The organism is Pseudomonas sp. 5P_3.1_Bac2 (assembly GCF_025465995.1).
In the GTDB taxonomy this organism is placed as follows: Bacteria; Pseudomonadota; Gammaproteobacteria; order Pseudomonadales; family Pseudomonadaceae; genus Aquipseudomonas.
This window is the reverse complement of the sequence record NZ_JANLNY010000023.1, coordinates 1-57,671: the sequence shown is the minus strand read 5'-3', so window position 1 is coordinate 57,671 and position 57,671 is coordinate 1. Positions and strand designations below refer to the sequence as shown.

The 57,671-nt window shown below is 60.3% G+C and carries 48 protein-coding genes and 2 pseudogenes (1 of these 50 running past the window's edge); 21 read left to right on the top strand and 29 right to left on the bottom strand.

The genetic code is table 11. The features are described from left to right. The 5 genes and pseudogenes from NTD81_RS13395 to NTD81_RS21445 all read left to right on the top strand — a co-directional run. Positions 1-203, top strand: partial view of a DUF1631 domain-containing protein gene (locus tag NTD81_RS13395; RefSeq protein ID WP_262183062.1) — the 3' end only. 2,113 nt of this gene lie to the left of the window's left edge; only the last 203 of its 2,316 coding nucleotides appear in the window; its start codon lies beyond the left edge, outside the window; it ends in the stop codon at positions 201-203. 824 nt (positions 204-1,027) lie between these two features. Continuing rightward, complete coding sequence (gene ampD, locus NTD81_RS13390; protein ID WP_262183061.1) at positions 1,028-1,585, top strand: 1,6-anhydro-N-acetylmuramyl-L-alanine amidase AmpD; 558 nt, start codon at positions 1,028-1,030, stop codon at positions 1,583-1,585. Between the two features lie 2 nt (positions 1,586-1,587). After that, positions 1,588-2,409: a regulatory signaling modulator protein AmpE gene (ampE, locus tag NTD81_RS13385; RefSeq protein ID WP_262183059.1), complete on the top strand. Its 822-nt coding sequence runs from the start codon at positions 1,588-1,590 to the stop codon at positions 2,407-2,409. Positions 2,410-2,772: 363 nt separating this feature from the next. Beyond that, positions 2,773-3,912, top strand: a pseudogene (locus tag NTD81_RS21450) (HAMP domain-containing protein); the annotation flags it as partial. 144 nt (positions 3,913-4,056) lie between these two features. Further along, entirely contained in the window at positions 4,057-4,770 is a 714-nt protein-coding gene (locus NTD81_RS21445) for a methyl-accepting chemotaxis protein (protein ID WP_410017162.1), read from the top strand. Between the two features lie 278 nt (positions 4,771-5,048). Here NTD81_RS21445 and NTD81_RS13375 read toward each other — a convergent pair whose 3' ends face one another. Further along, on the bottom strand, positions 5,049-5,837 hold the full coding sequence (locus tag NTD81_RS13375; RefSeq protein ID WP_262183056.1) for a TatD family hydrolase: 789 nt from the start codon (positions 5,835-5,837) through the stop codon (positions 5,049-5,051). 649 nt (positions 5,838-6,486) lie between these two features. Continuing rightward, on the bottom strand, positions 6,487-8,070 hold the full coding sequence (locus tag NTD81_RS13370; RefSeq protein ID WP_262183054.1) for a peptide chain release factor 3: 1,584 nt from the start codon (positions 8,068-8,070) through the stop codon (positions 6,487-6,489). A 466-nt stretch (positions 8,071-8,536) separates the two neighbouring features. Here NTD81_RS13370 and NTD81_RS13365 point away from each other — a divergent pair, with 466 nt between their 5' ends. The 8 genes from NTD81_RS13365 to NTD81_RS13330 all read left to right on the top strand — a co-directional run bounded on the left by NTD81_RS13365 (position 8,537) and on the right by NTD81_RS13330 (position 20,107). Further along, positions 8,537-9,700: a type III PLP-dependent enzyme gene (locus tag NTD81_RS13365; protein WP_262183053.1), complete on the top strand. Its 1,164-nt coding sequence runs from the start codon at positions 8,537-8,539 to the stop codon at positions 9,698-9,700. A gap of 314 nt (positions 9,701-10,014) precedes the next feature. Further along, positions 10,015-12,126, top strand: a complete 2,112-nt coding sequence (locus tag NTD81_RS13360) for a TonB-dependent receptor (RefSeq protein ID WP_262183051.1) — start codon at positions 10,015-10,017, stop codon at positions 12,124-12,126. Positions 12,127-12,319: 193 nt separating this feature from the next. Next, positions 12,320-12,652 (top strand): iron transporter, encoded by a 333-nt coding sequence (locus NTD81_RS13355; RefSeq protein ID WP_262183049.1) that lies wholly within the window; start codon positions 12,320-12,322, stop codon positions 12,650-12,652. A gap of 13 nt (positions 12,653-12,665) precedes the next feature. Next, positions 12,666-14,345, top strand: coding sequence for a PepSY-associated TM helix domain-containing protein (locus tag NTD81_RS13350; RefSeq protein ID WP_262183046.1), 1,680 nt, complete (start codon positions 12,666-12,668; stop codon positions 14,343-14,345). Continuing rightward, complete coding sequence (locus tag NTD81_RS13345; protein WP_262183044.1) at positions 14,338-14,664, top strand: DUF3325 domain-containing protein; 327 nt, start codon at positions 14,338-14,340, stop codon at positions 14,662-14,664. Before NTD81_RS13350 ends, NTD81_RS13345 begins: the two co-directional genes overlap by 8 nt. A 910-nt stretch (positions 14,665-15,574) precedes the next feature. Further along, the gene (locus NTD81_RS13340; protein WP_410017157.1) at positions 15,575-16,768 is read left to right on the top strand and encodes an efflux RND transporter periplasmic adaptor subunit; all 1,194 of its coding nucleotides are present in this window, start codon (positions 15,575-15,577) and stop codon (positions 16,766-16,768) included. 10 nt (positions 16,769-16,778) lie between these two features. Beyond that, complete coding sequence (locus tag NTD81_RS13335; protein WP_262183042.1) at positions 16,779-18,719, top strand: MacB family efflux pump subunit; 1,941 nt, start codon at positions 16,779-16,781, stop codon at positions 18,717-18,719. Positions 18,720-18,724: 5 nt separating this feature from the next. Continuing rightward, a complete protein-coding gene (locus NTD81_RS13330) occupies positions 18,725-20,107 on the top strand; it encodes an efflux transporter outer membrane subunit (RefSeq protein ID WP_262183039.1) in 1,383 nt (460 codons plus the stop codon). 22 nt (positions 20,108-20,129) lie between these two features. Here the strand turns inward: NTD81_RS13330 and NTD81_RS13325 are convergent, their stop codons facing one another. Continuing rightward, positions 20,130-20,939, bottom strand: coding sequence for a sel1 repeat family protein (locus tag NTD81_RS13325; protein WP_262183038.1), 810 nt, complete (start codon positions 20,937-20,939; stop codon positions 20,130-20,132). 2 nt (positions 20,940-20,941) lie between these two features. Beyond that, a complete protein-coding gene (locus tag NTD81_RS13320) occupies positions 20,942-21,622 on the bottom strand; it encodes a Fe2+-dependent dioxygenase (protein ID WP_262183037.1) in 681 nt (226 codons plus the stop codon). Between the two features lie 159 nt (positions 21,623-21,781). On the opposite strand from NTD81_RS13320, the gene NTD81_RS13315 reads away from it, so the two are divergent. Continuing rightward, positions 21,782-24,124, top strand: a complete 2,343-nt coding sequence (locus tag NTD81_RS13315; RefSeq protein ID WP_262183036.1) for a TonB-dependent receptor — start codon at positions 21,782-21,784, stop codon at positions 24,122-24,124. Positions 24,125-24,506: 382 nt separating this feature from the next. Here NTD81_RS13315 and NTD81_RS13310 read toward each other — a convergent pair whose 3' ends face one another. The 10 genes from NTD81_RS13310 to miaB all read right to left on the bottom strand — a co-directional run bounded on the left by NTD81_RS13310 (position 24,507) and on the right by miaB (position 36,268). Continuing rightward, a complete protein-coding gene (locus NTD81_RS13310; RefSeq protein ID WP_262183033.1) occupies positions 24,507-26,057 on the bottom strand; it encodes a sulfite reductase flavoprotein subunit alpha in 1,551 nt (516 codons plus the stop codon). Positions 26,058-26,135: 78 nt separating this feature from the next. After that, positions 26,136-27,068, bottom strand: coding sequence for a DUF4198 domain-containing protein (locus NTD81_RS13305; RefSeq protein ID WP_262183031.1), 933 nt, complete (start codon positions 27,066-27,068; stop codon positions 26,136-26,138). Positions 27,069-27,083: 15 nt separating this feature from the next. Further along, entirely contained in the window at positions 27,084-27,593 is a 510-nt protein-coding gene (locus NTD81_RS13300) for a DUF2271 domain-containing protein (RefSeq protein ID WP_262183030.1), read from the bottom strand. Between the two features lie 9 nt (positions 27,594-27,602). Continuing rightward, entirely contained in the window at positions 27,603-28,202 is a 600-nt protein-coding gene (locus tag NTD81_RS13295; RefSeq protein ID WP_262183029.1) for a PepSY-associated TM helix domain-containing protein, read from the bottom strand. A 153-nt stretch (positions 28,203-28,355) separates the two neighbouring features. Then, on the bottom strand, positions 28,356-30,596 hold the full coding sequence (locus NTD81_RS13290; protein WP_262183027.1) for a TonB-dependent receptor domain-containing protein: 2,241 nt from the start codon (positions 30,594-30,596) through the stop codon (positions 28,356-28,358). 253 nt (positions 30,597-30,849) lie between these two features. Beyond that, complete coding sequence (gene lnt / locus NTD81_RS13285) at positions 30,850-32,370, bottom strand: apolipoprotein N-acyltransferase (protein ID WP_262183025.1); 1,521 nt, start codon at positions 32,368-32,370, stop codon at positions 30,850-30,852. A 94-nt stretch (positions 32,371-32,464) separates the two neighbouring features. Further along, positions 32,465-33,304: an HlyC/CorC family transporter gene (locus NTD81_RS13280; protein WP_262183024.1), complete on the bottom strand. Its 840-nt coding sequence runs from the start codon at positions 33,302-33,304 to the stop codon at positions 32,465-32,467. A 33-nt stretch (positions 33,305-33,337) separates the two neighbouring features. Beyond that, positions 33,338-33,793 (bottom strand): rRNA maturation RNase YbeY, encoded by a 456-nt coding sequence (gene ybeY / locus NTD81_RS13275; RefSeq protein ID WP_262183022.1) that lies wholly within the window; start codon positions 33,791-33,793, stop codon positions 33,338-33,340. Next, positions 33,786-34,793 carry a PhoH family protein gene (locus NTD81_RS13270; protein WP_262183020.1) on the bottom strand — a complete coding sequence of 336 codons (1,008 nt, stop codon included), beginning with the start codon at positions 34,791-34,793 and terminating at the stop codon, positions 33,786-33,788. The genes ybeY and NTD81_RS13270 overlap by 8 nt, the downstream gene beginning before the upstream one ends. 131 nt (positions 34,794-34,924) lie before the next feature. After that, entirely contained in the window at positions 34,925-36,268 is a 1,344-nt protein-coding gene (gene miaB, locus NTD81_RS13265; RefSeq protein WP_262183018.1) for a tRNA (N6-isopentenyl adenosine(37)-C2)-methylthiotransferase MiaB, read from the bottom strand. Between the two features lie 128 nt (positions 36,269-36,396). Between miaB and NTD81_RS13260 the strand changes: the two genes are divergently transcribed. Beyond that, complete coding sequence (locus NTD81_RS13260; protein WP_262183016.1) at positions 36,397-36,720, top strand: DUF1820 family protein; 324 nt, start codon at positions 36,397-36,399, stop codon at positions 36,718-36,720. A 51-nt stretch (positions 36,721-36,771) separates the two neighbouring features. Here NTD81_RS13260 and NTD81_RS13255 read toward each other — a convergent pair whose 3' ends face one another. From NTD81_RS13255 to NTD81_RS13235, 5 genes are all read right to left on the bottom strand, one after another. After that, positions 36,772-37,323, bottom strand: a complete 552-nt coding sequence (locus NTD81_RS13255) for a tetratricopeptide repeat protein (protein WP_262183015.1) — start codon at positions 37,321-37,323, stop codon at positions 36,772-36,774. Positions 37,324-37,426: 103 nt separating this feature from the next. Continuing rightward, positions 37,427-38,071 carry a DUF6962 family protein gene (locus NTD81_RS13250; RefSeq protein WP_262183012.1) on the bottom strand — a complete coding sequence of 215 codons (645 nt, stop codon included), beginning with the start codon at positions 38,069-38,071 and terminating at the stop codon, positions 37,427-37,429. Continuing rightward, entirely contained in the window at positions 38,071-39,360 is a 1,290-nt protein-coding gene (gene hemL / locus NTD81_RS13245) for a glutamate-1-semialdehyde 2,1-aminomutase (protein WP_262183011.1), read from the bottom strand. The genes NTD81_RS13250 and hemL overlap by 1 nt, the downstream gene beginning before the upstream one ends. Before the next feature lie 51 nt (positions 39,361-39,411). After that, positions 39,412-40,038 (bottom strand): thiamine phosphate synthase, encoded by a 627-nt coding sequence (gene thiE, locus NTD81_RS13240; RefSeq protein WP_262183009.1) that lies wholly within the window; start codon positions 40,036-40,038, stop codon positions 39,412-39,414. A gap of 13 nt (positions 40,039-40,051) precedes the next feature. Continuing rightward, positions 40,052-40,846, bottom strand: coding sequence for a hydroxymethylpyrimidine/phosphomethylpyrimidine kinase (locus NTD81_RS13235; protein ID WP_262183007.1), 795 nt, complete (start codon positions 40,844-40,846; stop codon positions 40,052-40,054). Between the two features lie 219 nt (positions 40,847-41,065). On the opposite strand from NTD81_RS13235, the gene NTD81_RS13230 reads away from it, so the two are divergent. The 3 genes from NTD81_RS13230 to NTD81_RS13220 all read left to right on the top strand — a co-directional run bounded on the left by NTD81_RS13230 (position 41,066) and on the right by NTD81_RS13220 (position 45,868). Beyond that, positions 41,066-43,468: a hybrid sensor histidine kinase/response regulator gene (locus NTD81_RS13230; RefSeq protein WP_262183006.1), complete on the top strand. Its 2,403-nt coding sequence runs from the start codon at positions 41,066-41,068 to the stop codon at positions 43,466-43,468. Positions 43,469-43,571: 103 nt separating this feature from the next. Further along, the gene (locus tag NTD81_RS13225) at positions 43,572-44,204 is read left to right on the top strand and encodes a TetR/AcrR family transcriptional regulator (protein WP_262183004.1); all 633 of its coding nucleotides are present in this window, start codon (positions 43,572-43,574) and stop codon (positions 44,202-44,204) included. A 5-nt stretch (positions 44,205-44,209) separates the two neighbouring features. Next, positions 44,210-45,868 carry an acyl-CoA dehydrogenase family protein gene (locus NTD81_RS13220; protein ID WP_262183003.1) on the top strand — a complete coding sequence of 553 codons (1,659 nt, stop codon included), beginning with the start codon at positions 44,210-44,212 and terminating at the stop codon, positions 45,866-45,868. Here the strand turns inward: NTD81_RS13220 and NTD81_RS13215 are convergent, their stop codons facing one another. Then, the gene (locus tag NTD81_RS13215; RefSeq protein ID WP_262183002.1) at positions 45,869-47,026 is read right to left on the bottom strand and encodes an MFS transporter; all 1,158 of its coding nucleotides are present in this window, start codon (positions 47,024-47,026) and stop codon (positions 45,869-45,871) included. It lies immediately after the preceding gene. Between the two features lie 349 nt (positions 47,027-47,375). Between NTD81_RS13215 and amn the strand changes: the two genes are divergently transcribed. Next, complete coding sequence (gene amn / locus NTD81_RS13210; protein ID WP_410017156.1) at positions 47,376-48,881, top strand: AMP nucleosidase; 1,506 nt, start codon at positions 47,376-47,378, stop codon at positions 48,879-48,881. Here the strand turns inward: amn and NTD81_RS13205 are convergent. Beyond that, a complete protein-coding gene (locus NTD81_RS13205) occupies positions 48,878-49,330 on the bottom strand; it encodes a GNAT family N-acetyltransferase (protein WP_262182999.1) in 453 nt (150 codons plus the stop codon). The two genes, amn and NTD81_RS13205, sit on opposite strands and share 4 nt — an antisense overlap. A 202-nt stretch (positions 49,331-49,532) precedes the next feature. On the opposite strand from NTD81_RS13205, the gene NTD81_RS13200 reads away from it, so the two are divergent. Then, positions 49,533-50,102, top strand: a complete 570-nt coding sequence (locus NTD81_RS13200; RefSeq protein WP_262183537.1) for a pseudouridine synthase — start codon at positions 49,533-49,535, stop codon at positions 50,100-50,102. Positions 50,103-50,120: 18 nt separating this feature from the next. On the opposite strand, the gene NTD81_RS13195 is transcribed toward NTD81_RS13200, so the two are convergent. From NTD81_RS13195 to NTD81_RS13175, 5 genes are all read right to left on the bottom strand, one after another. Beyond that, on the bottom strand, positions 50,121-50,513 hold the full coding sequence (locus NTD81_RS13195; RefSeq protein ID WP_262182998.1) for a globin: 393 nt from the start codon (positions 50,511-50,513) through the stop codon (positions 50,121-50,123). A 77-nt stretch (positions 50,514-50,590) separates the two neighbouring features. Beyond that, positions 50,591-50,794, bottom strand: coding sequence for a DUF2788 domain-containing protein (locus NTD81_RS13190; protein WP_262182997.1), 204 nt, complete (start codon positions 50,792-50,794; stop codon positions 50,591-50,593). A gap of 189 nt (positions 50,795-50,983) precedes the next feature. Beyond that, positions 50,984-51,463: an Lrp/AsnC family transcriptional regulator gene (locus tag NTD81_RS13185; protein WP_262182995.1), complete on the bottom strand. Its 480-nt coding sequence runs from the start codon at positions 51,461-51,463 to the stop codon at positions 50,984-50,986. A gap of 350 nt (positions 51,464-51,813) precedes the next feature. Further along, complete coding sequence (locus tag NTD81_RS13180; RefSeq protein ID WP_262182992.1) at positions 51,814-52,704, bottom strand: cation diffusion facilitator family transporter; 891 nt, start codon at positions 52,702-52,704, stop codon at positions 51,814-51,816. Positions 52,705-52,789: 85 nt separating this feature from the next. After that, positions 52,790-53,209, bottom strand: a complete 420-nt coding sequence (locus tag NTD81_RS13175; protein ID WP_262182990.1) for a polyribonucleotide nucleotidyltransferase — start codon at positions 53,207-53,209, stop codon at positions 52,790-52,792. A 179-nt stretch (positions 53,210-53,388) separates the two neighbouring features. Here NTD81_RS13175 and hrpB point away from each other — a divergent pair, with 179 nt between their 5' ends. Beyond that, entirely contained in the window at positions 53,389-55,923 is a 2,535-nt protein-coding gene (gene hrpB, locus NTD81_RS13170; RefSeq protein ID WP_262182988.1) for an ATP-dependent helicase HrpB, read from the top strand. A gap of 1 nt (position 55,924) precedes the next feature. On the opposite strand, the gene NTD81_RS13165 is transcribed toward hrpB, so the two are convergent. The 3 genes and pseudogenes from NTD81_RS13165 to NTD81_RS13155 all read right to left on the bottom strand — a co-directional run. Next, positions 55,925-56,050 (bottom strand): hypothetical protein, encoded by a 126-nt coding sequence (locus NTD81_RS13165; protein WP_262182986.1) that lies wholly within the window; start codon positions 56,048-56,050, stop codon positions 55,925-55,927. Positions 56,051-56,063: 13 nt separating this feature from the next. Beyond that, entirely contained in the window at positions 56,064-57,098 is a 1,035-nt protein-coding gene (locus tag NTD81_RS13160) for a flavin reductase (RefSeq protein WP_262182985.1), read from the bottom strand. Between the two features lie 251 nt (positions 57,099-57,349). Continuing rightward, a pseudogene (locus tag NTD81_RS13155) lies at positions 57,350-57,671 on the bottom strand (4-hydroxy-2-oxovalerate aldolase); the annotation flags it as partial.

Here is a 57,671-nt window from a genome sequence, read left to right as displayed (position 1 = left end):
GCTGCAAGTTGGCGGCGGTGATCAAACCCACGGGTAAATATATCTTCGTTAATCGCACCGGCATCAAAGTGCTGGAGAAAACCCGCATGGGCCTGGCCGTGGAGTTCCGCCGCCAAGCCATTCGCCTGCTCGACGATGCGCTGCTGTTTGACCGCGCGCTGGAGTCAGTGATCGGCAATCTGCGCCGGCTTAAGGGGGCCTAAGGGCATATGCGAGGGGCCGCAGGCTTCGTAGGGTGGTTTAGCTGTGTAGCGGCGTAAGCCACCATTTTTATCGACGCTAGGTTGCCGGAATCTGTGGCGCCGCACTCCCGGATTACGCCCTCTGCGAGGGCTAATCCAGGCTACAACGCAAGCCTGTTGATGAGCCGCGATCCCGTAGGGTGGTTTAGCCGCGCAGCGGCGTAAGCCACCACTTTTATCGACGCTAGGTTGCCGGCATCTGTGGCGTCGCATTCCCGGATTACGCCCTCTGCGAGGGCTAATCCAGGCTACAGCGCAAGCCTGTTGATGAGCCGCGATCCCGTAGGGTGGTTTAGCTGCGTAGCGGCTTAAGCCACCACTTTTATCCACGCTAGGTTGCGGGAATCTGTGGCGCTGCATTCCCGGATTACGCCCTCTGCGAGGGCTAATCCAGGCTACAGCGCAAGCCTATTGATGAACCGCGATCCCGTAGGGGGGGTTAGCCGTGTAGCGGCGTAAGTCACCATTTTTATCGACGCCAGGTTGTCGGCATCTGTTGTGTTGTATTCCCGGATTACGCCCTCTGCGAGGGCTAATCCAAGCTACAGCGCAAGCCTGTTGATGAGCCGCGATCCCGTAGGGTGGTTTAGTCGCGCAGCGGCGTAAGTCACCATTTTTATCGACGCCAGGTTGCCGGAATCTGTGGCGTCGCATTCCCGGATTACGCCCTCTGCGAGGGCTAATCCAGGTTACAACGCTAATTATGGTTCAAGGGGGCTTGGCGTTGGAGGGCTTGGCCGGTTGGGGCGGCTGCACTAGAGTGACGGCTCGTGAAAGGAGCCCCTATGCATCTGGACCCCCGCAGTGGTTGGTGTACCGGTATCGCCCACTGCCCCTCGCCCAACTTCAATCAGCGCCCAGCAGGGGAGGTTTCGCTGCTGGTGATTCATAACATCAGCTTGCCGCCTGGACAGTTCGGCACGGGTAAGGTGCAGGCGTTTTTCCAGAACCGTCTGGACAGCGCCGAGCATCCGTATTTCGCCAGCATTGAGCATTTGCAGGTGGCGGCGCATTTTCTGATTGAACGCAGCGGCGCGCTGTTCCAGTTTGTCTCCTGTAACGACCGCGCCTGGCACGCTGGCGTGTCGAGTTTTGCCGGGCGTGATAACTGCAATGATTTTGCCCTTGGCATTGAGCTCGAAGGCACCGATGATCTGCCCTTTACCGATGCCCAATATCGCGTCCTGATTGCTCTGACCCGCCAGATACAACACGCCTACCCGGCGATTACGGCCCAGCGCATTTGCGGTCATAGCGACATTGCCCCAGGGCGCAAAACCGACCCTGGCCCGGCTTTTGATTGGTCGCGCTTGTATCAGGGCTTAGCGCAAAACGAGGAATAGCCATGAATTTTCTGGTGCTACTGCTGGTGTTGTGGGTCGAGAAGTTCTCGGCCTGGCGTCAGCGCGTGCAGCACGACAGCCCTTGGTTGGCCCTGCTGAGCAAGGTGCAGGGGCGGCCGGTGTGGTTGCAACTGAGCGTGCTGCTGTTGCTGCCGCTGTTGCTGGTGGGTGTGCTCTTGTTGCTGCTAGAAAGCGTGGCCTACGGCTGGTTGGCCTTACCTTTGCACTTACTGGTGCTGATTTACAGCCTTGGGCGCGGCGATTTGCAGGCGGCCTTGGGCCCGTTTCGCGATAGCTGGCGGCGCGGTGACAGCGAGGCCGCGTATCTGGTGGCTCAGCGTGACTTAGGCATTGAGGCCGAGAGCGCGGAGCAGTTGCTGCAGCACGTGCAGGGACATCAGGTGTGGCAGGCTTATCAAAGCTTCTTTGCGCCGATCTTCTGGTATGCCTTGCTCGGCCCGTTGGCCGCTTTGGCTTATCGCTTGCTGGCCTTGCTACAAGAACATACCGCCAACACTGAGCTGGGGGAGGCGGCCAAGCAGATCCGCCATGCTTTTGATTGGTTGACGGTGCGGGTGTTGGCGGCCAGCTTTGCCTTGGTCGGCAACTTTGGCGCCGTTACGCAGCGCTTGCTCAGCGACCTCTTAAGCTGGGACACCGGTGCCGCGCAGTTGGTAAGCAATACTGCGGTCGCTGCCTGCGAGCTGCCGGCGCCCGAGTTGGGCGAGGTGGGCATCAGCAGTCTCGACAGCTTGTGGCAGTTGCTCGTGCGCTCGGCGGTGCTGTGGTACGCCGTGTTTGCCCTGTGGACGCTGTTTCTTTAACGCGACAGCTATTGCTGTCGATCAACGCGCGCGGGGCCGTTTTAGCTAAGCTGCATCGCAGTTTCTCAGCACGGCGCCTGCGCTTATGACCTGCCATCACGGTCCATGTTGAACCTTAAGTTCAGCGGGCGCAGGCCGATAGTATCGCTACAAGGGGTGGCTACGTCCGGTCGACGTGATGGGCTTCACATTCAGCCGTGATAGCACTACGCTGACCACGCTGTTTTGCGGCACAGCAGGGAGCGCAGACGCCCAAGCCAGCAAGCGCAGCCCAGCAGTACTCTTGGTAGCCCCAAGTAGAACAACAATAATTAAATACTGGAGACGCCCGTGAAGTTCGTCTTACTGCCAGCCATCGCGCTGATGAATCGCCTAAGTTTCGGTATGAAGTTCAGCCTGATCAGCGTGCTGTTCTTTGTGCCCATGCTGATCACCAATTTTTACCTGGTGCGCGACTCCTATCAGCAATTCATCAGCACCCAAGCATCGCTGGCCAGTATCGGTTTGCTGCGGCAAAGCCAGACCCTGCATAAGAGTCTCGAAGAATACTCCGACCTCAATGAAATCAACGCTGCCATTGGCCAGTCTGGCCAAGCCGGCGACCTCGAAAGCCGTCTGACTCAGCTGCAAAGCAATTTGGCGCAGCAACTTCAAAACATGCAGGTTGCTGTTAGTGACAGCGATCAGGTTGCGGCTTTTGACCAACAGCGCGAGCAACTCCAAGCAGAGCTGACTGCTGCGAACAATGAATCGGCGCTGCAAACCAAGGTGGTGCTGAGTGAGAAGCTACTGGGCTCGGCGCAGCTGTTTAGCAAGTTGATCGCCAGCCAGTCAGGCTTAAGCCAAGACCGCGACGACACCGTGCGGCAAATGCTCGAATTACTGTTGGTCGCCACGCCTAAGGTTACCGGGCTGCTTAGTCAGGGCCGGGCAGTGGGCTCGTTTTCCTTGGCCCAGGGCTTTCTGAACTCGGCCGCTAGCACCACGCTGGATGACCTGCTGCTGGATATGGAAAAACTCCATGCCGAATACGGGCAAAACCTGCAAGCGGTGCTCGGCAGTGACAGCAAAGCGCAAGCGGCCTTGGCCACGCAGGCCGATGCCAGCCTGGCCACACTGAAGTCCATCGCGACAGTGGTGGAGGATCAGGTGGTGGTGGCCGACTCGTTGGACACGCCGTGGCTTAACTATTACGCCGAGCTGAGCGGCGCCATCGATAAAACCTACGGCCTTAATGACGAACTGCTGGGCTTTTTGGATCAGCAACTGCAAAAGCGCTTGGCGCAAAACCGGGTGCAGATGAGCTTGTTGGTGGTTGCGCTGGTCGTGGTGTTCCTGCTGATTTTGTACCTCTACAGCGGCTTTTACGTGTCGATCCGCAGCACCTTGAAAAGTCTGGGCCAGGTGATGAATCAGGTGGCCGCCGGTGATATGACCGTGAGCTACAAAGCGCAAAGCCAAGATGAATTGGGCCAACTCGGCGAGCTGTTTAACGAGACCGTGGGCAAGATTCGTCATTTGATTGAGCGCCTTGGCCACACCGTGCAGGAGGTGGGTCATCAAACCGGACGCGTCGAGCAGGTATCGGCTGAAAGCAACCACGCCGTCGCCAGCCAGCGCGGGCAAATCGACCTGATCGCCACCGCGATGAACCAACTGTCCGCCACCGCCCAAGAGGTGGCCCATAGCGCTGCCGCGGCGGTGGGCAGTGCGCAGAGCGTGAATGATGAAACGGTCAGCGGCCGTGTGCTGGTGGAGGCGCAAGTGGGCAGCATCCAGCGCTTGGCCGGCGAGATCGATGGGTCGGTGACGGTGATCAACAAGTTGGCCAGCGACAGCGCTTCGATCAGCCAGGTGCTGGACGTGATCAAAGGCATCGCCGAGCAAACCAACCTGCTGGCGCTCAACGCGGCGATTGAAGCGGCGCGAGCTGGCGAGCAGGGCCGGGGCTTTGCCGTGGTGGCTGATGAAGTGCGCAACCTGGCTAAGCGTACCCAGCACTCCACCGAGGAAATCGAGAGTATGATCGCCAAGCTGCAAAGCGGCGTGGGCGCGGCGGTCAAGGCGATGAACAGCAGCCATCAGATGGCTGACAACACCGTGACTGAATCGACCAAGGTGCAGCAGGCGCTGGAGAATATCTTGGGGGCAGTGGGCATGATCGTCGATCAAAACCAGCAAATCGCCACGGCTGCCGAAGAGCAGACGGCGGTGGTGCTGGATATCGATCAGAACATCGTGCAGATCAGCCACGCCGGTGAACTCACCGCCAATGGCGCGAGCCAAACCGAGCAGGCCAGCCGCGAGCTGAGCGCGTTGGTCACGCGCTTAAAAGACTTAGCAGGAGCATTCCGGGTTTAACTGGCGTGAGCCAATCAGGCTCGCGGCGCCCGGCACGTTGCTGAAAAACGCGATCCCGTAGGGTGGTTGGCCGTAGCCAGCCACCGTTGCCATCGAGTTGATGTGTAGTTCGATCACTTCCCGGATTACGCCCACTGCGTGGGCTAATCCAGGCTACGGGGTGACAGTCACGTTGCTGAAAAATGCGATCCCGTAGGGTGGCTGGCCGCAGCCAGCCACCGCTGCCACCGAGTTGATGCGCGGCTCGAACACTTCCCGGATTACGCCCACTGCGTGGGCTAATCCAGGCTACTCCAGCCAAACAGCTCGCAGGCATTGTGGCTACTGGCGCTGGCCAACTCTTGCGCGCTGATGCCGCGTACTTCGGCCAAGGCTTGGCAAATCTGCGGCAAATGTTCGGGGCTGTTGCGTTGGTTGGGGTACATGGCCGGGGCCATGTCGGGGCTGTCGGTTTCCAGCACGAAGGCTGCCAACGGCAGCTGTGCCAGCACCTTGCGCAAGCGCAGGGCCTGTGGCCACGTCGGGGCGCCACCTAAGCCGAGTTTGAAACCTAATTTGAGGTACTCACGGGCCTCCTCAACGCTGCCGGCAAAGGCGTGGATGATGCCGCCGCGTGGCGGTTTAACGCGTTTGAGTATGGCGATGGTGTCGGCGTGGGCGCGGCGCACGTGCAGCAGTGCCGGTAGCTCAAACTCGCAAGCCAGTTTGAGCTGAGCGCTGAACAACTGCTGCTGCGCCTCGCGATCTAGCTCTGGGAGGAAATAATCCAAGCCAATTTCACCCACGGCGCACAGCTTGGGGTGGCCCGCATGGCGCGTCAGCCAATCGCGTAACTCAGTTAAATCGCTGGGCAGATGCTGCGCCAGATACACCGGGTGCAAACCGAAGGCAGCAAACAGGCCGTCCTGCGCCTCACACAACTGCCACAGGCGCTGCCAATTACTCTGATACACGCCGAGCACCACCATGCGCTTCACGCCCACGGCGCGACTGCGGGCCAGCAGGGCTGGGCGGTCGTGGTCGAAATCGGGGAAGTCGAGGTGGGTGTGGGTGTCGATCAGGTGCATGGGCGCCTCGCTAAGCTAGGTGCAGGGTAACTCAGGTGCGGCTATTGGCAAATTATCGGAGGCCGTAGTTGGCTGCCAAAGGCTTATCACCTTATATCGGTGGAGAAAGCGCTTCGCGCTGTTCTCCACCCTACGGGCTAACGCTTTAGCTTCGTAGCCTGGATTAGCCCACGCAGTGGGTGTAATCCGGGAGGTGGGCGGGCTTAGGATTTGGCGGCGTGGCGTTGGTGGCTTACGCCGCTGCGCGGCTAAACCACCCTACGGGGTTGTTCTCCACCCTACGGGTCAGCGCTTTAGTTGCGTAGCCTGGATTAGCTCACGCAGTGGGTGTAATCCGGGAGGCGGGTGGGCTTAGGATTTGGCGGCGTGGCGTTGGTGGCTTACGCCGCTGCGCGGCTAAACCACCCTACGGGGTTGTTCTCCACCCTACGGCCAGCGCTTTAGTCGCGTAGCCTGGATTAGCTCACGCAGTGGGCATAATCCGGGAGGCGGATGGGTTTAGGATTTGGCGGTGTGGCGCTGGTGGCTTACGCCGCTGCGCGGCTAAACCACCCTACGAGGTTGTTCTCCACCCTGCGGCGCGTGGATAAACGTGGGTTGTATAGGCAATAAAAAACCGGCCTTGGCCGGTTTTTTATTGGGTTGAAACTTAGTGATGTTCGCGGGTGGCGCGGAATTGGATGTCCGGCCAGCGCTCTTCCATCAGGCTCAGGTTAACGCGGGTGGGCGCCAGGTAGGTGAGGTGGCCGCCGCCGTCCAGCGCGAGGTTTTCCACGGCCTTGTTGCTGAACTCTTCGAGCTTCTTCTTATCGCTGGATTCGATCCAGCGCGCCGACCACACGGTGATGGGCTCGTAGCTGCACTCGACTTTGTATTCTTCCTTCAAACGGCTGGCGACCACATCGAACTGCAGCACACCGACGGCGCCCAAGATGATGTCGTTGCTGCGTTCGGGGAAGAACACCTGGGTCGCGCCTTCTTCGGCGAGCTGTTGCAGGCCCTGACGCAATTGCTTGGACTTCAGCGGGTCCTTCAAACGCACGCGGCGGAACAGCTCCGGGGCGAAGTGCGGGATACCGGTAAAGCCCAGGTTCTCGCCTTCGGTGAAGGTGTCGCCGATCTGGATGGTGCCGTGGTTATGCAGGCCGATGATGTCGCCGGCATAGGCCTCGACCAGCATCTCGCGCTCACTGGAGAAGAAGGTCAGGGCATCGCCGATGCGCAGGTCTTTGCCGGTACGCACGTGGCGCATCTTCATGCCTTGGCTGTACTTGCCCGAGCAGATGCGCATAAAGGCGATACGGTCGCGGTGCTTGGGGTCCATGTTGGCTTGGATCTTAAAGATAAAGCCGGAGAACTTTTCTTCCTGCGGTTCCACGTTGCGCTCGTGGGTTGCACGCGGCAACGGCAGTGGGGCCCAGTCGACCACCGCATCGAGCACGTGATCGACACCGAAGTTACCCAAGGCGGTGCCGAAGAACACCGGGGTCAACTCGCCGCGCATAAACTCGCCTTGATCGAACTCGTGGCAGGCGCCTTGTACCAGCTCCAGTTGCTCAAGGAAGCGCTCGTATTCGTCACCCAGGTGGGCGCGCGCTTCATCGGAGTCGAGCTTCTCGATGATCTTGGTTTCGGTGCGCTCGTGGCCATGGCCTGGGGTGTAGACGATGATGTAATCGCCGGCCAGGTGGTACACGCCTTTGAAGTCTTTGTAGCAGCCGATCGGCCAGGTGATCGGCGCGGCTTTGATCTTCAGTACCGCTTCAATTTCATCGAGCAGTTCGATCGGGTCGCGGATATCACGGTCGAGTTTGTTCACAAAGCTGACGATGGGGGTGTCGCGCAGGCGGCACACGTCCATCAGGGCGATGGTCCGTGGCTCAACGCCTTTACCGCCGTCGAGCACCATCAGCGCGCTGTCCACCGCCGTCAGGGTGCGGTAGGTGTCTTCCGAGAAGTCTTCGTGACCGGGGGTGTCGAGCAGGTTGATCATGTGCTCGCGATAGGGGAACTGCATCACCGAGGTGGTGATGGAAATGCCCCGTTGTTTTTCCATTTCCATCCAGTCGGAGGTGGCATGGCGGTCGGATTTACGCGACTTCACCGTACCTGCGACAGAGATCGCCTTGCCCATCAGCAACAGTTTCTCGGTAATGGTGGTCTTACCGGCGTCGGGGTGAGAGATGATCGCAAACGTGCGGCGCTTAGCGACTTCGGCGGCCTGAGTGGTCATGGTGGTATGCCTGGCTGGAATCGGTTGCGGGCGGTCGGCCCGAAAAGCGCGCGATTATACCGGCAAATCGAAGCGCTCGCCGAGCACCTGCCGCACGGTCTGGACCATAGCGCAAAACCGCTGAAAATGTAGGGTTAAACTTGGGTTTTTTGTGCAGCATTTCGGACGTTTTGTTAAGGATCAAAAACGCTTGAGCCCCTCTTGGTCATTAGCTGCGAAATTGGGCGAGTTTTTGATTGATCTAGGGGCCTCATGGCCCTAAAGTTCGCGACCGAACGTCCATGCTGGCAACGATCCATCCGGCTCAAGTACTGACGACGAGAGGTTGACCTGGTAACGGTTAATCCTCGGCGACATGCCTTGGGAAGTAGGCGAACCAAAGTGGGGAAACTGATCAGACGTTCGCGGTTTCTATATGGAAACCATCCCTCATCTTCTTTGTTTGTTTTGCCAACGGAGCCGCCCCATGTCGATTAAGGTCGAAGATTACTACGCACCCGCCACTTTTCAGCGTATGAAAGCCTTCGCTGATACCCAGGAAACCCCGTTCGTACTGATCGACACGGCGATCATCAGCCAGGCCTATGACGACCTGCGCGCCGGTTTCGAATTCGCCAAGGTGTACTACGCCGTCAAAGCCAACCCGGCGGTGGAAATCATTGACCTGCTCAAAGACAAAGGCTCGAACTTCGATATCGCCTCGATCTATGAGCTGGACAAGGTGCTGGCGCGTGGCGTCACTGCGGATCGCATTAGCTACGGCAACACCATCAAGAAAGCCAAAGACGTGCGCTACTTCTACGAGAAGGGCGTGCGCCTGTTCGCCACCGACTCCGAAGCCGACCTGCGCAACATCGCCAAGGCCGCGCCGGGCTCGAAAGTTTATGTGCGCATTCTTACCGAAGGCTCCACCACGGCTGATTGGCCGTTGAGCCGTAAATTCGGCTGCCAGACCGACATGGCCATGGACCTGCTGATCCTCGCCCGCGACCTGGGCCTGGTGCCTTACGGTGTGTCGTTCCACGTTGGTTCGCAGCAGCGCGACATCTCGGTGTGGGACGCGGCGATTGCCAAGGTGAAGGTGATCTTCGAGCGTCTGAAAGAAGAAGACGGCATTCATCTGAAGCTGATCAACATGGGCGGCGGCTTCCCGGCCAACTACATCACCCGCACCAACAGCCTGGAAACCTACGCCGAGGAAATCATCCGCTTCCTTAAAGAAGACTTCGGTGACGACCTGCCGGAAATCATCCTTGAGCCCGGCCGTTCGCTGATTGCCAACGCCGGGATTCTGGTCAGTGAAGTGGTGCTGGTGGCGCGTAAATCCCGTACCGCCGTGGAGCGTTGGGTGTACGTGGACGTGGGCAAGTTCAGCGGTCTGGTGGAAACCACCGACGAGTCGATCAAGTTCCCGATCTGGACCGAGAAAAAGGGCGAGATGGAAGAAGTGGTTATCGCCGGTCCTACCTGCGACAGCGCCGACATCATGTACGAAAACTACAAGTACGGCCTGCCGCTGAACCTGGCCGCTGGCGACCGCCTGTACTGGCTGTCCACCGGGGCCTACACCACCAGCTACAGCGCCGTAGAGTTCAACGGCTTCCCGCCGCTGAAGTCTTTCTATATCTAAGCGCTCTTGCCGCAACAGAAACCCCGCCACGGCGGGGTTTTTTGTGTCTGTAAAAACCTGTAGCGCCTAGGCGAGGCACCCGATCAGGGATGTTTTTTCAGGGCGCAAAGCATGGGCTGATGATGACGCGAGCATCTGGCAAAGCTCAATGCAGAGCTTACGGAGAGAGTGGCGCGATAGTGGATTTATCCCCTGAAGAAGTGCGGTTTTCTGTTTTGATAAGAGGTTCACATATCTAAATGAGAATCTTTATTTTTATCAATAACTACAGATAATGTAAGACAAAACTAACGTACAGCTTTGGGCGGGACTAAATGAGCCAACATAAAACGCGTCGCTTCAATGGGCATAAATCCTGGAGGCCGACCGCTGTAATGCTGTGTGCGCCATTTTTAAGTGCGCCGCTTGCAGTTTGGGCGCAAGAGGGCAGCGTCGCTGAGGTGCAGGAGGACTATCGCCTGTCCCCCATCATTATCAACGCTAAAGCGCTTGAACCGTCCGATGCGGATACTGTTGTGGCTCAGGAGTTGTGGGTCGGTGGCAAAGTGGCGACCAGCGTGCTGGATACACCCGCCTCGGTTTCGGTCATCACCTCCAAAGAAATTCAGCAGCGCAGCGCTAGCACCACAGAAGAGGTGCTGCAGTACACCCCGGGTGTGATAACCGATTTTTACGGTACCGATGACCGTAACGACTACTTCAAAATCCGTGGCTTTCAGGCCACGACCTATCGTGATGGTATGACGCTCGGCTCCATGCGCGGTGTGCGTGAAGAGCCATTTGCCTATGAGCGCATCGAAGTGTTGCGCGGTGCTAACTCAACCCTATTTGGCCCTGCTGACCCAGGTGGCTCGGTTAACTTCGTGAGTAAACGGCCACGCTTTGAGCGTTTCGGCGAAGGTTACCTTACCTACGGCTCTTACAATCATGCCGAGGCTGGGGTTGATGTCGGGGATACGCTGGGGGTGGACGACACCCTTGCATTTCGCCTGACCGGTAAGTTTCAGGACAGTGAGCGCGAGTACGACCATTCCCGTGATGACAATGATTTCATCATGACCGGGATGACCTGGAAGCCGACTGACTACACCTCTGCGAGCCTGATTTTCGACCACCTCAAGAGTGACAGCAGCCCCAACAGTGGCGGCTATCCGGTGGGGCAGAAGTATGACCGGGATGAATTCTTTGGCGAGCCGGATTTCAACTATCACGACGTGGAGCGCACTAGCCTCACGGGTGCGTTGACCCATGATTTTGATAACGGCTTCACCCTGACCAGCAACATGCGCTACAGCGAGCTGACTGATGATTTCGGCTACATCTATCTGGCCGACTATGCTGCTACCCCGCTGACTGATCGAGCTTATTTCGGTACGGACAGTGAGGCAGAGGAATTTATCGGCAATCTGATGCTGCAATACGATGCACGCTTTGAGCATTTCGACAGCAGTACCTTGACCGGTATTGAGTACCGTGATGCGTCCACTAAGGACAGCTCTTTCTACGGCGCGGCGGCACCGATTGATCTGGCTAACCCGGTCTACAGCGGCGCGCCGTCCAGCCTAAGCATCTACAGCCGCAACAAGCAGGACTACACCACCAAAGCCGTGTTCCTGCAGCAGAACTTCTCCATTGACCGCTTCATCATTACCGGTGGTATTCGTAACGATTCGATGGAGCTGTCCAGTGCCGATATCACTGGGAGCAGGGCTTCTGACGATTTTTCGGAAACCTCAGTTCGTGGCGCCTTGACGTATAAAGTCACCGATGAGGTGTCCACCTATATCAGCATGGTTGAATCAGTGGCGCCGCCAACTATTGGCGTTACGCCTGAACGCGGCAAACAGTACGAGATCGGCGTTAAGTACGCGCCCACCCAACTGAATGCGCTGTTCTCCGCTGCGGTGTATGACCTGAATCAAGAGGACATCACCATTGCCGTGGTGCAGGACAACGGCACCATCGAGCGTGAAACTATCGGTGAGTCGCGGGTTAAAGGTCTGGATCTGGAAGCCAAGGTTGAAGTCACTGAACATCTGAGCTTGATCGGTGGCTACTCCTATATGGAGTCCGAGGTGGTCAAGGGGACCCTGCGCGACGGTACTTCACTCAAAGGCAAAGAGTTCACTGTTGCACCTAAGCATTCGGCCTCGCTGTGGAGCTATTACACCCTGCCCGGTACCCGCATGAGTGTTGGTTTGGGTGCGCGCTATACCGGCGGCTACTACTTCGATGCAGACAACAGCGCAAAAAGTGATGCAGAGGTGATTTACGACGCTGCATTCAACTATCAGATCGTCAAAGGCACGGACCTCGCCGTTAACGTCAGCAACCTGTTTGATGAGCAGCATGTGGTGGGTTCTGGCACGGCGGATTACTACAACCCCGGCCGCGAAGTCACGGCTAAGTTGAGCTACAACTGGTAACCCTGCGAGTTTGTGCGAACGCTTGCGATTGGCTGCGTCGGCCCTGGAGGTCAGGGCTGGCGCTAATTAGCCAGAGCAGATAAGCGCGAAAGCATCACACCTATGTGAGCCTGGCAGCCTATGGCTGATCCAGGCTGCATCGTTTCTGGGCACGTTACGTCCGCTACAGCGCATCGGATACAGGCCATAGGCAATGACTGACTCTTTACGTAAACAACCAACGGCCTGCGCAGCGGGCCAGCCCAGTGGCTGGGCCATTGCGCACCGCCTGCTGCTGGCTTTGCTGGGCGGCTATGCCTTCACCTGGGGCTTCGTGAGCTTAGGGGTTGTGCTGCTGTCTTGGTTGCAGGTGGACTATCACGACGCCGAGCACGGCATGCTTTTGCTGAGTTTTTTGCTGTACCTCGCCCTATTCCTATGGGCGTTTGCTGCTGCTAGTACGGCGCGGGTTTGGTTGGTTTTAGGTGGCGGTGCCGTCGTCATGATCCCCGCCGCCTTGCAGTTGCAAAAACTGCTTTTGTCTTAAAGGAACTAGCACGATGTTTGCCACCTTTCGTCACAGCATGACATGGCTACACACCTGGCTTGGGCTGGTGCTGGGCTTTGTTCTGATGGTTGCCTTCTTTTTTGGCGCGCTCTCTGTATTTGACCGGGAAATTGATCGCTGGGCTGTCCCCGAAACCCGTTTCGAACCACAACCGCTGCCTAGCTTTGACAAGCAGCTGCGGCCGATTTACGACAAGCTAAAACCTCAGCCGGTGGACTATGCCGCCACCCAGCAGCGCGTGATCGGCGACTTGCCACCGGCGCAAACGCTGCCAATGGTCTCGCTTTACGCCTACACCACGCACCGCGACCCGTTGCTGCAGATCGGTGGTGAATATGCGGTACCCAACAAGCTTAAAGATCAAAGCGATGATCACGCCCATGTGCACGGTTGGGAAACTGTCGACCCGCGCACCGGCGATTTCCTGCAAAGCAACAAGCTCAACATTGGTACGGCCTGGTTCTTCCCCATGCACTACCACCTGAATTGGTCTTGGATGGCTTTGGGCTATTGGGTCGTGGCGCTGGCCAGTCTGTGTATGTTGGTTGCCTTGGTGAGCGGTGTGGTGATCCATCGCAAGGTTTTTCGCGAGTTCTTCACTTTTCGCCCCTGGAAGCGCCCCCAGCGCAGTGCCCTTGATTTGCATAACCTCACCGGGGTCGTGGCGCTGCCATTCCATTTCTTCTTTGCCTTTACCGGGTTAGTGATCTTTGCCGGCGCGCTGTATTTTCCGGTGAGCCATACCCTGCTACAGCCGTTGCATAAGCAACATGAAGTCAGCGAAGCAGAGCACACGGGTTTGCCCCATGAGCCTGCCGGTGTATATGCGCCATTGGCCTCAGTGGATGCCATGGTCGCCGAAGCCAAACGGCGCTGGGCGCAGCGTGATATGCCGGGCGACGTGGGGCTGCTGACCATCGAACACTGGCAAGACGCTAATGGCTACGTCAGCCTGTACCGCGCCGGCAGTGATCGCGTTGCGCTGGTGGGCCAGGCCATTCACTTTAAAGCCAGCACCGGGGAGGTCCTGCGCGAAGACCCAGACCCGAGCGCGGTGGGGAGTATCAACGAGTTTCTCACTGGTTTGCATTTGCAGCACTTCGAGCACTGGTTACTGCGTTGGCTCTATTTGCTAGGTGGGTTGCTGGGCTGCGTTTGTATCGCCACGGGTTTTATCTTCTTTGTCGAGAAGCGTAAGCGTAAGCATGCCGAGCTGGGCGGGCAGGGCAGCCGGATCGTAGACGCACTGGCTGTGACCTTTGTGACCGGGATGCTAATCGCTACCTTGGCCATGCTCACCGTCAATCGCTTGCTTGCGCCTGAGCTGGCAGCCAAGGCAGATTGGGAGAAGATGAGTTTTTGGTTGAGCTGGGGTGTTGCCCTGTTGCATGCCTTTTGGCGCAGCGCGCCAGTGGCTCAAGCGCGGTTTAATCCGGCTTGGCGTGAGCAATGCTGGATTGTTGCTGGGTTGGCGCTGGCGGCGGTTGGGCTGAACTGGATCGGTACTGGCGATCACTTGCTCAAAACCCTGTTTACCCAACCTTATTGGCCTGTGGCAGGTGTTGACCTGAGCCTAATAGCCAGTGCCGCTGTTGCGCTGTACGCCGCACGTAAACTGGCACGGCACAGCTGGGTGGCTGCGCCCAGTACAGCGGAGGTGGCGCATGGCTAATCTGCTGCTGCATCTCTTGGCCCTGGCGTTCGCCATTATCGGTATGGGGTGGTTGGCTCTAAGTCTCGACGTGCATTGGCGGCAAGTGCTGGCGTGCAAAGACCCACTAAGCGCTGGTAAGTCCAGAGCCATGCGGGTCCTTGGTTACATCTGCCTGATCCTGTCCGGCGTCATGTGCTGTCTGACCGACAGACCCTCCATCGCCGTGTTGGTATGGTTCATGTTACAGGCCGTATCCGCCGTTCTGATTACTCTGCTGCTTGCATGGCGTGCCCAGTGGCTGAGGCTGCTGTTGATATGGACTAAGACAGGTCACTGATATTTTACCTCGCACGATGGCTCTTCTTTGTCAGCCGAGAGGGGCCTTCCGAGCGGTCTGTTAAAACAAGTTGTGCATCCGCTCGTGGATAACCCCGCCTGTAACTGCCCTGAAGTGCTGATCCAAACACCTTGTTTCGCGGTAATTGAACTGCGCTGATACGTCCCGTTTGTTTGGCTGGCATCCCCGTATCCGGCTCTGGAGTCGATGCTGTGACGACGGTGGCTGGCTACGGCCAACCACCCTACGGGGAGGGGGCTCAGCGAATAGTAATCGGCCTTGGGATTGGCAGTGTGGCGACGGTGGCTGGCTGCGGCCAACCACCCTACGGGAGGCGCCTCAGCGAATAGGGGGGTAGATCTGTAGCCTGGATTAGCTCGCGCAGCGTGTGTAATCCGGGAGGTAATCAGCCTTGGGATCGACGCTGTGACGACGTTGGCTGGCTGCGGCCAACCACCCTACGGGTGGCGGTTCAGCGAATAGGGCGGATTAGCCCGTAGCCTGGATTAGCCCGCGCAGCGGGCGTAATCCGGGAGGTAAATCGCCTCGGGATTGGCAGTGTGGCGCCGGTGGCTGGCTGCGGCCAACCACCCTACGGGATGGCGGCTCAGCGAATAGGGGGGAGATCTGTAGCCTGGATTAGCTCGCGCAGCGGGCGTAATCCGGTAGGTAAATCAGACTTGGGATTGGCCGTGCGGGTGGTGGTGGCTTACGCCGCTGCGCGGCTAAACCACCCTACGGGGTGGGCGGGGGTGTGCTCTCGAAGAGGGTAAAAACCGCCTCGGATCGCGGTTGGGTAAAGCCGGCTTTACCTATCATTTACCCTTAGCTGGGTTTTGTCTGACAAGTGCATTGCCTAGGATGGCGGCCAGATTATTGATCTTGCCCCTTGAGCTGGATATTCCTTGCTATGTCGCTGCGTAAAAGCTTGTTTGCTCCCCGTTTATTAATCCCTGTCGCCTTGCTTGTCGCCGTTGCGGGCTGTGCGTGGTACTTCAATCGTGACGCTCAGGCGGCCAGCCAAGTAGCGCCGGTTAAGGCCGCTATCGGCAATATCGAAGACACCACCACGGCTCTTGGCACGTTGCAGCCGCTGGACTATGTGGATGTCGGTGCGCAGGTTTCCGGGCAACTGCTGAAGCTGCATGTGGCCTTGGGTGAAGAGGTTAAGGAAGGGCAGTTGCTGGCCGAGATCGATCCACGGCTGATGCAGGCCAAGGTGATCGCTTCGCAAGCGCAGCTGACCAACCAGCGCGCCCAGCTTAAGCAAACCCAGGCGCAACTGGAGCTGGCGCAGATTCAGCTTAAGCGTCAGCAAGCCCTGTTTGCCGAGAAGGCCACCAGCCAGGAGTTGCTGCAAACCGCCCAGGCCGATGTGAAGGTCAAGGGTGCCCAAATCGAAGCCCTGCAAGCGCAGATTGCCCAGACCGAAGCGGGCTTGGAAGAGGATCGCACCAACCTGGGCTACACCAAAATCTATGCGCCCATGAGCGGCACCGTGGTCTCGCAGTCGGCCAAGCAAGGCCAGACCCTGAACGCTAATCAGCAAGCGCCGGTGCTGGTGCAGATCGCCAATCTGGCGCGCATGACCGTCGATACCCAAGTCTCGGAAGCCGATATCGGCAAGCTCAAAGTCGGCATGCCGGTGTACTTCACCACCCTCGGCCAAACCCAGCGCTGGCAAGCGACGCTGCGGCAGATTCTGCCGACGCCGACAGTGACCAATAACGTGGTGCTGTACAACGCCCAGTTCGATGTGGACAACCCCGACGGCAAGCTGATGACGCAGATGAGCGCCCAGGTGTTCTTCGTTAATGCCAAGGCCGACAACGTGCTGACCATCCCCGTGGCGGTCCTGCAAAACCGTCGCGGCCGGCCCACTGAGGGCGGGGTCATGTTCCGTTTGCAGGTCCTGGAGAACGGCAAACCGGTCGAGCGCATGGTCAAGATCGGGCTGCGTGACCGGGTCAGCGCGCAGGTGCTGGAAGGGATTGCTGAGGGCGAACAACTGGCGGCTACTCAGCCAGTGATAGCGCCGCGTCCTGCCGCTGCTGAAGGGCAGGGGCCGGGCAGTGGTCGGCGTATGGGCGGTCCACGTTTCTAAGGCCTGAATCATGAGCGCATTAATTTCTCTGCGCGGCATAACCCGCCGCTTTAGTACCGGTGAGCTTGAGGTGCAGGTGCTGCATGGCATCGACCTCGACATCCAGCGTGGCGAGTTTGTCGCCATCATGGGCGCCTCCGGTTCGGGTAAAAGTACCCTGATGAACATCCTCGGCTGCCTGGATAAACCCAGTACGGGCGAGTACCTGTTTGCCGGGCACAAGGTTGCCGTGCTGGACACCGACGGTTTGGCCGCGCTGCGTCGCGAGGCCTTTGGCTTTGTGTTCCAGAGCTACAACCTGATCTCCAGCAGCAATGCCTTGGAGAACGTCGAGATCCCGGCGATCTACGCCGGCCAGCCCGCCGCCCAGCGCCATGTGCGGGCCAAGGATTTGCTCAGCCGCTTAGGTTTGGCCGAGCGGTTAGCTAACCGTCCCAGCCAGCTTTCCGGTGGGCAGCAGCAACGGGTGTCGATTGCCCGGGCGTTGATGAACGATGCCGAGGTGATCCTCGCCGACGAGCCCACTGGCGCGCTGGACAGCAAGTCCGGGCAAGAGGTGTTGGCTCTGCTTAAGGAGCTGTCCGCTCAGGGCAAGACAGTAATCATCATCACCCACGACCGCGAAGTGGCGGCCCATGCCGACCGGCAAATCGAGATCCGCGATGGCTTGATCGTCGCCGACAGCGGCGCCCAGTCGGCGCCGGTGACGAGCGCGCTGCAGTTGGATTTGGCCCGTCACGGCGGTGCCATCAGCCGCGCCGATGTGGGCGAAGCAGTGCGCATGGCCGGGCGGGCGCTGCGGGCTAATTTGTTCCGCACCGTACTGACGTTGCTCGGCATCGTCATCGGCGTGGCCTCGGTGGTGGCCATGCTCGCCGTGGGTAACGGCGCCCGGCAAAGCGTGGTCGAGCGCATCAGCGCCATGGGCACCAACTTGCTGTCGATTCGCCCCGGCGCGCCGAATATGCCGCGCTCCGCCGATGGCGTGACCGCGACCCTGACGCCGGAGGATGCTCAGGCGGTGGCCAAGTTGCCCAACGTGCGCGATGCCCTCGGTGAGCTGCAAGGCAGTGCGACCCTGCGTGCCGGCAATATCGACTACAAAACCAGCATCACTGCGACTAACGCCAGCATGCCGCTGGTGCGCGAGTGGCCGCTGAGCAGCGGCGCGTTCTTCAGTCGCAGTGATGAGCAGTCCTATGCGGCAGTCACCGTGCTGGGCCAGACCGTGGCGCAAAACCTGTTCCCCGAGCAGAACCCGGTGGGCCAGTATTTGTTGATCCAGAACGTGCCGTTTCAGGTGATCGGCGTGATGAGCGCCAAGGGCGCTACGCCCTGGGGGCAGGATCAGGACGACGTGGCCTTGGTGCCGTTTTCCACCGGCAGTTTGCGTCTATTCGGCCAGCGCTATGTGCAGAGCATCACCGCCTATATCGACAACGTCGAGCTGATCAGTGACAGCGAAGAAACCATCCGCCAGGAGCTGCTCAAGCGCCATAACAATGTGGAGGATTTCCAGATTCGCAACACCGCATCCTTGCTTGAGGCGGTGACCGCGACCCAGGACACCCTGACCATTTTGCTCGGCTCGATTGCGGCGATTTCGCTGTTGGTCGGCGGTATCGGCGTGATGAACATCATGTTGGTCAACGTCACCGAGCGCACCCGCGAGATTGGTATTCGTATGGCCACCGGTGCGCGCACCGGCAACATCCTCCAGCAGTTCATTACTGAGGCCTTGGTGGTTTCCGCCATTGGCGGGGTGCTCGGTGTGCTGCTCGGCTTGGGCGTCGCTTGGTTGCTGCAAGTGCTCGGCACCGCTGTGCAATTCACCTTGGCACCGGTGCTGTTGGCGTTTGGTTGCGCCTTTGCCACCGGCCTTATTTTCGGCCTGATGCCGGCTCGCAAAGCGGCCCATCTCGACCCTGTACAAGCCTTGGCGGCGGATTAAGTCTGATGAAATTACTGGTTAAACCTCTGCCTTTAGTGGCTGCATTGCTCTTGGCTGGCTGCAATTTGGCGCCGACTTTTACCCCTCCTGAGCAGCCGTTGCCGGCGCAGTTTGAGCATGGCGCGCAGGCTCTCCATGGCGTTGATGCCAGCTGGTGGCAAGCCTTTGGCAGCACGGAGCTGACTCGTTTTGTCGAGCGCGCGGGAGCCGGCAACCTGGACCTGGCCAGCGCCATCAGCCGTGTGCGGCAGGCCGATATTCAAGCGCGCGTAGCCGGTGCGCCGCTGTTACCGAGCGTCAGTGGCAACCTCGTCGGTAACCGCAACTTTGCCGCCGATAACAGCGGCGGTGGGGTACGCAATGCCTACTCGGCCGGCCTGTCGATCAGCTATGAGCTGGATGTGTGGGGCAAGAACCGCAACAACCTCAGCGCCAGTGAACAAAACGCTTTGGCCACGGCCTACGAGCGCGACACCGTGGCGCTCACCGTGGCGGCTGCCACCGCCAGCAGTTACCTCAAGGTGCTGGAGCTGCGCGAGCGTGAGCGCATCGCGGTGGATAACCTGGCCAACGCCGAGCAAGTGCTGAAAGTCGCCGAGGCCAAGACGCGCTTGGGGGCCAGCAGTGAGTTGGAGTTGCTGCAACAGCAAACCTTGGTCGAGCAACGCCGCGCGGCGATTCCGGGGCTACGCCAGCAGCGTCAGACCGCAGAAAATGCGTTGGCGATTTTGCTTGGCACGGTGCCGCAAGGCTTTGCCGCGCAGATCAAGGCCGATAGCTTAAATGGCCTGCTGCTGAGTCAAGAACAGGTGGGCTTGCTGCCCTCTGAGCTGCTGCTGCGCCGTCCTGATATTCAGGCTGAGGAAGCACGCCTGCGGGCGGCCAATGCGGATATCGGCGCGGCGCGGGCGGCGTTGTTCCCCAGCCTGAGCTTGAGCGGTAGCAGCGGCTATAGCGCCGATGTGTTCAGCAACCTGTTTAACAGCGGCAACCTGGCCAGCAGTTTGGGCGCCTCGCTGCTGCAGCCGATCTTCCGCGGCGGCGCGCTAAAGGGCGCGCTGGAGTTGTCCCAGGAGCGTTATGTCGAGTTAGCAGACGGCTATCGCAAGACCGTGATCGTCGCCTTACAGGAAGTCGAGGATGCGCTGATCACCCTGCGCGAAGGACAGCAGCAGTACGACAGTCAGCGTCAGGTGCTAGCCTACGCGCAGAAGGCCTTCGAGCTGGCGCAGCTGCAATACAGCCAGGGTTCGGCGGATATTCTCACCGTGCTCAGCGCCCAACAGAGCTTCTTCTCGGCGCGCGATAGCTTGCTGCAAAACCAGTCCAGCCAACTGCAAAACCAAGTGCAGTTGTACAAGGTGCTGGGCGGCGGTTACGGCGCTTAAACCTGCGGCGTGCGCCGTGATATCACTGGATCTCGGCGCTGCGCGCGGGCTGCTCGAATTGCCTGAGCAGCGCCTGATCGCTGGCGTCGCCCAACTCTGCGGCGCGCTGATAAAAACGCTGGGCAAAGTGGCGTAGCCGCGCCTGGTTGGTTTGCCGCAAAGCGCTGCGGGTGGCGCGCAGAAAGTTCAGATTGCCGCCCTGCAGGGCCAGCTCCAGCCAATGGCAGGCGTGCTCGATCTCGCCTTGGCTAAGCAGCACCGTGGCCAGGCTGTACTGGCCGCGAAAATCCCCCGCTTCGGCCGAGCGTCGATACCAGCTCAGCGCCGTGGCGGCATCGGCCGGTACGCCTAAGCCGTCCTCATAACAACGGCCGAGCAGGTTCATCGACTTAGCATGGCCGGCTAGGGCCGCTTGCTGATACAGGGCAAAAGCGCGCTGATCGTCCTGCGCCACGCCACGGCCGGTGGCATACAGGTTGGCCAGGTTATACAGGCCCCAGTCCAGCTTGAGGTTGGCCGCTTCGAGAAAGCAGGCCGCGGCCATGCTTTCGTCTTTGTCTAAATGCCAGCCGTGCTCGTAGCAGCGCCCGAGCATATTGAAGGCCATGGCGTCGCCTTGGCTGGCGGCGATCTTGAACCACTTGATAGCCAAGGCTTGGTCTTGCTCGATGCCTTGGCCATTCAGGAGGATCTGGCCCAGCAGCGTTTGCGCGTGGGGCAAACCGGTGCGCGCAGCCGCCACTATGGCATTGGCCCGTTCGCGGGGGCTGCCGTGCAATTGCTGGTTAAGCCGGTCGAGGTCGGTGAGGTCGGCGTGGTGCAGGGTGCCCATGCTTACAGTTCCGCCCACTGGCGCAGCAGGTTGTGGTAGGTGCCGGTCAGTTGCAGCAGGGAAGGGTGCTGCGGCACATCGGCGGTGAGCTGCTGGATCGCCTGATCCATATTGAACAGCAAGGTGCGCTGGCCATCGTCGCGCACCAGACTTTGCAACCAGAAGAACGAGGCGATGCGTGCGCCACGGGTCACGGGCTCGACCTTATGCAGGCTGGTGCCGGGGTAGAGCACCATGTCGCCGGCGGCCAATTTGACCCGCTGCACGCCATAGGTGTCCTGCACGATCAGCTCGCCGCCGTCATAAGTGTCGGGTTCGCAGAAGAACAGGGTGGCGGACAAATCCGTGCGCACACGCTCAGCACTGCCCGGCACCTGGCGCACGGCGTTATCGATATGGAAATCAAAATGCCCGCCGGCGGTGTAGCAGTTAAACAGCGGCGGATAGAGCTTGTGCGGCAGGGCGGCTGACATAAACAGCGGGTTCTGCCACAGGCGCTGGACCATCAGCTCTGCGATTTCCCGGCCCAGCGGATGGCGCTCGGGCAGTTGCAGGTTGTGCTTGGCTTGGGCCGATTGGTAGCCCGCGGTGATCTTGCCATCGGCCCAGTCAGCCTGTTGCAGAGCCACTCGGATTTTTTCAGTTTCTTCTTTAGAGAGAACGTTGGGGATATGCAGCAACATACACAGGCTTCCGAATAAACGACTCGACCACGTCAGCGGATGCTCTGGTTAGTTCCGCTGAATAAGTAAAGAAGTGTAACTTTTTTTACTGTCGGACGTTGATACTAATTCTCACTTTGTCTATTGTTCGCATCCTCGAATACCCCGATGGAGCTTTGCATGACCTCCCTGCCCACTGACAACACCCTAATAAAAACAACCCGTTTGGCCACTGCCGTTGGTGTCGCAGTGTCTGCTTTCGCTGCACCTGCTATGGCTGAAGAGCCTGCCAAGGCGGCTAAAGAAGAGCCGGTCGAGCTGGAAAGCATCTACATCAAAGACCAAGCCGTAGAAGAGACTAGCTATCAGGCCACTACCGCTTCCTCGCCGAAGTACACCGCGCCGCTGCGCGACACTCCGCGTTCGGTCACCGTAGTGCCGCAGCAAGTGATCAAAGACACCAACGCCATGACCCTGCAAGATGCCCTGCGCACCGTGCCAGGTATCACCATGGGCGCCGGTGAGGGGGGCAATCCACAGGGCGACCGGCCGATCATTCGCGGCTTCGACGCACAGAGCGACACCTACTTAGATGGCGTGCGTGACGTGGGCTCGCAGAGCCGGGAAATCTTCGCCATTGAGTCCGTGGAAGTGGCCAAAGGCCCCAACGGCGCCATTGGTGGGCGTGGCGCTGCCGGCGGCACCATCAACCTGGTGAGCAAGCGCGCGCATCTGGGCAACTCCCTGGATGGTGGCTTCACGTGGGGCTCCGACCAGACTCAGCGTTACACCCTAGATGGCAACTATCAGTTCACCGACACCATTGCCGGGCGTCTGAACATGATGAGCCACGAGGCCAATGTGGCCGGTCGTGACTCGGTCAACTACGACCGTTGGGGCATCGCACCGTCGCTGGCCTTCGGCCTGACCACCGACACCCGTTTGTTCCTCGATTACTACCATATGGAAAGCGATGACCTGCCGGACTCGGGCATTCCTTATGGCTACGCAGTGGGTAATGCACACACTGCCGGCAATCCGGATCAGCCCAACTACGGCGGCGACCGCAGCAACTTCTATGGCCTCAAAGACCGCGACTTCCGCAAAACCCGCGCCGATATCGCCACCGTCACCTTTGAGCATGATTTCAACGAAGCGCTGACCGTGCGCAACACCTTCCGCCACGGCAGCAGCCTGCAGGATTACATCCTCACCCAGCCGGACGACAGTAAAGGTAACGTGCGTAATGGCACCGTATGGCGCCGCATCAACAGCCGCGTCAGCAATACCACTACCACCACTAACCAGACCGATCTGTTTGGTGAGTTCAATGTCGCGGGCTTTAAAAACAGCTTCTCCACGGGCATTGAGTTGAGCCGCGAAGAGAGCCGTAAAGAGTCGTACAGCGTTAACACCGACACCACGCCGGGCACTTCCGGTGCATCCACCAACTGTAACCCGTCGATGGTCGGTGGCAGCAGTGGCTGGAACTGTACCTCGCTGTCTAATCCGAACCCGAATGATCCGTGGAACGGCAGCATCGCGCGCAACTACGCCGGCTCGACTACCAAGGGCAACACCTATGCGCTGTACTTCGCGGACACCATCGAGCTGGATCCGCAGTGGCTGCTGAACCTGGGCCTGCGTTACGACCACTTCGAAACCAAGTACCACGCTTACAATGCTGACGGCAGCATCCCCACCAGCAATGGTCCTGGTGGCGTTAAGGTCGCGCAAAAAGCCGAAGACACCAGCGAGTTTGTTACTGGCCAGATTGGCTTGGTGTACAAGCCGGTCGAGTACGGCAGCATCTATATTTCCTACGGCACCTCGGCTACTCCGCCAGGCAGCACTGTCGGGGATGGCGTGGACACCAACGGCAGCTCGTTCGACACTGATCGCCAGGGCAACCTGTTGAGCAGCGATATGGAGCCGGAAACCACCAAGAACTACGAGATTGGTACTAAGTGGGATCTGCTCGACGAGCGCCTGTCGCTGACTGCCGCGATCTTCCGCACTGAGAAAGAAAACTCCCGCGTGCAGATCGACACCAACACCTACGAAAACTCCGGTAAAACCCGGGTTGATGGGGTTGAGTTGGGCGTCAGCGGTAAGCTCACGGATAAGTGGCAAGTGTTTGCTGGCTACACCTATATGGACAGCGAGCAAGTGGACGGCGGCCCGATGGCGAGCAACAGCGTCAACGACGGCAACCGTCTGCCGAACACCCCGCAGCACAGCGCCACCCTGTGGACCACTTACAACATCACGGACAAAGTGACTGTCGGTGGTGGTGCCTTCTACACGGATGAAATCTACGGCAACGTAGCTAATACCCTGAAAGTCGACAGCTACACCCGCTTCGATGCCATGGCGGCCTACAAGCTGAACAAGCATGTGGACTTCCAGCTGAACGTGCAGAACCTGACCGACCGTATTTACTACGACAAGGCCTACGGCTCCCACTTCGCCAACATGGCCGCAGGCCGTACCGCACTGCTGAGCACCAACTTCCACTTCTAAGGTCGTTGCGACACAACCAAAAGGCCGCCGGGGCAACCCAGCGGCCTTTTTTATTGCCCGCACATTGTCTCGCCTGCAATGGTGCAAGCGCCTGTGCGGCGATTGCCCCCTACGGGTGTTTGTAGTTCGTAGGGCGGTCAACGGCCGCGCAGCGGCCTTGGCCACCGTCATGGCGGCGGCCAAACGCCAAACCCTAGGGTGCCAATAGCTGCGCAGCAGCGTATTGCACCAGGCGATAAATGCGGCCTAGCGTTCGGTCGTCCCAAGCTTTGCAGGTGTGAGATAAGCAATGGTGCAAGCGCCTGTGCGGCGATTGCCCCTACGGTCGTTTGTTGTCGGTAGGGTGGTCAACGGCCGCGCAGCGGCCTTGGCCACCGAGGGCTTAATACAGGTCGCGGCGGTAGCGGTTTTGCGCTTGCAGCTCGCTGACTTGTTGGCTGCCGAGCAGCTCGATCAGCAGCGCGTGTACAGCTTCGCCCATGCCTTGCAGGCTGCCGCACAGGTAAATGGCCGCGCCGTCTGCGAGCCACTCGCGCAAAGTATCGGCCTGTTGGCGCAGCAGATGCTGCACGTAGACCTTATCGGTTTGGTCTTGGGAGAAGGCCAAGTCCAGGCGCGCTAAATGTCCGCTGGCTTGCCAGTCAAGCAGTTCGGTGGCGCCGATAAAGTCGCTGGCGCGGCTGCGTTCGCCAAAGATCAGCCAATTACGGCTGCCGCTGGGCCGTTCGCGTAAATGGGCGCGCAGCCCGGCCAGACCGGTGCCGTTACCGATCAACAGCAGCGGCGTGTTGGCCGCCGGGCCATGGAAGCTTGGGTTAGGCCGCAGCCGCACTTGTACCGGCGTATCCAGCGCGGCGTACACGCTGAGCCAGCCAGAGCCCAGGCCTAGGCTGCCATCGCGGTGTTCAAGCTGGCGCACTAACAATTGCACGCTGGCGTCGCGGGGGAGCGAGGCGATGGAATACAGCCGTGGGCTGAGCTTCGGTAAATGAGCGAGCAATGTTTGGGCGTTGAGCGCGCCCGCCTGCTCCGATGGGAAATCCGCCGGCCACTCCCGTTCGAGCGCATGATCCAGCAGGCTGCGGCCATCGTTTAGGCGCTGCTGCGGATCAAGTCCCAGCGCGCTTAACTTGTCCCGCAGTGGCTCGGCGGCTTGCTGCGGCAACACTTCCAGCAGATCGCCGGCTTGCCACTGAGCCAGCTCGGCGCTGGCCTGCAGCTGTATTTCAAAGACTTTCGCCGCGCGACTATTGGGGTTTAAGCAGCGGCGCTGAGTCAGCTTGGCGTTGACCCAAGGCGCGGCCTGCCAGGGGCTAAACTCGGTCTGGCCGCTGAGGCGGGCCAACTGTTGTTGCCACAGCAGCAAGCTCGTGGCATCGCATTGGTCGGCGCTGATGGGGCTAAACAGACGTTGGCCGTTTAGTCTGGCGAGCTGCGCATCAATGTCCAAACCAAAGGCGCAAAAGTGCGTGTAGTGCCGATCCCCCAAGGCCAGCACGGCATAGTGCACTTGGCTTAGATCGGTCTGGCTGTGCTTAAGCAGACGAGCAAAGCGCGCACCGTTATCCGGGGCCTCGCCTTCGCCATAGGTGCTGAGGATCAGCAGCAGTTGCGCGGGTAACTGCTCGGGGTTGAGCTGATCGAGCGGGCGCAGATACGCCGCCACGCCGGCACCTTGCAGTTGCAACAGGCTGCGCTGTGCCAGTTGCTGGGCTTGCCCACTCTGGCTGGCATAGGCGATCAGCACGCCCTCGGTGCGGTCATCCACCGCGCTTTGGCGGCGACTGAGCCAGGCCCATAGGCAGAGTCCGGCATAGCCGGCCAACACTAATGCGGCGCTCAACTCCCGGGGCGGTTTCAGCCACAGCAGGGCGCTGCCGAGCAGGCAGAGCAGCAGTAGGGGCAGATAGCGCAACAGAGTGGCGGTGGCCATGGCGGGAACGTTCGGGGAGTCGACAGGATGATTAATCCCATAAGGCCGGGCGTGGACCCGGCCTTATGGGCAGCAACTTTACTGCGGTAATACTTCGAGGGTGGCGCTGTAGGTGGCGCGCACTGCCGTGGCCGGCTTCACCGCACCTTCCTTGCTGGTGTATTCGGCTTCCAGCCAGTACATGCCGGCAGTCGGCCAGGTCACGTTAAACGCGCCCTTGCTGTCGGTTTTCAGGGTGATTTCGCCGGTGCTGTCGCGGTAACGGTTGCCGCCTGGGATCAGGGTCACGCTGACATCCTTGGCTGGCTTGCCATTAAGCAGCAGCACAAATTCAGCTTTCTCACCGGCGAACAGGTCGTTGGGGTGCGTCACTGGGGCCAGTTCCAGGCCTTGGTTAGTTGGCTTGAGCACGGTGGTGGTCGGCTCGCCGCTGGTGACGAAGACTTCCATGCGGTTGCTGTTTTGCGTGACCTTCAGGTCTTTGCCGTTGGCCGGTACCTGGGCGGCGAAATCTTCCGCTTTACCCATCCAGCGTTGGTTGTTGTCGCCGTCTTTCCAGCTGGCGAACAGGCCGCTGCTGGCCACGCTGAGTTTGTAGGTGCCCTTTTGCGTCAGGTGCACATCGAAGGTGCTGCGATAGCGCCCAACGTTGCCGTGTTCGGCTTGGCCCTGGCTGCCATCGGGTTGCAGAACCACCAGCTTGTTGGCTGGACGGCGCATACCGCCTGGGCCTGGCGCCGGTTTGCCAGGCTCGGCCTTAGCGCCAGGCTTGCCGTCTTGTGGCGCTGGGGCGCGTGGCGCCATGGTGAGCGGTTTACCGATACCTTCGAGCTGCATGGGGAAGTGCTCGAAGTAGAACAGGTCGTTGGATACGGCGGCGTCGACGGTGATCCACGGATCTTCACCGCTCAGCACGGTGGCCGAGGGCAGCATCCAGGCGCGGTGCGCGTGGGCCGACAGCGGCAGGCAGATGGCCAGGGTCAGGGCAGTCCATTTCAGCAGAGGGCGCATGGCAGTTTCCTAAGGTTAGGGTTTGACAGTCAGGTTGATGGCGCCCAGCTCGCTGGTGCCTTGGGCGTGTTGCTGTTGGGCGGCGCTGGCCGGCCAGGTCAGGGGCAGACGCAGCAGTTCGCGGCCGCCGACTTCGCGGGCCGCTTCAACCACCACGCGATAGTCGCCGGCAGGCAGGTCTTTAAAGGCTGGGTCCTGATCGCTGAAAGTCAGGCTGTGCACCCCGACTTTACGGGTTGCGCCGCTGATGCCATCCAGCGGCATCTCCACGCTGCGACCGCTGCGGCGCCACCACTGGCGCAAGTCCTTGAGCCATTTTTCGCCTTCTTTATCCGCCAGCTTGCCGTCGTACCACACGGCTAGGTTGGCCACATGGCTTTGGTCGGCACGCTCCAGCCAGATGGCCACGTAGGGGCGGTGATACTCGGCCACGTTGAGTTGGGGGATTTCCACGTTCAGCTCAACTTCACTGGCCAGGGCTGGCGTGCAGATAAGGGTAAACAAGGGCAGCAGGCAGCGACGCATAAGGCTTCCTCAATGAATAAATAACAACGCTAAAACAGCGGGCACCACCAGCCCCAACGCTACCAGCGGCCAGGTGCTGCGCCGGCCTTGGGCATAGCGTTGCAACAGCAGCAGGCCGCTTAAGCAAAACACCAGGCACAGGCCGGCAAAAATATCGATAAACCACTGCCACGCCGTACCACTGTTACGGCCCTTGTGCAGGTCGTTGAGGTAGGCGATCCAGCCACGGTCGGTGCTTTCGTATTCCACCTCGCCGGAGGCCACATCCAGGCTTAACCAAGCATCACCACCGGGACGCGGCAGGCCGATATACAGCTCGCCGTCACTCCATTCGGCCTGGCGGCCGTCGAGGCGAATGTGCAATTGGCTTTCCAGCCACTGGCGTAGGTGCAGAGGCAGGCCCCGGGTCGGGGTGTCGTTTTGCAGCTGGTGGTGCAGCTCGGCAGGCAATTGCGCGTGCTGCTGGCTGAGCACGGGCTTGGCCTCAATCTGCGCGGCATGGTTAAGGGTGATGCCGGTGATGGCGAACAACAGCATGCCGATCAGGCACAGGGCGGAGCTGATCCAGTGCCATTGCCGCAGGGTGCCGAGCCAGGGGGATAGGTGCATGGGTTGTGGGTCAATTGTAGAACGATGGGTGGATTCTAGAGTGACTGGCGAATGATTGGGAGTAATTTACAAATACTATACGTTCTTATCCCAATTTGTCGGACCACAATGCAGCTCGGGCACCTGAGTGCCCGAGTGTTTACGCTTGCTGGTTTAGAACGTGAGGTTAGCCGATAGCCACAGGCGGCGGCCTTCTTCGATAGTGCCATCGGTGGCGCGGCCAATCTGAGCGTAATCAGATGCCCAGCTCTGACCATTGTCGTAGTAAGTGCCGGTGGTGAAGTCCTTGTCGAACAGGTTGTAAATGGTGGCGTTGAAGGTCAGGTTGTCGGTGGCGCGCAGCGAGCCGCCGAGGTGGAAGACTTCATAGGCTTCCAGATCGCCCACTTCGTTACTGACCAGCAGCGAGTCACCGGTCAGGTTGCGGCTGCGCTGGGTGAAGCGCGAGCGTTCGCCACGGTACTCACCTTTGAACCACAGGGTGATGTCGTCAGTCGCCTGCCAGTTAAGGCGGGCAAAGGCCATGTGCATCGGCGTATTGGTCAGCGGAGCACCTTTGTCATCCCCGGAAAGCTGTTCGCTGTCGGTGTAGGTGTAGTTACCGCTGAGGGTCCAGGACGGTGCAAAAGTCCACGATGCCCCCAGTTCCACACCTTGGGTCTTGGCTTTGCCCAGGTTGATATCTTCTGAGAAGTTCTCTTGCTGGAAGCCCGGGCCATAACTTACGCAGTTAGGCTGGTTGGGCGCATCAGCAAAGAAGCAGTTAGGCGATGCCGGGCCGCTCTCGATCTTGTCCTTGAACTTGGTGTGGAACAACGTGGCGTTGGCATTGAAGTTAGACAGGTTGTCGTAATAGAAACCGATTTCTGTGCTGGTCGAAGTTTCTGGGTCCAGATCCGGGTTGCCGAAACTGATTGTCGAACCTTGGCCACCCACAGAGCTGATCCCGTCATGCAGTTGGTTCAGGCTTGGGGTCTTGTAGCCACGGCTGACACCGCCCTTGATCGTCCAGCTGTCAGTGGTGTTCCAGACCAGATAAGCGCGTGGGCTGACGTGGCCGCCAAACGCCTCGTGGTCTTCATAGCGAGCGCCAAGGGTCAGGGCCAGGTCGTCACGCAGGCGCCACTCATCTTCGGCGAAGAGCGCCCAGGATTTTTGCTTGAAGTCTTCACCGGCAATGCCGTCGGTAACCTGAGCATCCCAGTATTGGCCGCCCACGGTGAGCATGTGGTAATCGCCAATAGGCGCGTTGAGTTTGCTGTCGAAGATCAGGTCTTTTGACTCAAGCTCGCGATCATCGCCACCGACAATCGACTGATATGGCGCGTCGTAAGCAAGGCCACGGGTCCCCGGAATGGTGCGGCCGAGGGTTTCGGTCTTGCTGTAGGTCAGGCTGTTGTCCAGTGTGCCGAAGCCCAAACGCGCGGTATGGGTGAGGGCAAATTGGTCGCGCTCAAAGCGCAGTTCATCTTTGTAGCCGCTGATGTTATCCGGGTCATCTTTGGCGCAGCCGTCTACCGCGTTACTGCCGCGGCTGGCTTTGCCATCCAGAGTGCCAAGCTGGCACTTATCGTTCTGGTAGGTTTGGCGACCGGTTTCGAAGTCCATCGCGAATTCGTGATCTTCGTTCGGCGTCAGGGTCAGGCGTGCGCCGGCGTTGTAGTTACGCCCTTCAACTGGGGCTGCGCCGCGCTTGCTGACGGTGGAGTCGTCGTCAAAGGTCAGGTCGGACTCATCGCGCTTGTACATGCTGCCGCGCAGAGCCAGGCCCAGTTTGTCGGCAACCAACGGGCCGTTGAGGTAAACGCTGGCGTTGCTGGTTTCGCCGTAATCACGGTCTTCCTGGAACGTGTGGTCCAGGGAAACCGAGCCGCCCCATTCGTTAGCGACTTTCTTGGTGATGATATTGATCACACCGCCCATGGCGTCGGAGCCATAAAGGGTCGACATGGGGCCACGGATCACTTCGATACGCTCGATGGCGGACATCGGTGGAATAAAGCTGGTGCGGGTTTCGTTAAAACCGTTCGGGGTGACGTTACCGGCAGTGTTTTGCCGGCGGCCGTCGATCAGGATCAGTGTGTAATCGCTCGGCAGGCCGCGGATGCTGATGTCCAGCCCGCCGGTTTTGCCCGTGCCTTGGCGAATATCCACGCCTTCGACTTCATCCAGCGCTTGGGCCAGGTTGCTGTAGCGTTTTTGCTGCAGGTCTTGTTGGCTGATGACGCTGATGCTGGCAGGGGCTTCGGTGATTTTTTGCTCAAAACCTGAGGCGCTGACCACCATGTTGTCCAGGGTCAGGGCTTCATCGGCTTGGGCGTTGCCTGTGGCGAGCAGCAGGCTAGCCACTGCGACGGTGCTGGCCAGGACGTTCCGGCAGGGAGTGTAAGGCATGACATTTCCTAATCATTATTATTGCTGGCCGCGAATGGTAATGATTAGCAAATGATCATCAATCGGAAAGTTCCGTCTATTTGTAAATATATCTTACCGATTGTCCGGCACGCCGCGGATTAAACGCCTGGCGCTAATTGTAAGTCTTTGTAAGACAATCTGTTCGGTGTCGATTGCCTAGGAGGGAGAGCGCGCGTTGTGTGGCATGCCCATCGCGCTGCCGGCTATTTGGCCGGCGCGCGAGTGGTGGCTGTCAGAGGGTCTTGGCCATGCGGCTGGCGAGCAAGGCCCAGGCAAACAAACCCAAGCACAGCAATAGCATCGGCCAGCCGCGCCACATCAGGTACGGGGTCAGGCCTTGCATGGGCTGTACTTCGCCGTAGAGCACCGCCTGTTCGAATTGGGCAATGCGCTCAGTGATTTGCCCTTGCGGGTTGATCAGCGCGGTGATGCCGTTGTTGGTCGCGCGGATCATCCAGCGTCCGCTTTCCAGCGCGCGCATCTGCGCCATCTGCAGGTGCTGCATGGGGCCGATGGAGCGGCCAAACCAGGTGTCGTTGCTGATGGTCAGGAGCAAGTCGCTCTGCGCCGCGATGCTGGCGGCAAACTCGGGGTAGACCACTTCGTAGCAAATAAAGCTGGCGATGGCGTGTCCCTTGGCTTGCAGCAGGCTTTGCTGGGCTGGGCCGCGGGCGAAGTCCGACATCGGTAAGTCAAAGAAGGCGATCAGTCCGCGCAGCATGTCTTGCAGCGGTACGTATTCGCCAAAGGGCACCAGCTTCTGCTTGAGGTAGTCGCCGCTGCCTTGGCCGACCACGCTGATGCCGTTGTAGTAGCGCATCTCGCCGCGCTCATTGCTCATGCGCATCGGCACCCCGGTGATCAGGGCGCTGTTGCGGTCGTTGGCGAAGCGGCCCATCACGCCCAGATAACCTTGGGCGCGGTCTTTGAGAACCGGCACCGCGGTTTCCGGCCAGATCACTAAGTCGGTGGGTTTGGCGCTAAAACTCATGTCGCGGTACAGCGCCAGTTGCGCCTCCAACTGCGCCGGGTCCCATTTCAGGTTTTGTTCGATATTGCCCTGCATGGCCGCCACGCTTAGGGACGCGCCCTTAGGCTGAGTCCACTGCTGGCCTTTAAGGGCGATGCCGGCCAGCCACGGCGCGATCAGCAGCACTAAGGCGCAAGCCAGAAAGGCTTTGTGCTGGCGCAGGCGCACGAGGTTAAGCAGCAGGGCTGCGCTTAGGGCCAGAACAAACGACAACAGCCATACCCCGCCCACCGGCGCGAGCCCGGCCAGTGGGCCATTCAACTGGCTGTAACCGGCATACAGCCACGGGAAACCGGTGAGGAACCAATTACGGAAAGCTTCCTGGGCCAGCCATAGCGCGGCAAAGGCCAGGCTGTCGGCCAGGGGCGCTTCGACTCGCCGCAGCCAGCGCGCCCAGACCCACGCGGCGAGGCCTTGCATCAAGCCCAGGGCGGCGACAAAGGCCAGGGTCAGCACACCGGCCAGCAGCGGGGAGGCGGCGCCGTAATCGTGGATGCTGACGTACACCCAGCTGGTGCCTGCGGCAAACAGGCCAAAGCCATAGAACCAACCGCGTAGCGCTGCTTGGCGTGGGCTGAGGTCGCGCAGGCCCAGGTAAAACAAGCCAATCGACAGCAGCGCTAAAGGCCACAGGTCATAGGGGGCGAGGGCGAGGGTGATGCTGGCGCCGGCGGCGAAAGCGATCAGGTTGCCGGGCCAGCCAGCACGAGTTATCCACTGCATCGGGTGCGAGTCCTTGGATTGCGGTGGCGCAAGGGTAGAGTGCAACTGGCGGCAGGGGAAGAGCAGGCCACCCGTGAGGGGTGGCCGTTGACCCTTAGTGGCTGATCGGCGTCAGGCGCAGCAGGTGAACCCGGCGGCTGTCAGCGTTGATGACGCGAAAGCGGTAGTCGCCGATGATGGTCACTTCATTGCGCTTGGGCAGGCGGCCAAAGGCGCTCATGACCAAACCGCCGACGGTGTCGAAATCGCTGTCGTCGAAGTCGCTGTCGAAGCTGTCGTTGAAGTGCTCGATGGGCGTCAGCGCCTTGATCAGGAAGTCGCCGGAAGGCAGCGGCTTGATATAGCTGTCTTCTTCCACATCGTGCTCGTCTTCGATGTCGCCGACGATTTGCTCCAGCACGTCTTCAATGGTCACCAGGCCCGCCACGCCGCCGTATTCGTCGATGACCACGGCCATGTGGTTGTGGTTGGCGCGAAACTCACGCAGCAGCACGTTGAGACGCTTGGACTCCGGGACGAAGGTCACCGGGCGCAGCAGGTCGGTGAGGTTAAAGCTGTCCTGATTGCCTTGCAGGATCAGTGGCAGCAGGTCCTTGGCCAGGAGGATGCCAAGCACGTCGTCGAGGTTGTCGCCAAACACCGGGAATCGTGAGTGAGCGGATTCAATGATCGAGGGCAGGAAGTCTTGCGGGGTTTGCTCGGCTTTGATGCTGATCATCTGCGAGCGCGGCACCATAATGTCGCGTACTTGCAGGTCGGCGACCTGAATCGCACCCTCGACGATGGCCAGTGCTTCGCTGTCGAGCAGGTTGTTTTGGTGCGCGTCGCGCAGGACTTCCAGCAATTCCTTGCGGTTTTTCGGCTCATGAGCAAAAGCCTGGGTCAGCTTATTCAGCCAGGACTTCTGCTCGTTGCTCGATCGATCTTCGCTCATGGTGGTTACTCAGGGACCTTCTCGTTTAGGGGGTTAATCTTCATCGTAAGGGTCGGGATGACCCAGTTCTGCCAGCAATTCTCGTTCCAGCGCTTCCATTTCCTCGGCTTCCTCATCTTCGATGTGGTCGTAGCCAAGCAGGTGCAAGCAGCCGTGAATCACCAAGTGCGCCCAATGCGCCTCCAGGCTTTTGTCTTGCTCTTGAGCTTCACGCGCCACCACGGGCGCGCAAATCACCAAGTCGCCGAGCAGCGGGATGTCTAGCAGCTCATCCGGCACATCGGCGGGGAAGGATAGAACATTGGTGGCGTAATCTTTATGACGCCAGGTGTGATTCAGCTCAAGGCCTTCGGCTTCATCGACCAAACGGATGGTCAGCTCGGAGTCGGCCGTGCGCTGGCGCAGGGCAAGTGCGCACCACTGACGCAACTGCGCTTCGCTCGGCAGGTTGGCGGCGTCACTGGCAATCTGTAAATCCAGCTCAAGCATGGTCAGAATCCCGGCCATTGTTGCCGCGACTGGCTTCCTGGCGGCTGTCGAAGCGCTCATAGGCTTCGACGATGCGCTGTACCAGCGGATGGCGGACCACGTCCTTCGGATTGAAGTGGGTGAAGCTGATGCCCGGTACGTCGCGCAGCACTTCAATCACATGGGCCAGGCCGCTTTTGGTGCCGCGTGGCAGGTCGACCTGGGTGATGTCGCCAGTGATCACGGCGGTGGAGCCGAAACCAATGCGGGTGAGGAACATCTTCATCTGTTCCAGGGTGGTGTTCTGGCTTTCGTCGAGAATGATGAAGCTGTTGTTCAGCGTGCGCCCGCGCATATAGGCCAGCGGCGCGACTTCGATCACTTGTTTCTCGATCAGCTTGGCCACCTGCTCAAAGCCGAGCATCTCGTACAGCGCGTCATACAACGGGCGCAGGTACGGGTCGATCTTCTGGCTTAGGTCGCCGGGTAGAAAGCCCAGTTTCTCGCCGGCCTCGACCGCCGGGCGCACCAGCAGGATGCGGCGGATTTGCTCGCGCTCCAGGGCGTCCACGGCGCAGGCCACGGCCAGATAGGTTTTGCCGGTACCGGCTGGGCCGATGCCGAAGTTAATGTCGTGGTCGAGGATCGCCTTCACATAGCGCTGCTGGTTGGCGCCGCGCGGGCGAATCATGCCCTTGCGCGTACGCAGGGCGACATTGAGGTTGGCGCTGGGTTCGTTCAGCTCTTCAATGCCCGACTCTTGCAGGAACAGGTGTACCAGCTCAGGCGACAGCTCAGTGCTCAACGCTTCACGGTACAGGCGCTGCAGCAGGTTTTCGGCGGACTGGGTTTGTCCGGCGCTGCCGACCAGTTCGAACTGGTTGCCACGGTTACGAATCTCGATGCCCAGCCGCTGCTCGATCAGGCGCAGGTGCTCATCAAATTGCCCGCACAGATTGGCGAAGCGGCGAGCCTCAAAGGGTTCGAGGATAAAACGACGGGGTTCTATGGGTGCGTTCAAGGTCGTGTGGTGGCCGCCAGTCGGCTTGGGTAGAGGAGCGAAGAATAGCGCTAGCGGCGCCATGGGGAAAGCATGGGCCGCTGGACTGCTATCACACCCAGGCCATTCGCGGTCTGGGCGTGCTCGAAGGCTTAGTGGACTACGTCGGCGCTCACCAGAGTGCCACGCAGGGAGTTGGGCAGGACTTCTTCGATATGCACATCGACAAACTGGCCGATTAGACGCGGGTTGTCACTGCGGAAGTTAACCACCCGGTTGGTCTCGGTACGGCCCTGGAGCATGCCCGGGTCTTTCTTCGAGTAGTCGATGACCAGAATGCGCTGGACGCTATTGGCCATCCGTCGGCTGTTATCAAAGCCTTGCTGGGTCAGGCGCTGTTGCAGCAGGGCGAGGCGCTGCTTCTTCAGCTCCAGCGGCGTGTCATCCACCAGATCCGCCGCCGGCGTGCCGGGGCGCGAGCTGTAAACGAAGGAGTAAGAGAAGTCGAAGCCTACCTCGGCCACCAGCTTCATGGTCTGCTCAAAGTCTTTTTCGGTCTCGCCGGGGAAGCCGACGATAAAGTCCGAACTGATCAGAATATCCGGCACGGCGGCGCGCAGCTTGCGGATGCGCGACTTGTATTCGAGGGCGGTGTGGTTGCGCTTCATCGCCGCGAGGATACGGTCGGAACCAGACTGCACGGGCAGGTGCAGGTACTTCACCAGTTCCGGGATGTTGGCGTGGGCCTCGATCAGCGCGTCGGAGAACTCCAGCGGATGGCTGGTGGTGTAACGGATACGGTCGATGCCGTCGATGGCCGCCACCGCGTAGAGCAGCTCGGCGAAGTCGGCGATCTGCCCGCCTGGAGTGGCGCCGCGATAACCGTTCACGTTCTGCCCGAGCAGGGTCACTTCACGCACGCCGTGTTCGGCCAGGTGGATGATCTCGCCCAGCACGTCGGCCATCGGCCGGCTGACTTCTTCGCCGCGGGTGTAGGGCACCACGCAGAAGGTGCAGTACTTGCTGCAGCCTTCCATCACCGAAACGTAGGCGGTGGGGCCTTCGACGCGGGGCTCGGGCAGGCGGTCGAATTTTTCGATTTCCGGGAAGCTGATGTCCACCTGGGCGACTTTGGTGCTGCGCGCCGCGTCGATCATTTCCGGCAGGCGGTGCAGGGTCTGCGGGCCGAAAACCACGTCGACATAGGGCGCGCGGTCACGAATCGCCGCGCCTTCCTGACTGGCCACGCAGCCGCCGACGCCAATCACCAGGTCCGGGTTGGCCAGCTTCAGCTCACGCCAGCGGCCCAGTTGGGAGAACACTTTGTCCTGGGCTTTTTCGCGGATCGAGCAGGTATTGAGCAGGATGATGTCAGCATCGGCGGCGCGATCGGTGACTTCCACGGCTTGATGTTCGCCCAGCAGGTCAATCATGCGCGAGCTGTCGTACTCGTTCATTTGGCAACCGTGGGTTTCGATATAAAGCTTCTTGCTCATGCGCACTCAACAAGGTGTTTACAGGACCGCGCATTATAGGCGTCCCGCGTCTGGGTTCCTAGCGTTGCCTGACTGGTAGCTATGCTATGATCCGCGCCCCGCATTTTTTCATCACGAATCCCATGCCCATGAGCAAGCCCGACCCCATCTATAAGGTGATCTTCCACAACCAAGGCCAGGTGTATGAGATGTACGCCAAGCAAGTGTTCCAGAGCGATCTGTGGGGTTTTTTAGAAGTGGAGGAGTTCGTCTTCGGCGAGCGCACGCAAGTGGTGGTCGACCCTAGCGAAGAGAAACTCAAAGCCCAGTTTGATGGCGTTTTGCGCAGCTATATTCCGCTGCAGGCGATCATCCGGATCGACGAAGTCGAGCGTTTAGGGGTGCCGAAAATCAGCGAAGCCAAGGGCGGTGGCAATGTCATGGCCTTCCCGATGCCGGTACCGGAGAAGTAAAAAGCGCGTCAGAAGTCTGTGGCGCTTGCTGCAAGGGCAAGCGCCGAAGCGTTACGGCAGTGGCGCGAAAGGTGAGTTGAGCGGCGCGCTGTTCTGCAACTCCATCAGGTAGTTGCGAAAGATCTGCCCCAGCACCTGGCTGGCGATCTCCAGCTCATTGCGCGGCATCTGCCCGGCGATCAGATCGGCGCTGTCCATGGCGTCATCCGAGCCATTGACCGCCGCCATCTTCAACACCACATAAGCTTGTACCGCGTTCGCCGGCACGCCTTCGCCATTAAAGAACATCATGCCCAGGCGAAACTGCGCTTGCGCGTGGCCTTGCAACGACGCTTGCTCGAACCACTTAAGGGCGCGGTTTAGATCGCGCTCGGTACGCTGGCCGTCATAGTAAAACTCGCCCAGCTCAAACTCCGCCTGCAGATCACCGCCCTCAGCCGCTTGTTCACAGGCCGCGACGGCGTTGGGGAGTTCTTCAGCTACGGTATTGAGCGAGCAACTGCCCAGTGCCGGGACCAGCAACGAGTTGCCGCCCGCATAGGCGAGTAGGGGGTGGAGAAGCAACAGGCAGCCCAATGACAGGGTGCGGCCGGTGCGTTTCATGAAAATCCGTTTACCTCTGGCTGCAAAGCAGGCGGTCAGCCTGGTCACCTGAACGCGGGCGACACGTCATTATGAAATAAGCAGCGCTATTCTTACAAAGTCTTTACGGGTTTTCTTCCTTGGTCGGCTGCTGGCCGCTCGTCGCTAGCTGTAGCAGCAGCCACGCCAGCAGCGGATAAGCCAAGCTTAGCAAGACATGGAAGATGTCTACTTTGCGCACTGCGCCCAGCCAACCTTGAGTCCCCACCGCAACGCCAGCCACGGCGAATAGCCCGGCACAGGCCAGGCTGGTCAGCAGTGGCGTGCGCTTGGGCCATTGCCGGTAACCGGCGAGGATGATCAGCGTGAGGCAGGCGATATTCAGCAGCAGGCGATACGGCTCAAGCAAATTGGCCAGGCGCGCCAACTCAAAGGCTGCGCACAGACCCAGTAGGATGCGGCCCCAAGTTGCCTGGCGCAGCCCCCAGGCGTAACTGCGCACCAACGCCGCGCTGGCTAACAGCGGCAGGCCGAGCAGGGCGCTGGCCTGGCTCAGGAGTTGATGGGCACTGTGCACATCGGGGCTAAAGCCATAGCGGATCACGCCCAGGCACGCCGCCGCTGCCGGTAAGGCGAAACCTAGGGCGCAGCAAAACCACGCCGCTTGCTCCGTGTGTGCGGCCTGCCCCCGCGCTCGCCATACGCCCCACAGTCCGCCTAAGCAGGCGAGGGCGAGTAGGGCGTCGGTGAGCGCGGTGCTGTATTGCATCAGCCGTGCTTGATGGCCGCGAAGGCGCGCTCAGCGGCGTCGAGGGTGATCTTCAGCTCGGCCTCGCCGTGGGCGATGGAGGTGAAGCCGGCCTCGAAGGCGCTTGGCGCCAGGTACACGCCACCGTCGAGCATCAGGTGGAAGAAGCGCTTAAAGCGCTCAACGTCGCTGGCCATGACGTCGTCGAAGGTGACGATGTTATCGGCTGTGCTGAAGTACAGGCCGAACATGCCACCGGCCTGGGTGGTGACGAATGGGATGCCAGCGGCTTGGGCGCGCTCTTTCAGGCCTTGCAGCATGCGCTCGGTGTAATCGCTCAGCGCCGCGTGGAAGCCCGGGCGTTTGATCAGGTTCAAGGTGGTCAGGCCGGCGGCCATGGCCAGTGGGTTACCCGACAGGGTGCCGGCCTGATACACCGAGCCCAGCGGCGCGATGCATTCCATGATCCGCCGCTTGCCGCCGAAGCAGCCCACGGGCATGCCGCCGCCGATGATTTTGCCGAAGGTGCTGAGGTCTGGATCAACCCCGTAATAGGCTTGGGCGCCGCCCAGGGCGACACGGAAGCCGGTCATCACTTCGTCAAAAATCAGCACCACGCCGTGCTTGTCGCACTGCTCGCGCAGGCCTTGCAGATAGCCCGGCGCCGGTGGCACGCAGTTCATGTTGCCGGCAACGGGCTCGACGATGATGCAGGCCACGCTGCTGCCCACTTCGCTGAGCATTTTTTCCACGGCGGCCAGGTCGTTAAACGGCAGGGTCAGGGTGTGCTTGGCGAAGTCCGCAGGCACCCCGGCGGAGCTCGGTACACCTTGGGTCAGCAGGCCGGAGCCGGCTTTCACCAGCAGGCTGTCGGAGTGACCGTGGTAGCAGCCTTCGAATTTGATGATGTTGTCGCGGCCGGTGTAGCCACGGGCCAGGCGAATGGCGCTCATGGTGGCTTCGGTACCGGAGCTGACCATCCGTACCATTTCCATGGACGGTACCAGGCTGCAGACCAAGTCAGCCATCTCGGTTTCCATGGCGGTTGGCGCGCCATAGGAGAGGCCGTGTTGCAGCTGTTGGCGTACTGCTTCGAGTACGTCCGGGTGGCTGTGGCCGAGGATCATCGGCCCCCAGGAGCCCACGTAATCGACATAGCGTTTGTCGTCTTCGTCGGTGACATAAGCGCCTTCAGCGTGCTTGAAGAACAGCGGGGTGCCCCCCACGCTTTTGAACGCGCGCACGGGCGAGTTAACGCCACCGGGAATGTGTTTTTGCGCGTTGCTGAAGAGCATTTCGGAACGGGACATGACAGGGCCTCGCAAGATCGCTACGGGCCGCAAGCGGCCCACTATTTTTAATTAGGAATCGGCAAACAGTTGGCTAAACGTCTGGGCACGCCGTTCGACTTCGGCGGCGGAGTCGGCACCGAACAGGCCGTGGACCACGGCGAGCATGTCGGCGCCGTGACGAATCAACTCGGCGCCGTTCTCCACGGTCACCCCACCGATGGCGACGATGGGCAGGTTGCACTGGGCTTTAGCCTGTTGCAGTAAGTCCAGGCTGGCGCTGGGCGCGCCCGGCTTGGTCTGGGAGTTAAAGAAGCGGCCGAAAGCGACGTAGCTGGCACCTTCTTTGGCGGCGACATCGGCCAGCTCTAAGTGGCTGTGACAGGTGGCGCCGATCATCGCTTGGCGCCCGAGCAGGGCGCGGGCGACAGCCAGCGAGCCATCCTCCTGGCCGAGGTGCAGGCCCACGCCTAAACGGGCGGCCAGTTCGGCGTCATCGTTGATGATCAGGTGCGCGCCGTAGCGACTGCACAGCTCGCCCAAGGCATCGGCTTCACGCAGACGGCGCGCGGCATCGTTGGACTTGTCGCGGTATTGCAGCAACTTCGCGCCGCCCTTGAGCGCCGCCTCGACGTAGGCCAGCAAGCGGCCATTAAGTAATTGACTATCGGTGATGGCGTATAGACCACGCAGCTTCACAGCAAACCCTCCATCAACTGAAATCCAACGGCAAGCGGCGCGGGATGTATTGGCCGTGGCCGGGTGCTTCAGCGTCGCGCAGGGTGCGCCAGGTGTAATCCAAAGCAAACTGCACGGCGCTGACCAGTTCTTGGCCCAGGGCTAAACGTCCGGCCAAGGCACTGGCTAGGGTACAGCCGGAACCGTGATAGCTGCCCGGCAAGCGCTGACAGGTAAAGGTGTGCTGGCTGCCGTCGCGGCTGTACAGGCGGTTATGCACTTCATGCTCATCGCCATGGCCGCCGGTAATCAGCAGATGGCGGATATGCGGCAGGAGCTTGGCCGCGCATTCGTCGGCGCTGCCGTGCGGCAGTTCGGCGAGGATGCGCGCTTCCGGTAAGTTCGGCGTGGCAATGGTGGCCACCGGGAACAGGCGTTCGCGCATGGCAAAGCCGACTTCATCTTTGCCCAGGGCACCACCGCCGCCGGCCCGCAATACCGGGTCGCAGACCAACGGCACAGCGGGCAGGCGCTGCATGATTTCCAGCACGGTGTCGACCATCGCGGTGGAGCCGAGCATGCCCAGCTTGACCGCCGCCACTGGCATATCGTTGATCACAGCGTTGGCTTGGGCCAGCACCCATTCGCGATCGAGCACGCGAAAGTCACTGACGTTGACGGTGTCTTGCACGGTTAACGCGGTCACAGTCGGTGCGGCGTGACAGTGTTGGGCGAGCAGGGCTTCGATATCGGCTTGCAAGCCAGCACCACCACTGGGGTCGTGTCCGGACAGGCACAGCACTACGGGGCGAGAGGTAGGCGTTTTCATGGTGCGCGAGCTTAGCACCAAACCGCTTGGAAGAGGCCGCCGCGGGTAGGCGAATCTATTGCCAAGGATGTGAAACAGGCGACCTTTTAGGCGGCGCAATGTCCGTTTTTTTGCGATTTATGCTGGGTAATCGCCATAAATACCTATGCTAAAGTTTATACGCTGTTTATCCATGCCGCTTTCTGCGGTGATATTAGTGCTTCACTGCGGCCTTTCAGCATGCCCTATTTTCTGCTCTGTATTCTGTTGTTAGTGCCAGGCTTAGCCGGTGCTCTAGAATTTGATGAAGATACTCGGCGTCTCCCCTTAGGCACTCATATGCAGGTGTTTGAGGATGTTCGTGGTGATGCCACTATCGAGGACATCAGTTCCAAGGCCATGCAAAATAGTTTTCATCAACACCGCGAGTCGGTGCTCAATGAAGGCTATTCCCCCTCCGTCTTTTGGATTCGTCTGGACTTGGCGTTTATGCCCAAACACCAAGGCTCCCATCGTCCCTGGTTGCTTGAGTTAGCCTACCCGCCGCTGGACGATCTGCGCCTGTACAGCGCAGATGAGCAAGGTCGCTTCCATTTGCGGCAGCACACGGGTGACAGCTTGCCGTTTAGCAGCCGTCAGGTGCGTCAACACAACTATGTGTTTGAACTCGACTTACCGCCTGGCAAGGCGCAGCAGATCTATTTGCGCTTGCAAAGCCAGGGCTCGATTCAGGCGCCGCTGACCCTGTGGAGCCCGCAAGCTTATGTAGAAGAGCAGCCCGCGCGGGTGTATGTGCTGGGCATGATCTACGGCGTGCTGTTGGTCATGCTGATTTACAACCTGTTTATCTACTTCGGTGTCCGTGACACCAGCTACCTGTTTTACATCTTCTATATCGCCGCCTTTGGTCTGTATCAGCTGTCGGTGAACGGCGCGGCGATTGAATATTTCTGGCCGAATAATCCCTGGTGGGCGAATGCGGCTACGCCGTTCTTTATCGGCGCGGCGCTGGTCTTTGGTGGCCAGTTCGCGCGGCGCTTCTTGCGCACCAGCGAGCACAGCACCTGGATCGACCGCAGTCTGCTGCTGCTAGTCGCCGGCGGCGCCCTGGTCATGACCTTGGCCCTGACCGTGCCTTATTCGCTGTCGATGTTGTTGGCCACTTATCTGAGTCTGATCTTCACCGTGGTGGCGTTTGCCAGCGGCGTCATTGCGTGGATGAAAGGCATGCGTGTGGCGCGCTTCTTTATCATCGCCTGGACCGCGTTCCTGCTCGGCGGCATGGTCAATGCGCTGATGCTGCTGGGCTATCTGCCGAATATGTTCCTGACCATGTACGCCAGCCAGATCGGCTCGGCGGTTGAGGTGGGGCTGCTGTCGCTGGCCTTGGCCGATCGCATCAACATCATGAAGCAGGAGCGCACGCGTATCCTGAAAGATGCAGGGATGAAACTGGAGGCGTTGAATCAGGAACTGGCCAACAGTAACCGCCTCAAAGATGAATTCCTCGCCACAGTCAGCCATGAACTGCGCACGCCCATGAACGGCGTGATTGGCTCGCTGGAGTTGATGCGCACGCTGCCGCTGGACGGCGAGATGGAGCACTACCATAAGACCGCCACCAGCTCGTCGCGGGACATGATGCGCTTGATCAACGACTTGCTGGGCCTGACCGAGCTGCAAGCCGGGCGCCTCTACCCACGGCGGGAAACCTTCAGCTTGCGCGGCCTGCTCGATGGCCTTCTGTCGGCGTCGATGGCGCGTGCTTCCAGCAAGGGCCTGGACCTGTTGCTGCAAGTGGATGAAAGCCTGCCGGATAACGTCGAAGGCGATGCCACCAAGTTGCACCAGGCGCTCAATTGCTTGCTTGATAACGCCCTTAAGTTCACCCAGCGCGGCACCATTCGCCTGCGCGTGATGGCTGCTGGCAAGGCCAGCGATGTATTGCCGCTGCGTTTTGAAGTGATCGACAGCGGCGTCGGTTTTGCCAAGAGCGAGAGCAGCAAACTCTATCAACCGTTCCTGCAAGTCGACGGCTCGATGACCCGGCAATACGGCGGTCTGGGTATTGGCCTGGCCATGTGCCGCGAGCTGGTGGATCTGCTCGGCGGTCAGCTCAGCCATGAATCCGTACCCGGCCAGGGCAGCAGCTTCCGTCTGGAACTGCCATTGACCCTGCCGGCCCAAGCGCGCGCGCCGCTGGCCACGCGTCTGCAGCATGGCCCGGTGCTGCGCAGCCCTGAGCAGTGCACGCTGTTGCTGGTCGAGGGCAATGCCATCAGCCAGCTGGTGGTACGCGGCATGCTGCTGAAGATGGGCTATCAGGTGCGCATCGTCGATGACGGCGCCGCCGCGCTGGAGTTGCTCAGTCGTGAGCGCATCGACGGGGTGCTGATCAATTGCCAGCTGGATATGTTGGACGGCTATGCCACCTGCCGTGCCCTGCGCAACCTGCCCGGCTGTGCGCAACTGCCGGTGCTGGGCTTGGCCGAAGGCGGCGATCATGGCGAGCGCGAACACTGCATTGAAGTGGGCATGAATGACTGCTTCCACACGCCGCTGAAGTTCGAGCAACTGCGCAGCGCCCTGCATGACTGGGTGCTGTGTGCTGTGCAAGAGCCGCTCGAACCGGCCTCTTTGTAAGTCCGTCGCCTGGCGCTTTCACCCGCTGTTGTGCCCGGAATCACCCTTTAGTCAGTAGCTGAATCCTGATTCACTTTAGTAATAGTGAATCAGGATTCAGCCTATGCCTGCGTCTTCCCGCAGCGCTCGTCAGGAGCGCGAACAGAGCATCCGCCAACGCATTATCAGCAGCGCCTTGGCGCGGGTGGCCGATGGCGGTTTTGCGGCGTTGACCATGCTGACGTTGGCCGAAGACGTCGGCATTGCCACCGGCAGTCTGTACCGCTACGTGCCAAGCAAAGGCAGTTTGGCTGCCGAGGTATTTGCCTTGGCCAGCCAGCGTGAGGTGGAGGCGCTCAAAGCGGTGATGGGCGCGCCGGGCTCGCCAGTGGCGCGTCTGCGTGCCGGCATTAGGCTGTTTGCCACGCGGGCCTGGCACAGTCGCCAGTTGGCCTTTGCTCTGATTGCCGAGCCGGTGGACGCCGAGGTCGATCAGCAGCGCCTGCGTTTTCGCGAAGCCTACGCCGAACTCTTTACCCAGTTGCTCAACGAGGGCGCCCAGTTGGGTGTGTTCCGCGTGCAGCAAGTCAATCTGGTGGCCGCCTGTTTGGTCGGGGCAATTGCCGAGGCCTTGGTCGGCCCGCTGTCGCCGCCGGCCCGCGCGGCCCGTGAAGCCGGTTATCCCGCCGCTAGCCTGGAGCAAGTCAGCCAGGCCTTGCTGAGCTTTTGTCTACGCGCCGTTGGCGCCGAGGAGTGACGAACATGAATGCGCACAACCCGAGTTTTTATGCCGAGACTCACGAAGTGTTCAATCAGGTACCGCCGCTGGACGGCATTAACCTGTACCGCAGCGATATCGCCTTGCAGGAGTGGATCGCCCGCTTCGGTGGTGCCTGGGGGGCGGCGCGTTTAGACGCCTATGGCGCGCTGGCCGGCGGGCCGCTGATGGCCGCTGGCTTCCTGGCCAATGAGCATAAGCCGCAACTGCGCAGCCACGACCGCTATGGCACGCGTATCGATCAGGTCGACTTCCATCCGGCCTATCATGAGCTGATGCGCACGGCCATCGAACACGGTCTGCCGGCTTTGCCCTGGCTCGAGCCTAAGCCCGGCGCCAACGTGGTGCGCGCTGGCTTGACCTATCTGCACAGCCAGGCCGAGGCCGCCAGTGGTTGTCCGCTGACCATGACCTTTGCCGCCGTGCCGGCGATTCAGTTGCAGGCCGATGTCGCCGCGCAGTGGCTGCCGAAAATCCTCGCCCCGCACTATGACCCGCGCAACGTGCCGATGGAGCAGAAGGCCGGGGTCACCATCGGCATGGCCATGACTGAAAAGCAAGGTGGCACCGATGTCCGCGCTAACACCACGCGCGCTTATGCGGTCGGGCTCGGCGGCCCCGGTCAGCTGTATGAACTGGTCGGGCACAAGTGGTTTTGCTCGGCGCCGATGTGCGATGCCTTCCTCACCTTGGCGCAGACCGACAAGGGCCTGACCTGCTTCCTCGTGCCCCGGCACCGCCCCGATGGTTCGCGCAATGAGTTCTACATCCAGCGCCTGAAAAACAAGTTGGGCAACTGGGCGAACGCCAGCAGTGAGATTGAATACCGTGGCGCCCTGGCCTGGATGCTTGGCGAGGAGGGGCGCGGCGTGCCGACCATTATTGAAATGGTGGCCATGACCCGCTTCGATTGCATGGTCGGCTCCAGCAGCTTGATGCGCCAGGCCGTGGCCCAAGCCAGCCACCACTGCGCGAACCGTAAGGTCGGGGGGCGGCTGTTGGCCGAGCAGCCACTGATGCAAAACGTCTTGGCTGACCTGGCGCTTGAGAGCGAAGCGGCGCTGGCGCTGACGATGCGCATGGGCAAGGCGCTGGATAATCGCCATGACGAGCAAGAAGCCAAGTTCGCCCGGCTGGTGACGGCCATCGGCAAATACTGGATCTGCAAGCGCGCGCCAGAAATGATCGCCGAGGCCAGCGAGTGCATGGGCGGCGCCGGTTATGTCGAGGAAACCATCATGCCGCGTTTGTACCGCGAGGCGCCGGTCAACTCGATCTGGGAGGGCTCGGGCAACGTGCAGTGCTTGGACGTGTTGCGTGCGCTGTCGAAGGAGCCGGGCGTGCTCGATGCGCTGTTTCACGAGCTGGGTGATGGTCACGGTGCGCCTGAGCTGGCGGCCCATATCCGCAGGCTGAAAGCGGCCTTTAGCGATACGGCGGATATTCAATACCGGGCTCGTCAGCTCACCGAAGACATGGCGGTGGCGCTGCAAGCCAAGCTGCTGTTGGAGGCAGGCAACAGCGCGGTGTCCGATGCCTTTATTGCTAGCCGCATTGCCCGCCAGGCGCGGGTCTATGGCACCTTGCCGCGCGGCGTGGCAGTCGAGGCGTTGCTTGCCCGCAGCACGCCGTCGGGGCTGTAGTTAAGCCGCCGCGCGGGCGCGGCGAACGCGGCCGAGGCTAAGCAGAGCGGCAGCGACAAACAGGCTGGCGGCCAGGCCCAGGGTTAGCGGCAGGCCGTGGGGGCCGGTGCTCATCAGCGCGCCACTAAGCAGTGGTCCGCTGAGGCTGCCGATGCCCCACAGCATGCCGACGCAGGCGTTGGCCGTAACTAAGTCGCTGCCGCGAAAATCCTGGCCGATCAACACCAGGGCCAGGGTATAAATCCCGCCGGCGGCCGCGCCAAGCAGTATCAGTGCCGGCCACAGCATCTCGGCATGGCCCATCAGCCACGGCAGGGCACTGCCGATGCCTAAGGTCAGTAGCCCGCAGAGCAGATGCAGGCTGCGCCGATCCAGGCGATCCGAGAGCCAGCCCAGTGGCACCTGAAACACCATGTCGCCGGCCAGGATAATGCTCGCCATCAGCGCCGCTACGCCTAAGGCATAGCCGTGGCCACTGGCATACACGGGGAATAACGACAGCACCACGGCATCGAAAAAGGCGAAGAACAGCACGCCGATGCACAGCGCTGGCGCCACCTTGATAAAGCCCATGAGGGAGAAACTACGGCCTGCATCGGCTTGCTCCTGCGGGGCCTGGCTGGGCAGATAGAGCCAGATCAGCAGCAGTGCGACGAGGTTGGCCGCACTGACTAGAATCACCAGCCACGGGCTTTGCGCGCCGAGCAGGCTGATCAGCGCCGGGCCGGCCAGTTGAAAGCCGGTAAAGCTGGCGGCGTACAGCGCCACAATCTGGCCGCGGCGGCGCTCTTCGCACAGCTCGTTGACCCACGACTCGCCGAGAATCACCGCCACGCCCATGGCCACCCCGAGCAGCAGGCGGGCCAAGACCAGCCAGCTCAGGGCGGTGGGCAAGAACTCCAGCGCCGCCACACTCACGGCGCTTAAGGCAAAGCAGCCGAGGTACAGATGGCGTCCGCTAAAACGCCGGCACAGTGGCTGGGTCAGAATGGCGGCGAGAATCATCCCCGCGGCCGGAATGGCGCTGATCAGGCCGATCAGCAAGGTGCTGGCGCCGGCTTCATGCAGGCGCAGGGAGACTAATGGCAACGTGGCGCCCATACTCAAGCCGACCACCGATGCTGCGAAAATCAACAGGGTTAACCAATAACGCTTCATGACAAACTCCGCCCAACGGGCTGGGTAAACCGAGACTCTGCTCAGAACAAGCAAACGCTGTGCGCCTAAGCGCGAATGGGTCTAAGCGCGAATGGGTCTAAGCGAGGACGCCGGGCGGCGAGAAGGTAAAGGCGAACAGCACGGCACGCCGGCGGCGTTGTTGCGCATCACTCGGCCACGTGCGGCATAACCAAGTCGGGCTTGGCTGCTGGGCGCAGGGCAGGTAGGCAAAGGGCAACATGGCGTGCAGTGGGGTGACTAAAAAGGGCCGGCAGTCTAGGCAGATCGCCACCCTGGGTCAATCGCAGGCTATCGGTTGAACATGTGCAGGTGGCGTCGGTCAGTGACAATGCCATCATTATTCATTGCAGAGGAGTTTGAAGTGACGCAGTCAGACACTGGCTTTAAACAGGTCCACAGTGCCGAGCAGGCCGTTGATCAGTTAATTGAGCTCTATCAGCAAGCCACCCAGGCTTTGCGCCAGGCCCTGAAACGTTATTTGGCTGAGCGCGAACGGCCCACTGCCGAACAGCAACTGATGTTCCGCTACCCGGAACTGCGCCTGCGCTATGCCTGCCTCGAAGAGGTCCCGGCCAGCGTGCGCGCCTATGCCAAGGTCCAGGTGCCCGGCACTTACAGCGTGACCGTGACCCACCCGCAGGCATTTCGTAAGTACCTGCTGGAACAATTGCGCCCGCTGCTCAGTGACTTCACCGTGCAGCTGGAAGTAGGCCTCAGCCAGCAGAATATTCCCTACCCCTATGTGGTGGAACAGGGCGACGAGCTGGGCGGCAAGGGCGTCACCGCGGCTGAGCTGGCGCGGGTATTCCCCAGTACGGACCTGTCCGCCGCCAGCGACGGCACCGCCGATGGTTTGTTTGATTGGGAGAACATCGACCCGCTGCCCCTGGCCCTGTTCGATGCCGCGCGTACCGACTTTTCTCTGCGCCGCTTGGTGCACTACACCGGCAGTGACTGGCGACATGTGCAGCCGTGGATTCTGCTGACCAACTATCACCGCTATGTCGATCAGTTCATCCGCCATGGTCTGGATGTACTGCAAAGCGACTCTCGCTTTACCCAGATGGTGCTGCCCGGCAACGTGATCGTGAAGCGCGGCATGCCTGAGGGGGAGATGCAGGCGATTATCGAAGGGGTGGTTTGGCACCGTTATCAGATGCCGGCTTATCACCTGCAAACCGACGATGGCCACGGCATTACTTTGGTCAATATCGGCGTCGGTCCGTCCAACGCGAAGAACATCACCGATCACCTGGCCGTGCTGCGCCCCCATTGCTGGCTGATGATTGGCCACTGCGGCGGCCTGCGCCAATCGCAAACCATCGGCGACTATGTGTTGGCCCACGCCTATATGCGCCGCGACGGTATCCTCGACCGGGTGCTGCCGCCCAACATCCCGTTGCCGGCCTTGGCGGAAGTGCAGCAGGCGCTGCAAGAGGCGGCCAAACAGGTCACGGGAGAAGAGGGCGAAGAGCTGAAAAAACGCCTGCGCACCGGCACTGTGCTGACTTACGACGACCGCAACTGGGAGCTGCGCTGGGCCCAAGAGCGCCCGCTGATCAACCTGTCCCGCGCCGTGGCGGTGGATATGGAAAGCGGCACCATCGCCGCCCAAGGCTATCGCCTGCGGGTGCCCTACGGCACCTTGTTGTGCGTATCGGATAAGCCGTTGCACAGCGAGATCAAACTGCCCGGCGCGGCCGGCGCATTCTACGAGCGGGCGGTCACCCAGCACCTGCATATCGGCATCTGCGCCTTGGAGCTGCTGCGTTGCCAGCTCAATTCGTTGCACTCGCGCAAGTTGCGCAGCTTCGACGAGCCGCCGTTCCGTTAAGGCGCAGGTTTATCGAGCTGTAAATGCAGGATGGGGAAGGGCCGGCCACCGCCATCCAGCGGCGAACGGCGCGCCACCTTAAAGCCCTGGCTTAGATAGAAGGCCAGGGCTTTTGGGTTCTGTTCATTGACGTCGACAAGGTAGGCGCCTAGCTCTTGGGTGGCATAGTTAAGCAGGGCGCGGCCCAGACCTTGGCCGTGCTGCTCGGGGTGGACAAACAGCATCTCTACCTGACCTTCGGTATAGCCCATAAAGCCGGCCACTTGTCCGTCGTCGCGGCGGATTACATACAGGGCGACCTGCGGGAAATACTGCTCGATCAACAGCGGCTTGAGCAGCTGGATATCCATTTCATCAAGAAAGTCATGGCTGGCGCGCACCGCCGCTTCCCACACTTCGACCAGGCGCGTGGCGTCGGCTGGCTTGGGCTGCTCAATCACATAGGTCATGGGGCGCTCCTGCTTTAGGGGTGGGGTGGCCATTTTGCCGGTGGAGTCGGCGCATTTAGGGCGCTGCGCCGGGCTCGGGTACACTGGGCACTTATTGTCGTTGTGCGGAATCGCCATGTCACGTCCACCTCGCCCTGCCCAAAGCCCGCGCCCCGCCGCCCATTCTGCGGCTAAAACCGCCAGCAGAAGCGCGCCGCGGCGGGTGGCCAAGGCACCACCCGCGGAGCCGCGCTTGCTGCTCTTGAATAAACCCTTTGATGTGCTGACCCAGTTTAACGACGACCAAGGTCGCGCCACCCTCAAGGACTTCGTCAGCGTGCCCGGGGTTTACCCGGCCGGGCGTTTGGATCGTGACAGCGAAGGATTGTTGCTGCTGACCAACGATGGCCGCCTGCAAGCGCGCATCGCTGATCCGAAACACAAGCTGGCGAAAACCTATTGGGTACAAGTCGAAGGTCAGCCCACGGCGCAGCAATTACAGCAGCTGCGTGACGGTGTGCAGTTGAATGACGGCCCCACCTTGCCCGCCGAGGCACGTTTGCTGGATGAGCCCGAATTGTGGCCGCGCAATCCGCCGGTACGCTTCCGCCAAAGCATCCCCACGGCCTGGCTGGAACTGGTGATCCGTGAGGGCCGTAACCGCCAGGTGCGGCGCATGACTGCCGCGGTCGGCTTACCGACTTTGCGCTTGGTGCGGGTAAAGATCGGGCCGTTTAGCCTCGACGGTTTAGCGCCGGGGCAGTGGCGTGAAGTGCCGGCGCGCTTGGATTAAGCCGCGCCGGTGCGCGCTTTAGTAGCCGGCCTTGATAATGCTGATGCCCTTGTTCAGCACTTCAGTCCAGGCCAGGCGGGTTTCGCTACAGTATTGCGGGTCCAGCTCGCGGATGCTCTGCAGCAGCGCGTCGACCCACAGATCGTAAAGCTCGGGGCGGATATCCAGCTTGCCCCGCGAGTGCGACTCGCCTAACGCGCGCAATTTGCTATCGGGCATACCGCGAGCAACCATCACGAGGTTAAGAATGCCCTGGCGCAGCAACTGCTTTTGCGCCGGCATGTCGGTGTCGGTGAATTTGTCGCGAATCAGCGGTGAGCTGGCGAGGAAGTGCTGATAAAACCGGTCAAAGAAATCTGGCACGGCACAGCAGCGGCCATAGCTTTGCATGACACGATCAGTGGCTTTCATTAAGGCTCCGAAGCAACGCGTTTTAGGCCGCGTGATAGCAGCCCATTGTTATTAGTGCGGGGATTGCGGGCGGACTGTCAGACGCCTTCGAGTCCGGCGATGACCAAGGTTTTGATCAGGAAGCCGAGCACGCCCAGGCCCAGAGCCAGAAACAGGATCATGGTGCCGAAGCGGCCGGCCTTGGACTTCTTCGCCAAGTCCCAGACGATAAACGCCATAAACAACACCAAGGCCCCGACCAGGCCGGTCATCATCAGTTCTTCAAACAGCTCGGGTTCCATCGCAACCTCGTAGGGCAAATACAGGCTGTGTCGCCGGGTATGACGAGGGTGGTGGGGGCTTATAGTTATCTGAGCGCAAGGCTCTTATGGGGACCACGTAGGCACAGCAACGCGGGCGTGATTATACGCCCGCTGCTGAGTTTTGTTGGGCTTAATCCCCAACTTACGACTAACTGTCGATGACGCTATTTAGTTGCGCAGGTGCTGCAGCGGCAGTTGGGTGCTGGACACAATCTGCTGCAGGACAAAGCTCGAGCGTACGCTGGAGACCCCTTCGATGCGCGTCAGAGTGCCCAGCAGCAGCTTCTGGTAGTGATCCATATCCGGCACCACCACCTTCAGTTGGTAGTCCGCATCCATCCCGGTGACCAGGCTGCATTCCAGCACCTCTGGGCATTTGCGGATTTCGTCCTGAAAGTGCTCAAAACGCTCCGGGGTGTGCCGGTCCATGCCGATCAGCACATAAGCGGTGAGGCTCAAGCCCAGCTGTTTGCGGTTGAGCAAGGCCACCTGACCGATGATGTAGCCGTCGTCTTGCAGCTGTTTAACCCGGCGCGAACAGGGCGAGGGTGACAGGCCAATGCGCTCGGCCAAGTCTTGGTTAGACAGGGTGGCGTCGCGCTGTAATTCGGCGAGGATATTCAGGTCGTAGCGGTCGAGTTTGTTCATATTGGTGGCGGCCTTGCTAAATATTGCTGTGAATAATGCACTTTTGCGTATTTATTGTGCAAGTAAAGTACTTGTTAGCAATATTCGCAATCTTCTGCTGGGCGTGGGCGGGTAAGCTTTATCTCAACTTCAAGGCCCGGACGACACGTCCAGCCGCCTCGCCCAAGCAGGTGAGCGGTCGCCACCGATCCTACCGGGTCGGCTCGGCACCCGGGTCCGCACCACCCAACCAGGCGGGCGAGGAAAAGGCGTTACCCACGTCAGAATAAGGGACAGCAAAAAAGGGAGACCGCCACCGGTCTCCCTTTTTTGTGCCTGCGTTTTATCCCTGCCATTGGCCGCTTACGCCATCAGGAATGGGCCGGCACCACGCTGACCGGGTCGGCATGCACCAACACTTCGGCCCGCGGGTATTGCTCGCGAATCGCCTGTTCCACTTGCTCGCACAGGTTGTGTGCTTGCAGCAGGCTGAGGTCGTTGGGCAGCTCCACATGCAACTGCACAAACCAGTGGCTGCCGGACAGCCGCGTGCGCAGGTCGTGGGTGCCAAGTACGCCGGGTACGGCGCAGGCTAAGGCCTGCATCTGCGCGCTGATTTGCGGATCGAGCTCCTGGTCCATCAACACCGTGGCGGCTTCGCGGGCGATGCTGATGGCGCTCCAGAAAATATACAGGGCAATGCCGAGGCCGAAGATCGCATCCAGTTGCGCCCAGCCATAGCTGGCTAACAGCAGGGCGATAATGATGCTGGCGTTAAGCAGTAAGTCCGAGCGGTAGTGCAGCGAGTCGGCGCGAATCGCCGTGGAGCCGGTCTGGCGCACCACATAGCCTTGGAACAGCAACAGCGCGAAGGTCACCAGCAGCGACAACACCATCACCGCCACGCCCAGGCTCGGAGCGCTCAAGGGTTCGGGATGGAGTAGGCGTGCAATCCCTTGGCTGCCGACCAGCACGGCGCTGGCGCCGATAAACAAGGCCTGGCCGAGTCCGGCGAGGGCTTCGGCTTTGCCGTGGCCGTAACGGTGATCGTCATCGGCAGGGCGCAGCGAGTAGCGCACGGCCATCAGGTTAAGCAGCGAGGCGGCGCCGTCTAATAATGAGTCAGTCAAACCCGCCAGCAGGCTGACCGACCCACTGAGCCACCAGGCCACGGCCTTGGCCACCGCTAGGGTGAGGGCGGCGACTAGCGCGGCGGTGGTGGCCAAGCGCATTAAACGAGCATGTTGCGGGGCGATTTGCATGGGCGTCGTTCATTCCAAAAAGCTAAGCCGTGCACCATGACCGCAAATGCTTAGGTCCGCCAGTGCAGGTGAGCAGCTGGCGACTTTAGGCGGCGATTGCCCAGCCGTTGGCGGCCAACTGCGTGCTGTTGCCAGAGTGTTGCTGCAGGCGCGGATCGGTGAGCGGCAAGTTCTCGCCGGTTTGCTCAAAGATTAAATTCTGCAGTTGCACGCGATCCACCTGTCCTTGCTCGTCGACCAACTTTTGCAGGGCTTGCGGGTCGACTTGCGCGACTTTTTTATTGGGCAGGTAGATCGCGCCGCTGGCGAAGTCGATGCCGAAGGCGATCAGTCCGGGGATCACATAAAACAGGATGCCGATGGCGTCGAGTATTGCCACCGCGGGGTCAATCCGGCCTTCAATCTGGCCACGTCGATCAGGATAAAACAGGGTGCCACAGGCACTCAGTTGAGAGACTAAAGCAGTAACAAGGAGGCCGCCGATAATACGAGCTTGAATGCGCATCAAACATCTCCAAATCTAGTTGGCACTACTATACCAATACCTCTAGCGCAATGCTGCCGTAGCCGTTGTTCAGCTAAGCCCTGCCAATGGCCTTTGGCCGCATGCGTAGACCGTGCCTATGACCATCGGCGGTGACGGCAGTTCGCCCGTTATACTGGCGTTCTTGATACGGAGCCTGCATGAATTCCCTGCCCATTGATGTCCTCTTGCCTGAGCTGCGCCAGGCCCTCGCTCGCCGTGATGAAGCGGTGCTGGAAGCGCCCCCCGGCGCCGGTAAAACCACCCGTGTGCCGCTGGCTTTGCTCGATCAGCCCTGGCTGCGCGGACAGCGCATCATCATGCTTGAACCACGCCGCTTAGCCGCACGGGCAGCGGCTGAGCGTTTGGCCAGCGAGCTGGGCGAAAGGGTTGGCGACACCGTGGGCTACCGCATTCGTCTCGACAGCAAGATCGGTCCCAATACCCGTATTGAGGTGGTCACCGAAGGCATCCTTGCGCGGCGCTTGCAGGATGATCCGGCGCTGGAAGGTGTTGGCTTGCTGATCTTCGACGAGTTCCATGAGCGCAGCCTGGATGCCGATTTGGCTCTGGCGCTCGCGCTCAATGGCCGTGCCATGTTCCGTGGGGCGGACAGCGGCGAGCCACCGCTGAAGATCCTGCTGATGTCCGCCACCTTAGAAGGCGAGCGCTTGGCGGCGCTGCTGGATAATGCGCCGGTGCTACGCAGTGAGGGGCGCATGTTCCCGGTCAGCGTGCGCTGGGGCGCGCCTTGGCAAGCCGGCGAATGGCTGGAGCCTAAGGTGCTGCAAACGGTGTTGCAGGCGCTGGCGCAAGAGAGCGGCAGCCTGCTGGTGTTTTTGCCGGGGCAGGCGGAGATTCGGCGGGTTAATGAACAGTTGGCCGAGGCGTTGGCGGGGCGCAGTGATGTGCTGCTTTGTCCGCTGCACGGCGAGCTGGATCTAAGCGCTCAGCGCGCGGCAATCGAGCCGGCTCCGGCCGGTAAGCGCAAAGTGGTGCTGGCCACTAACATCGCTGAAACCAGCCTGACCATCGAAGGCGTACGGGTGGTGGTGGACGCCGGGCTGGCGCGGGTGCCGGGATTTGATCCGAACAGCGGCATGACGCGTCTGGATACCCAGCGCATCTCACGGGCCTCGGCCACCCAGCGCAGTGGTCGCGCTGGCCGTCTTGAGCCCGGTGTGGCTTATCGGCTGTGGTCGCAGGCGCAGCATGAGCAACTGGCCGCCTATGCCCCGGCGGAAATGCTCCAGGCCGATCTGGCCGGCTTGGCTTTGCAGTTGGTGCGTTGGGGTGTGCAACCGAGCGAGCTGGTGTGGCTCGATCCACCGCCGGCGGCGGCTTACAGCCAGGCGCTGGATTTGCTTAAGCGCTTAGGCGCGGTGGATGAGGGCGGCGTTTTAACTCGCCACGGCCAGGCCATGGCTGAGTTGCCGAGCCATCCGCGCATCGCCCATTTACTGCTGCGTGGTCAGGCTTTGGGCTTGGCACCGCTGGCTTGTGACCTGGCGGCGCTGTTGGGCGAGCGCGATATTCTGCGCGGCGCTGGCGCCGACTTGCACAGCCGTATGAGCCTGCTCGCCGGCGATAGCCGCGCCCCGCGTGCGGCCCAAGGGGCCGTGCAGCGTGCGCGGCAACTGGCGCGGCAGTTCAGTCAGTCGCTTAAGGGCCAGCCGAGCGCCGAGGCCGTCAGTGATCCTGAGCATCCGCGCTGGCTCGGCGCCTTGCTGGCTTTTGCCTATCCCGACCGCATCGCCCAGCAGCGCCGTGAAGGCAGTGCCGAGTATCGCTTGGCCAATGGCCGTGCCGCGCAGTTCGCGGAGGTCGATGTCTTGATGAAGCACCGCTGGCTGGTGGTCGCCGATTTAGGCAGCCGTCAGGGCCAACGTGAAGAGCGGATTTACCTAGCGGCAGAACTCGAGCCGGAGCTGTTTGATAGCGTGTTGCAGGAACAGGTCAGCAGCCAGGATGTGCTGGAGTGGGATGAGCGCGAAGGCGCGCTGCGCGCCGAGCGGCAACGCAAGATCGGCGAGTTGGTGCTGGCCCGCGAAGCCCTGCCGCAACTGAGTGCGCAGGCGCGTACGCGGGCCATGTGCGGGTTGGTCAAGCGCAAAGGGTTAGCCCTGTTGCCCTGGACCCCGGAGCTGCGCCAATGGCAGGCGCGGGTGGCGCTACTGCGCAGTCTGCCAGCGGCTGGTAGCGAAGCTAACCCATGGCCGGATGTCAGTGATGCCGCGCTGATTTCGACGCTTGAGCAGTGGTTGCAGCCTTATCTGGGCAACGTCACCCGCTTAAGCCATTTCGCTAATCTGGACTTGGCCGGCGCCCTGCACAGCCTGTTGCCCTGGCCACTGCCGCAGCGCTTGGATGAACTGGCGCCACGTTCCATCAGCGTGCCTTCGGGCTCGCGCATCAGCATTGACTACAGCGAGCAACCGCCGATTTTAGCGGTGCGCTTGCAGGAGCTATTCGGCCTGGCCGAAACCCCACGCATCGGCGCAGGGCGCATCGCACTGAAGCTGCATTTGTTGTCGCCGGCCCGCCGCCCGGTGCAGGTCACCCAAGACCTGGCCAGCTTCTGGGCCAACACCTATGCCGAGGTGAAAAAAGACTTGAAGGGCCGTTATCCCAAACACTACTGGCCGGACGATCCACTAATCGCCGAGCCCACTGCCCGGGCCAAGCCGCGCAAGTGAGTCAGGGGACGCGCACGTCCACGCCTTGGGCGCGTAATTGCTCATAGGCGCGATCCATGGCATTGCGCTGTAAGTCGGGCATGAACACTTCTTTCAACCTAAGGCTCGGATACGGCCAAGTGTCCATGCTCGGCTTTACTCTAGAACCACCTGTATGGGATCGATGGGCTATAGGTCTTTACAAATTTGCTCAGTAAATACCGCAGAGCGATGGCCTCTGGAGTGCCGAGTTTCTGCATTATTTCAGCTTCTACCAGCTCACTTTCTTTGAAGATTTTCTCTACTGCCAGACGCCCGTCAGGGGTAAGGCCGATCTTGGCGTGATCGTCCTCGGGAGAGAGGCTGTCTTCCTTATCGAATATCTGTATGTAACCACGCGCAACCAGGTCGTTAATGGCTTCTGGGCCTACGTTGGTGCCTGCGTAGCCTGCCAGGGTAATGATTTCATGATAAGTGCGACCTTCTCGGGTTCCCAAAGCGCTCAGGATTAGGTACTCGGCACCATTGAGGTTGAGTTTTTCTGCCTGCGCTTTGGTTTTTGCAGAGAAATTTAAATACGCCGTCGCCAACAAATAGCCTATCGGGCTTTTATCGCTGGAGTTGCGCAGGTCTTCGCCTGCCGGTGGTTCGATGGTTTGCGAGGTGTTGGTGGCAATCGCATAGCTGCCTTTCTGGAATACCAGGGGAGGCGTGTCGCATTTGTCATAGGTAATGACTTCACCGACCAAAATAATGTGGTCGCCGCCGTCGTAGATATTTTTGGTGCGGCATTGTAAGCGTGCGGTGCATCCGGAGAGCAGCGGCGTGTTATCCAGGCCGTTCTCGTAGTTGATGTCGGCAAACTTCTCTTGGCCGCTGACGCTGCGCGCAAAGTGACTGGAAATGTTGTCCTGATCGTGGGCCAGGATGTGCACGGCCCAGTGCTCGGCTGAAGCGAATGTATCCAGGCTGTTGGATTTCCTCGCCAGACTCCACAGCACCAGGGGTGGGTCCATGGATACTGAGTTGAAGCTGTTGGCGGTCACGCCAGCCAGCGTATTGTCCTGTCCACGAGCGGTAATGACGGTCACGCCTGTAGTGAACGTGCCCAGAACCTGGCGAAACTCTCTGGGGTCCAGAGCGCTTGGCGACGGCTTGCTTAGAGGGGGACGTTTAATCTCTTTAATCATCGTCATGCTCATTTCTCTTGGGACAAATTAAAACCTCATGCTGCGAATTTTGTGGCCTTGAACAAGTGTTTGCATGCTCAGAACGGACGATATGTTGACGCTATATGCGGATAAAACGGTCGTGCTTGTTATCCCCTATTAACTTTTTGGCATAAAAAAGCCCCCTTTAGCAGGGGGCTGGTAGAAACGTGGACTACCGATTTTTCAGAGCAAAGACTTGCGCTCAGGGGGGCTTGCCTGAGCGACAAGTCACTTAACTAGCTGGCTGCACGTTGTTTAGCCAATGTCATGGCGGTGTCTTCGATCATGTCTTCCTGACCGCCGACCATGCCGCGACGGCCCATCTCCACGAGGATCTCGCGGGCGGATACGCCGTACTTCTTCTCGGCACGCTTGGCGAACAGCAGGAATGAGCCGTACACACCGGCATAGCCCATGGTCAGGGCATCGCGGTCACTGCGGATGGGGAAGTCCATGATGGGGAATACACGATCCTCCGCCACGTCCTGAATGCCAAACACCGACACCCCGGTTTCAATGCCCATGCGGTCGCACACGGCAACCAACACTTCCATCGGC

Bases quoted from the DNA above. Each gene is read 5' to 3' on its own strand.
- NTD81_RS13350 (WP_262183046.1), top strand. From the start codon at position 12,666: ATGTTTGCCACCTTTCGTCACAGCATGACATGGCTACACACCTGGCTT.
- NTD81_RS13360 (WP_262183051.1), top strand. From the start codon at position 10,015: ATGAGCCAACATAAAACGCGTCGCTTCAATGGGCATAAATCCTGGAGG.
- NTD81_RS13160 (WP_262182985.1), bottom strand. From the start codon at position 57,098: ATGACGATGATTAAAGAGATTAAACGTCCCCCTCTAAGCAAGCCGTCG.
- NTD81_RS13205 (WP_262182999.1), bottom strand. From the start codon at position 49,330: ATGACCTATGTGATTGAGCAGCCCAAGCCAGCCGACGCCACGCGCCTG.
- NTD81_RS13335 (WP_262183042.1), top strand. From the start codon at position 16,779: ATGAGCGCATTAATTTCTCTGCGCGGCATAACCCGCCGCTTTAGTACC.
- NTD81_RS13320 (WP_262183037.1), bottom strand. From the start codon at position 21,622: ATGTTGCTGCATATCCCCAACGTTCTCTCTAAAGAAGAAACTGAAAAA.
- NTD81_RS13295 (WP_262183029.1), bottom strand. From the start codon at position 28,202: ATGCACCTATCCCCCTGGCTCGGCACCCTGCGGCAATGGCACTGGATC.
- NTD81_RS13220 (WP_262183003.1), top strand. From the start codon at position 44,210: ATGAATGCGCACAACCCGAGTTTTTATGCCGAGACTCACGAAGTGTTC.
- NTD81_RS13190 (WP_262182997.1), bottom strand. From the start codon at position 50,794: ATGGAACCCGAGCTGTTTGAAGAACTGATGATGACCGGCCTGGTCGGG.
- NTD81_RS13300 (WP_262183030.1), bottom strand. From the start codon at position 27,593: ATGCGTCGCTGCCTGCTGCCCTTGTTTACCCTTATCTGCACGCCAGCC.
- ampD (WP_262183061.1), top strand. From the start codon at position 1,028: ATGCATCTGGACCCCCGCAGTGGTTGGTGTACCGGTATCGCCCACTGC.
- NTD81_RS13340 (WP_410017157.1), top strand. From the start codon at position 15,575: ATGTCGCTGCGTAAAAGCTTGTTTGCTCCCCGTTTATTAATCCCTGTC.
- NTD81_RS13365 (WP_262183053.1), top strand. From the start codon at position 8,537: ATGTCGATTAAGGTCGAAGATTACTACGCACCCGCCACTTTTCAGCGT.
- NTD81_RS21445 (WP_410017162.1), top strand. From the start codon at position 4,057: ATGAACCAACTGTCCGCCACCGCCCAAGAGGTGGCCCATAGCGCTGCC.
- NTD81_RS13215 (WP_262183002.1), bottom strand. From the start codon at position 47,026: ATGAAGCGTTATTGGTTAACCCTGTTGATTTTCGCAGCATCGGTGGTC.
- amn (WP_410017156.1), top strand. From the start codon at position 47,376: ATGCCATCATTATTCATTGCAGAGGAGTTTGAAGTGACGCAGTCAGAC.
- NTD81_RS13175 (WP_262182990.1), bottom strand. From the start codon at position 53,209: ATGCGCATTCAAGCTCGTATTATCGGCGGCCTCCTTGTTACTGCTTTA.
- hrpB (WP_262182988.1), top strand. From the start codon at position 53,389: ATGAATTCCCTGCCCATTGATGTCCTCTTGCCTGAGCTGCGCCAGGCC.
- NTD81_RS13315 (WP_262183036.1), top strand. From the start codon at position 21,782: ATGACCTCCCTGCCCACTGACAACACCCTAATAAAAACAACCCGTTTG.
- NTD81_RS13325 (WP_262183038.1), bottom strand. From the start codon at position 20,939: ATGGGCACCCTGCACCACGCCGACCTCACCGACCTCGACCGGCTTAAC.
- NTD81_RS13280 (WP_262183024.1), bottom strand. From the start codon at position 33,304: ATGAGCGAAGATCGATCGAGCAACGAGCAGAAGTCCTGGCTGAATAAG.
- NTD81_RS13290 (WP_262183027.1), bottom strand. From the start codon at position 30,596: ATGCCTTACACTCCCTGCCGGAACGTCCTGGCCAGCACCGTCGCAGTG.
- NTD81_RS13370 (WP_262183054.1), bottom strand. From the start codon at position 8,070: ATGACCACTCAGGCCGCCGAAGTCGCTAAGCGCCGCACGTTTGCGATC.
- NTD81_RS13375 (WP_262183056.1), bottom strand. From the start codon at position 5,837: ATGCACCTGATCGACACCCACACCCACCTCGACTTCCCCGATTTCGAC.
- NTD81_RS13250 (WP_262183012.1), bottom strand. From the start codon at position 38,071: ATGCAATACAGCACCGCGCTCACCGACGCCCTACTCGCCCTCGCCTGC.
- NTD81_RS13180 (WP_262182992.1), bottom strand. From the start codon at position 52,704: ATGCAAATCGCCCCGCAACATGCTCGTTTAATGCGCTTGGCCACCACC.
- lnt (WP_262183025.1), bottom strand. From the start codon at position 32,370: ATGCAGTGGATAACTCGTGCTGGCTGGCCCGGCAACCTGATCGCTTTC.
- NTD81_RS13355 (WP_262183049.1), top strand. From the start codon at position 12,320: ATGACTGACTCTTTACGTAAACAACCAACGGCCTGCGCAGCGGGCCAG.
- NTD81_RS13345 (WP_262183044.1), top strand. From the start codon at position 14,338: ATGGCTAATCTGCTGCTGCATCTCTTGGCCCTGGCGTTCGCCATTATC.
- NTD81_RS13165 (WP_262182986.1), bottom strand. From the start codon at position 56,050: ATGGACACTTGGCCGTATCCGAGCCTTAGGTTGAAAGAAGTGTTCATG.
- NTD81_RS13255 (WP_262183015.1), bottom strand. From the start codon at position 37,323: ATGAAACGCACCGGCCGCACCCTGTCATTGGGCTGCCTGTTGCTTCTC.
- NTD81_RS13225 (WP_262183004.1), top strand. From the start codon at position 43,572: ATGCCTGCGTCTTCCCGCAGCGCTCGTCAGGAGCGCGAACAGAGCATC.
- NTD81_RS13305 (WP_262183031.1), bottom strand. From the start codon at position 27,068: ATGCGCCCTCTGCTGAAATGGACTGCCCTGACCCTGGCCATCTGCCTG.
- ybeY (WP_262183022.1), bottom strand. From the start codon at position 33,793: ATGCTTGAGCTGGATTTACAGATTGCCAGTGACGCCGCCAACCTGCCG.
- miaB (WP_262183018.1), bottom strand. From the start codon at position 36,268: ATGAGCAAGAAGCTTTATATCGAAACCCACGGTTGCCAAATGAACGAG.
- NTD81_RS13195 (WP_262182998.1), bottom strand. From the start codon at position 50,513: ATGAAAGCCACTGATCGTGTCATGCAAAGCTATGGCCGCTGCTGTGCC.
- NTD81_RS13330 (WP_262183039.1), top strand. From the start codon at position 18,725: ATGAAATTACTGGTTAAACCTCTGCCTTTAGTGGCTGCATTGCTCTTG.
- NTD81_RS13235 (WP_262183007.1), bottom strand. From the start codon at position 40,846: ATGAAAACGCCTACCTCTCGCCCCGTAGTGCTGTGCCTGTCCGGACAC.
- NTD81_RS13230 (WP_262183006.1), top strand. From the start codon at position 41,066: ATGCCCTATTTTCTGCTCTGTATTCTGTTGTTAGTGCCAGGCTTAGCC.
- ampE (WP_262183059.1), top strand. From the start codon at position 1,588: ATGAATTTTCTGGTGCTACTGCTGGTGTTGTGGGTCGAGAAGTTCTCG.
- NTD81_RS13185 (WP_262182995.1), bottom strand. From the start codon at position 51,463: ATGAACAAACTCGACCGCTACGACCTGAATATCCTCGCCGAATTACAG.
- hemL (WP_262183011.1), bottom strand. From the start codon at position 39,360: ATGTCCCGTTCCGAAATGCTCTTCAGCAACGCGCAAAAACACATTCCC.
- NTD81_RS13310 (WP_262183033.1), bottom strand. From the start codon at position 26,057: ATGGCCACCGCCACTCTGTTGCGCTATCTGCCCCTACTGCTGCTCTGC.
- NTD81_RS13260 (WP_262183016.1), top strand. From the start codon at position 36,397: ATGAGCAAGCCCGACCCCATCTATAAGGTGATCTTCCACAACCAAGGC.